This window comes from Mangrovivirga halotolerans (assembly GCF_026241165.1).
Classification (GTDB): Bacteria; Bacteroidota; Bacteroidia; order Cytophagales; family Cyclobacteriaceae; genus Mangrovivirga; species Mangrovivirga halotolerans.
In genome coordinates this window covers 230,685-288,355 of record NZ_JAPFQN010000002.1, presented here as the reverse complement: position 1 = coordinate 288,355, position 57,671 = coordinate 230,685, and the positions used below count along the sequence as shown (strand labels likewise).

The following is a 57,671-nucleotide window of genomic DNA, read 5'->3' as shown; positions in this document are numbered from 1 at the left end:
GCAGTTTAATGGTAAGAACTATATTTCAGGCGTAACACATATTATTGAAGAAGGCGACTGGACAACTGATTTCAGGTTAGGCTTATCATATGATTGGTATACAGAGGAACGCCCTTATATTAATAGTCAGACTGCATCCGGATTGTCTCCTTCTATTCAGGGATTACATGCCGGATTGGTAAAACAGATCCATGAAGATCCTGATGGTAATTATCGTGTACAGGTGACTATTCCAACTTTACAACAGGATAATATGCCACTGTGGGCACGATTATCAAATACTTATGCCACTGCTGATGCCGGGATGTTTTTTTACCCCGAGATCGGAGATGAAGTGTTAATCGGTTTTCTCAATGATGAACCCCAACATCCTGTGATATTGGGCACATTATACGGTAAACAAAAAAAGCCTAAATATACTCCTGAGGAAGAAAATCCAACTAAATCAATTTTTACAAAAGGAGAGCTTGAAATAAAGTTTAACGACGCTGATAAAGTGTTAACTATATCCACTCCTGGGGGGAATATATTTACTCTCGATGATGACCAGAAAAAAATCACTGTTTTAAATGAAGAAAATGGTAATACAATCGAGATGTCTGATGCCGGGATCAGCCTGCAATCAGATGCTGATATCGTATTGAAAGCTCAGGGTAATATTTCCATGGAATCAGGGCAAGATACAATAGTAAAAGCCACCGGTGATTTTAATGGTGAGGGAATTAATGTAAACATGGCAGGATCGGCAAAGTTTGCTGCTGAAGGTGCTCAGGCTGAATTGTCAGCATCTGCAACTGCTGTGATAAAAGGAAGTTTAGTCCAAATAAATTAATAGATATGTTGCCTGCTGCAAGAATAGGAGATAATCATGTTTGTCCAATGGTAACGGGGACTGTTCCTCATGTGGGCGGACCTGTATCAATAGGAGAACCAACTGTGCTTATAGCCGGTGTTCCCGCAGCGAGAGTTGGAGATATGTGCGTGTGTACTGGCCCACCTGATACAATTGCAGTCGGATCAGGAACAGTTTTAATCGGTGGAATGCCTGCAGCACGAATGGGTGATACTACTGCTCATGGAGGTTCGATAGTTATGGGTGAACCAACAGTATTAATTGGAGGTTAGAAAAAATTGTAATGAAAAATAGAAAATCATTTCTTGGAGTTGGATGGAAATTTCCTCCATCATTCGAAAAGCGAACTGGAAGCGTTGTTCTGGTATCAGAAGATAATGATATCCGGGAAAGCTTATGGATTCTTCTATCAACAAAACCAGGTGAAAGAATTATGAATCCTGATTATGGATGTGATTTAAAATTTGTTGCCTTTGAGTCTATCAATAATTCATTGATTGAAACAATAAGATCTCGAATTGAAATGGCAGTTTTATATCACGAACCCAGAATAAATCTTGATGATGTTGAGGTTACTCAAGATAAAGATAATGACGGTCTTGTTCACATCAATCTTGTATATACTGTCAGAAAGACAAACGTACGTACAAACATGGTCTATCCTTATTATATAATCGAAGGAACTGATCTAAAGTCAAAGGATAAAATTAAATAGATATTGATAAGTGCAGCGAATGGAATCAGGTAAAATTTCGGTAAAAGGGAATAGCGGTACAACACAAAGAAGTCGTTTTTTCAAGGCGCTGAATAACCAGTATGTTAAAATTGATGAGCGTTCTTTTGAAGATCTTCTGGTTTACACTAAAGGATTGTCAAAACTTATCAATTATTTTAATAATAACAACGAGGTAGACGGAGACTGGTCATATTTTTTCTCTGATGAAACTGTAATACTGGCAGCGATCATTGATAGTGAACCAGCAAAACTGGAAGACAGGTTTAAGAAAGCAATCTCTAAGGCCCGCCTCTTTAAAAAAGAATCCAGAAAGATTAAATATCTGCTCAGGGCAATTAAGGAGGTTTACTCGTTAGCATTGAATTTTGAAGAGTGGTACAAAGAGCTAAAAAATGTTGAAGAATTTACCCAAAGTCAGGTTAATATCAGAAATGAGATATTTAATGCGATTTCTTCAAAATTAAATAAGGCTCTCGATGATTTAAAAGTTATTTCTTCACTTAAAGAATTAAAGTCCCAGTCATTCGATTTTAATGATTTCAGTCCGGTTTGGCAATTAAATGAAGATCAGCAATCTGAAAAAATATCTTTTAAAGCAGCACCCGAGAAGCTTCAGGAAACTTTCCAAAGTTTCTATGAGACACTTCTTTATCTGAAATCTAAAACTCCTGATTACCTTAGGCAATCACTGGAAAGCGATATTCACTATCCGGAAATCGCCCTTTTCCTATCCTTTTTAAAAATATTTGAACATGCTCAGGATGGCTTAAATGGGTTGACAGCCAAACACCTTGATTTTTATTTCTCGAAGATTCTTCAACAAAGAAAAGATGAGTCTGAACTGGATAAAATATTTCTTCAATTTAAATTAAATGACGAGGCTGAATTTGTAAATATTAAGGAGGGGACTAAATTTCTTGCTGAGCTTAAATCTGGGAAAAAGGATAAAATATATATAGCTGATAATGAAATTCTGGTTAATAAGGCAGAAATAAAACAACTCAAATCTATTTTTATTGACCGGGATTACCTGAACATAAAAGGTAAGGAAAGGATATTAGTAAGTAATGTGTTGACCAATGATTTTCCTGAAGAGCATTATACTACCGGCGGATATTCTGACCTTAAGGTAAAAAAACCTTATGCTGTTTTTGGTGAATCTCAACAAGGAAAGGGTCTGAATGAAAAAACTATGGATACAGCAAATGTTGGGTTTGCTATATCTTCACCGGTTTTATTTTTATCAGAGGGAGTAAGAGAAATTCAAGTTGTATTACAATTTTCAGAGTTATCCTTCGAACTCCTGGAGCAATATCTTAAAGATTTAAGTATTAAATATGAAAACTCTGTAGAAGAGGTTTTTGTAAAGGTATTTGCCGATGCTTTTAATATCAAATTAACATCCTCTGAAGGATGGTTAAATGTTAACAGATATGTAATAACTCAGAATGTTAAGAAAAAAGCTTTACGAATAAATTTTGATATTGATAAAGCGGCTCCGGCGATTATCGGATATGACAAAAAGATACATGAGGGTAACTTCAAGACAGACTTACCAGTAATAAAGCTGGAATTGAATGATCATACTTTTACTTATCCATACTCGCTAATCAGTTCACTGGTTTTAGAACAGGTTCAGTTCGATGTAAAAGTTTCTGAATACAAAAACCTCCAGGTACACAATCAAATAGGTCGTTTAAATCATAATGCACCGTTTATTCCATTTGGTCCAATGCCTAAAGCCGGGTCTTACCTGGTTATCGGCTCAAATGAAGTTTTTCAGAAATCTATCGACAACCTGGAAGTAAATATAGACTGGTTTGATTTACCCGACCATAAAAGTGGTTTTTCCCAACATTACAAAGAATATAAGTCTGATATAGATAATACATCTTTTGAGTTTTCGCTTTCTGTTCTTGATAACGGTGGTTGGAAGCCTCAGGAAAAGGGACAGCAACAAAAATTCAAGCTATTCAGAACCAAAGATAAAGGAGCATTTAAAGCTCCGTCACCGGCAGCACCGTTACAGTCACATACTGTTATTTCAGGAATTGACGTAAGCAAGATAAAGCAAGCTCCTAACTACGCTGCCATCAACCGGGATCTTGCGCTTTCAGCCGGAACTCAGCGTGGTTTTATACGATTAGAACTTGTTAATCCACGTAATGGGTTCGGGCATGATGTTTATCCGGCTATTTTGTCTGAGGTTACAATCGAAAATTCCCGAACCGGATTACTTAAAAATAAAGAAAAGAGTAAGCAGGATTTACCTGCAAAACCCTATACTCCTCAGATAAGCTCATTATCTCTGAATTATGAAGCTTCATCTGCAATTTCGCTGATAGATCGGTCAAAAAGAGATTCGAAGAAACAAAATGAAGCAGGACAACTGTTTTACCTTCATCCTCATGGTGAAAACCTTGTTTATCCGGATAATGCCGCGCAATCGACTACTTTATTGCCTGGATTTGGTTATGAAGGTGCGCTACTAATCGGTTTGTCAGGTATTCGGGCACCTCAATTACTTAATTTATTTGTCGAAATGATCGATGAATATACTATTTCGTCAGAAATAGATCCTCCGGAGATCGAATGGAGTTATCTGGCCAACGATAAATGGTATACGCTGGCTCCGTCAAAAATACTCAGGGATGAAACAAACAGGTTTCTGAGAACCGGTATTATTACTTTAGAAATACCTGCTGATATTTCAACAGGTAATTCGACTTTGGATAAAGATCTTTTCTGGATCAGGGCTGCGGCGGTTAAAAATGCAGAAGCTGCATCAAGTTTACTTTCAGCAGGCACCCAGGTCATTACAGCAAGCCTTTCTTCAGAGTCAGTTCTCGAAGATGATTACCTGGAGAATCCGTTACCTGCATTTACGGTAAAGCGATCGGTAAATAATATTGAAGGGATTCAGCGGATTACACAGCCACTACCTTCATTTGGAGGTAAACCCGAAGAAGATAATGACTCTTTTTATATAGGTGTTGGGGAAAGGCTTCGACATAAACAACGGGCTATTACCATTTGGGATTACGAGCGACTGGTACTGGATGAATTTCCACAGGTCCACCGTGCCACCTGCCTGCCAAATATGTCTAGTGAAAAAGTTCATGCACCCGGAAATATATTAATGATCGTAACACCGGGAGCCGATAATGCAGTAAACAAAAGTGAGCCAATGGCAAGTAGTGAACTGCTATATGATATAAAGGATCGACTGAATAAGCAGATATCACCTTTTATCAAACTTGAAGTTAGAAACCCGCATTACGAGCGGATTAAAATAATTTGTGCAGTTAAGTTTTCTGATGGATATAACTATGGTTACTACATCCAGAAACTTAATGAACAAATCAACAGGTATCTGACAGGAACCTTGCAATCACAAAACAGAAATGTTGAGTTAGGAGGCACTATCCATAGTTCGGATATACTTAGTTTTTTACGAACTCTGCCTTATGTAGAGTTTATCACTCGTTTTTCTATGATTCAGGTTGCCCGTGATTATCAGGGAAACCATCAATTGATCGATACTGCAAGGGTGAATTCAGAAAAGTCATCACTGACAGCTACCAAACCTTGGTCAGTACTTGTTCCTGCACCGGAACATCAGATATCTGTACTGATTAATAAGTCTGAAGAGGTATCCAGACAGGCTGGTATCGATTATCTGGAACTGGGACACGATTTTATTATTGAAGATTAATGAATTTAACTTTTTGATTATAAGGATATGCCATTACAAAACAGAGAGACACTTCGGGGATTTTTCAGGAAAGGTAATTTGCCTACTGAAAACAACTTTAATGATCTGATCGACTCAGTAATAAACAGGGTTGACGATGGTATTTCAAAAACTACCGATGAGGGACTAATGCTTTCGCCAATTGGTACTTCTGAAAAACTGGTCAGTTTTTACAAGAGTATTGAAGATAAAAGCCCTGCCTGGAGTTTCAACGTTAACCGCGGAAATTCTAATCTGAATATTAACAATAACCTCGGTGATAGCATCATGACTCTCCAACATGATGGCAAAGTCGGGATCAATAACGAGAATCCGGAAGAAGAACTGGATGTGGATGGAACCATCGGCATGAAGTCGAGAAAAGGTAAGCTTCATACCGGTAAAATCCCTGCGGATGGAAAGTGGCATCCGGTGGTTACCGAACTTAACGGTTGCCATGCATTTGAGGTAGTGGCAGGAGCAGGAAAGAAAAAAACAGGTAAATATGCTCTGATTCATGCTCTGGCCTTATCTACGTTTGGTAAGTCTAAGAGTAAAATCAAAATCACGCAGGCATACTATGGAGTAAGGTGTAATATGATCAGGTTAAGATGGACCGGTACAACTTACAATTACCAGCTAGAAATGCGTACAAGATGTGATTATGGGGGAGATTTCTTTGTTAATTATCATATCGCTGGTATGTGGGAAGATACATTTATGGATAATAGTTTAGGAATTAAGGAGGAGTAATGGATAACAATAAGATGGAAATAACTTTAAAAGTTACGGTAGAAGAGGGAAATATGATCTTTAAAGGGTTGGGAAAGCTTCCTTTTGAAGAAGTATATGAGTTGATAGGGAAATTAAATGACCAGGCTAATCGTCAATTGGCTGAAAATGCTGGTAATAATAATTCGTCATTTGATCATTTGAACAATATTTAACAGGGGAACTTTATTCGATGATTCAACCAATATTCATAGAAAAGAAGCAAAGGAAAGAGAAGCAATTCGACTATGAAGCTTTAAGGGCTGAAGGAATCAAACTTATTCAGCAACTGGCAGGAGAATACTGGACAGACTTCAACACGCATGATCCGGGAGTAACTATATTAGAACAATTGTGCTTTGCAATATCAGAGCTTGCCTATCGCACTGATTTTAATATTGAAGATCTTCTGTTTCGCGAAGGGAAAAAAGAACATTCGTTTTTCAGGCCCGACCAGGTATTGCCTTGTAATGCATTAACAATAAATGATTATCGTAAACTTCTATTTGATTCTGTTTTTGAAATTAAGAATGTCTGGTTACAACCAATCGATAATAATAAGAACTCCTTAAATGGCTTATATAGTATTTTGCTGGATATTGATGAGGGAATCACCTCGAAATCAGCAAGAAATAATGTTTTAAGCAAAGCCAAAAAAGTATTTCTTAACAATAGAAATCTTTGTGAGGATATTGAAGAGATTCAAATATTAGAACACCTGCCTGTTGTTCTCCATGCTGAAATTGAATTAAGCGGTACGGAAAGTGCAGAGAAAGTAATGGGGGAGCTTTTATACCGGGTGGATGAATATTTGTGTCCTCAAATGAAATTTTATTCCCTTCAGGAACTTATTGAAGAAGGTTTTACCCTGAATGAGATTTTTGAAGGACCTCTGTTAAAACATGGTTTTATAAAAACCAATGAATTACCTCCTAAAACTGATAAAATAATGATTTCTGAATTAATGAAAGTCATTATGCAGGTTGAAGGAGTAAATAGTGTTAAAAACCTCTTCATTGAAGCTGATGGTCAATATCATTACAATCAATTAGATATACCTTTCGGGATGTTAGCACGACTCGAAACTGACCTTGAATCATTTGAAGATGAATTACCGATAGAGCTGACTAAAGGAAGGGTTAGTTATGCACATATTGAGAAACAAAAAGTGGCTCGTAATTTAAATGAGTTACGCTCAGCAAACAAAAGGGTTTACCGTCTGAGTGAGGAAACTATTGACGTTCCCGAAGGAAAAAAGGTAGATACAAATTCATATTATTCAATTCAAAATCATTTCCCTCAGGTATATGGTTTGGGTATTGATGGGATCTCTTCTTATGCATCACCGGAAAGAAAAGCCCAGGTAATGCAATTGAAGGGATATTTGATGTTATTTGAACAAATTCTGGTAAATTATCTTGCCCAGCTTTCTGGCGTGGGACAGTTACTTTCCTTCAAGAATACCGAGCAGAAAACGTATTTTTACAAAACCCTGGATGAGGTACCTTATGCAGATAAGCTTTATAAAACTATCAATGAAGGAATTGATCCGGTTAGTTTCAGACAACAGGTAATTCCCTCTAATTATCTGGAAGGTTTAAAAAGTCTTACTGAGGTTACAGATGATTATGTTGACAGAAGAGGAAGATTCCTTGATTATCTACTGGCACTTCATGGTGAATCTTTTCCTGAGGTAGGTACTCAATCCTTTAAATATTATTTTCCGGAAAAAACAGATGATTTCTTATTAAAGAATAAAACCAGACTGCTGGAATTTATTCCTTTCATAAATAAGAATCGAAATAGGGGGGTAGATTATGAACAAGACTTCTCTAACGAAGGAAATGTTGCAGGTCTTGAAGTAAAGTTAAGTGTTTTACTCGGTCTTAACTTTTATTCAATCAACGACAGCATAATATCAGATAATATTTCGTTGATCGATCATTTTAAAAATCAAAAGTTATCCATCACTGAAAAGGTTAAAAAGCCGGGTAAACCTAAAGGCGCAATAGATAAAAAATATTTTGAAGATAACTTCGATTATATTGATCTTGAAGAGTTGGGAGAGAATGAAGTAGATGAAAATACTTTTAAATCTCTGAATATCTTTTCGGAGGGGAAAATCGATGAGGAATTTCTTAGAGAAGGACTTACTCTTGAAAATTATCAGGTGGGTCCTGACAATCATAATGAAGGAAAATTTATTGCCGCATTTTCTTCTCCAAACAGTTCATACCCCATTGCACTGGGTTCTTTTGAAAGCGAAGAAGAAGCTTCTAATGTGGTAATAACTTTAATTGACCTGCTTAAGGAAATGAACCTTAAATGCGAAGGGCTTCATTTAATTGAACATATCCTGCTCAGACCAGATGTTAATGACAGGAAGTTTGGTATTTATATTCTTGATGAAAATGGTAACAGGCTTTTAAGAAGTAAGCAGTGTTTTACCTTTTCAGAAAGGTTGGCGATGGTCAAAAAATTAAAACCTTTTATAACTGGTGAAGAATATTATTCGGTAGAAACTACTAGCACCAAGGATTTTGAAATCCAGTTTAATGTTGACGATCAGAACATTAATTTCGTTAGTGTCAAACCAGATATTTCGGTAGAAAAAACGCACGAAATCAAAGAAAAACTCTATCGCTTCATGTCAGATGAAGATGATATAGTGCCTTTTGAGAATAAAATTGATTTCTTTATCCAGAATGATGAGAATGGCCCCTTAATTCCGGAAGATTTTTTCGAATATCGAATCACTATGATTTTCCCGTCATGGACGGCAAGATTCAATGATCCTGAATTCAGATCCGTGGTGGAAGAAACCGTTAGAATTAATCAGCCAGCAAATATTGATACCCGCTTATTCTGGTTTAGCATTACCCAAATGAAAAAATTTGAAAAGCTCTACAAAAATTGGGTGATTGGGCTTAAAGAAAATGATAAAACAGCATTGGATGAATATTCAAAAGAATTGATCCTGATTTTGTTAGGAGAAAACTAAAGTTGATTTTTTTATGGAAGAAGGACATGTGCTGAGGTCGGGTGTTTTTGAGATATCTTCTGATACAACTGATAATTCCCATGAGATTCATAATTCATTGAATGATATAATTCAATCAGATCTGAATCGAATATTAGGAGAAGTGTTTGATGAAGTTTGCCCGATGGATTATAGAATTAAGATTAATAGCCTTGATCTTGATCTGGGAGATATTAATCAACATAATTTTGAGTCAGAATTTAAATTCAGACTCAAAGATGCATTAAGAATGCACATCCGGAGACTAATCGATGACCATAAGTTTTTGGATAATGTTACTATAGATCAAAATTATAAGGAGAGCCTGATACCAGATGTACTGGAAAGCTATTTGAACAATGGCGTATTACCATGGTTTTCCAGTCCGCTTTTATCTTCAAATGATTCTTTTATTAAGGTTGTTCATGAATTTATTAAAAATGATATCAATTCAATCCGGAAGGTAATAAATCGAAAAGCAAGCAATGAAGCAGCAATCTATCGGTTGTATAAAATCTTTCCTGATTACAAAGAGTGGATGGAATTTTCATTTGCTATCTCTAATAATCCAAAAATTGAAACCCATAAAAAAACATGGATTGAATTTGTCGAAGCCCTTCAAAAATCACTTCCATTCAGTAACAGAGAATTGCTTAACCGCTTATCAGGTTATGTGATTATTTTTTCGAAATCATCGACATCAAGCAAGGTTGCTTTAAAAGATTCTATCCAACAATTACTAGTAAAAATTCAAAAAGAAAGACCTGATTTATTTCCTTCATTTGATGCTATTATAAATTACCTCACCAATGTAAAATCCGGAGAATTAAAACGGTTTACGGAGAACAATGAACAGATTGTAAATATCCTTGAAGAGTTAACAAAAAAGGATCTAATGAAAAATGAACTCAAGATAGCAGGAAACTTTTATTCATTTGATAAGCTCCAGGAGATATCTAAAAGCATTTCTGCCAAAAAAGAATTTATAAGAAAGATTAGCCTTATAGAACTTAAAAAGTTTATTGATCAACTGGAGTCTTCGTTAAGTAGTGAAATAGGGAGTCTGTTCAACATTATTTCTGAAATTAACATTCCTCATTTAGAACAAGAGAAATTAGTTTTTTATCTAAAGGAATCAGTTCTGAATTCAATTTTTACATTGGTTGAAGGCAAATCAAAAATTAGAATTCAAAAAATTATAGTTGATTTTCTGGAGTTACTTGCTAAAAGTGATATTCCTCTTAGGAAGTATATTTTATCAGAGATTATTGAAAAGGCAGAAACGAAGAAAGGCTCGAAAATTCTTTCTGTAGAAGTTACAGAAATTAAAAATGAACTTACCAGGAATGAAACTACAACTGATGGAGGACGAGATCTCCACTCAGTTTTGAAAAAGTTTTTTTTAAAGGGGGTCCTCAATGAGTCTGACAAAATCGGAAATCTACCTTCTGTTTCAAATAAGGTTGATATAGAAAAGCTTATCATTCATTTATTTGGTGAATATATTATGGATCTCGCTGAGGTATTCCGTTCATTTAATAAACGAGAAACCATAATCGCATTTCAACGAATTGAAGTTTATCTCGGAGATGAATACAAGAAAGAAATACTTCTTCGAATGGCTAAAACCCTGCCTCCTAAAGTAGTATTTATTGCGAGGTCATTATTATCAGTACCCGAAGAAAGTATTTCGGAGAAGCAAAAGGAATTGTTTATTGATAAACTCATAAGTCATCCTGATGTTATCAAGATTATGTTGGAAACGTGGGCTAGAGAAGGTAAAAAGCCATCAATCTTAGCCCTTAAATTCAATGAGTTTATAGAATTATTTACTAAGAATCATCCGGAAAAGGCAACAGATTATTTTAATAAAATTTCTGTTTCAGATTACAATTTTATTGTTAATCAACTTTCTGAAAGAGAGTGGAAAGCTATTGTTACTGAACTGAACTTACCTGAAGAAAAGTTTTTTAATAAGGTCTCAGAAAAGTTTACTGAAACAGATTCTGAACCAGAAGATAAAAGTGAAATATCCTTATCTGATGAAGCTCTTCAGACCGATCCCATATTTATAAAAAATGCCGGACTAGTATTACTTTCGCCGTATTTATCCAGGTTTTTCGATATCACAGGCCTTTTGAAAAATAAAAAAGAATTTAAAAGTGATTTCGAGAGGGAAAAGGCCTGCCATTTTATGCATTTTTTAGCTACCGGGTTGGATGACGGACAGGAGTATATGATGGTGCTTAATAAGCTCATTGCAGGAATTCCTCTTACTTATCCATTGAAAGAGAATATTATTTTGACAGATGAAGAAAAGCAGACTGCTGAGGGATTATTAAATGGAGTGATCAAAAACTGGACAGCCCTGAAAAAATCATCACCTGAAAATCTGAGGGGTTCATTTTTATTACGGGAAGGTAAACTGATTGAAAATGATAAGTTTTGGGATCTTCGCGTTGAAGAAAAAGGATTTGATATACTTATTGATAAAATTCCATGGGCATTTAAGGTGATCAGGTTACCATGGATGAAAAAACCTGTTCATGTTACCTGGAGATGATTTTTAGGTATTTCCAATGATTATATAGTTCCTGATAGCTTTATCGTAATTATTTACACTGGTATTGATCGTAGACTGGTCATCACTGGTATCTCCCCAATTCCAGTAATTGACATTAACATGACTATTCCTTTTTGAAATGTGGTTTATCACAATGTAGTGATTGCCAAACCTGCGTTGCAAGATATTCGGATTTGGCTCACCTTTTTTGAGTTGGTCAATATCAAATAATCCTATCACCGAACAGCCATCACCAATTGCTTTATTAATTCCATCAATGTCATGGCCGTATTTTAATGTTTTATCTTTAAGATTGGCAAAATTGGTTGCTATATCAACGAGATCATTGGGGTAGGAAAAACCCTGCAAACCTGAATCTGATTCAGGATCATAGTCAAAGATTATATTATAAGTATGACGAATCGAAGAAAGCACCACATAGTCGGATGGAGATAGCCCATCGCAAGGCTCATCTTCAAGTAAATCTTCGTTTACTTCGATAGGAAAGTGAAAAGAATTATAACTTTGAGCTATTCCTTTTTCATAGAGTGAAATTGCCATTCTAACATAGCTTTCAGGATCTTTTTCAGCAATTATTTTACAAATCGAAGCCGGACCACATAAATTAGTTCTTGCCTGATTTATCCTGTCAGGATTTTTTAGAGTATCTGTCAGGCTTCGAATAAAGATAGATTTATCAATGGTTTTCCACGGGCTTTGCATTCGGTGATCAGTATAAATACAAAGTAATGACAACGCATGTTGATAACTACTAGACAGATCTAAATTTCCATTCATGGTTGACTGGTTTAATTATCGGGATTTAAGTAATATAATAATTTTAAGTGAAAATGTAATTTTATTGATGTAAACTCTTTTTATTTTGATACCTTATATTCATTTTATTTTGGTCTTAATGAACTTCTAAATTACTTTTGTGGACACCGAATCATTTTTTTAATGTTATCAACTAATACCAAACTGCAATTACTGCAACATATCATTGATGCGACACAAAGTATAGTGTTGAACGCAGCAAAGCAGACTTTTAGTGCACTGGAAGATGGGAATTCTGAATACGGAGGTTGTAACCATATCCCTGAAAAAGAAATCAGAGAATTGATCTCCATCTCAGATCTTTCAAAATGCGAATGTTTTACACTGGCATGCCTTCTAACTACATATTTCAAACCGGAAAGTTTTGATCCGTTGTTATTGAAAAATTCAAGTACTGGAAAGCCTTTTACTCAATATGGAGGTCATATTCATGGATCAAATGCTGTTTTCTCTCCTGATTTTCAAACTCTTTACTATTTGTATGCGGGAAATGACCTGAAAACAAGGATGTATATTCAGGAGCAGATAAACTCTTCCTGCAGGCTAGTTGGATTAAATTTGATTCAAATAAAATCAATAGCTGATCATTTTTCTGAAAGTCAGTCTATTCCCTTCGCAACTGAAGAGATGATTGCTAAAATTCAGGGAAGAAAATATACTCCCGGAATTGGAAATGAATTTCCTGCAGCGCTATTAGAAACCAGGATGGCGGAGGAAGATCTTATACTTGGAGAAGAAACGAGAAAAAAAATTAATGAAATTGAGCAGTGGTTAGCATATAGTAATATTGCATATGAACATCCTGAGCTGGGAAGAAAAGTTAAAAAGGGATATCGGGCTTTGTTTTATGGACCATCTGGTACCGGAAAAACACTTACCGCAACTATCCTTGGAAATAAATTTGGCCTTCCTGTTTACCGTGTTGATTTGTCAATGATCGTTTCAAAATGGGTAGGGGAGACGGAGAAAAATCTTAAGCGTCTTTTTGATATTGCAGAAAATAAAAACTGGATATTATTCTTTGATGAGGCAGATGCAGTTTTTAGTAAACGTTCTTCTGTGAATTCTTCCAATGATAAGCATGCCAATCAGGAAGCTGCCTATTTGCTTCAGCGGATTGAAGATTTTTCAGGGCTGATCATACTGGCCACTAACCTTAAAATGAATATCGATGCGGCCTTTAACAGAAGGTTTAATAACATGATATATTTTCCTGCCCCAACAGAGTTTCTAAGGGAAGAACTTTGGAAGGCTACGATCCCATCAGATTATGAACTTGCTGAAGATATCGATTATAAACATTTGAGAAAAATTGATCTCACCGGTGGTGAAATTCTCAATGTGGTTCATTTTTGTGTTTTGATGGCTGCAGCATCAGAAAACAGCAAAGTTTTTACTGTGGAAATGCTTGACTATGCGATAAGTAAAGAACTTCATAAAAAGGGAAAAACATAAATATTTTTTACCGTTTTTTTCAATTTTTATTAGGTAAAATGCAAATAATATTCTTTTATTGCCTTTTAATCTTTCAACCGATTAACGACTATAGCAACTATGTCTATTTTTTCTAATTCCGGCCGGATAATTTCCGCCTGGTTTTTTGGTTGCTTCATTGGGCTGGGAGTTGTTTCCCATAATATTTCAGCTGTTATTCAGTTTTTGTCCCAGGATGAAGTAGCATCATTACCAGAACTATTTTTTTACGGTTCAATTATATCTCTGGCTTTATATTACTGTTATAATTATGCAAAGCTCAGGATTTCTTATTGGGGATATGCCTCCATCCTGATGTTGCTAAATCTATCTTACTACCTGGTTCTTCTTTTTAATCCTTTTGATATCGATCAAGGCCAGATAGGCTCTGTACTGATTACTGCCGTATTGCCACTGTCCGGTCTTTACGCAGCGACTTTGTTTAGTTTTACAGAATCTCTTTTTAACATTACCGACCTTAAAAAGGTTAGGCCGGTTATTTATTCAGGATTGATTCTTCCGGTATCAATATATCTTTTTGCAATGCCATGGATTACTGAGATTGTAGAAATGACATGGCGTATTCAGCTTATTATTTCAGGGGTTTCGATATTTTTAGCACTTCTCAGCCTGTTTGTTATTGCAGTTGACAGAAAAGAATTAAATGAATTGCATTATAGTGCTCAATTCGTCAATTATTATAACTCCAATAAGAGGCTTGCAGGAAATAAATATTTTTTGAGATTGAGTCTGTTTATCGGATTGTGCACCATGATATTTATTTTCATAGAATATGCGTTTATCGATGTGCTTAATACCCGGTTTGACTCATCTTCTGAACTACTGGTTTTCCTGAGTGTCCTTACGGCTTCGATATTGATATCCAGCTGGTTTATAGATTTTCTTGCAGCAAGAATTACCATTCGTACTTATGGTTTAAGAACAGGATTGCTGGTTTTACCTGTAGTCGTATTAATTACCTGTGGGTTAGCATATGGTGCTGGAAGGTTATTCGGTGTTACTGAAGAGTCAAAGACTTTTTTCATGTTCTTTGTTTTGATGATTGCCCTCAAAACTGGTGCAGAAGCTATTCGTAAAGGCTTTGAACATACGGTTTTCATGAATTATTTTTTGCCGGTAAAAGCCGATCTTAGATTTGATTCCAGGTTTAAGGCAGAATATATTATTGGAGCTTTCTTTTCACTGATAGCATCGGGGATCCTTTTAATATTGAGAGATCAGGGATTACTTAGTCAAAATTATGTGCTTTCTGGGGTTTTAATCCTTGTGGTACTGTGGATTGTCGCTGGTTTTCTTCTTCATTCAAAATATAAAAAGGTACTTAAAAGCAGTCTCGATTCAGAGCAAAAACTGATTAAATACGATAAGGCATTTTCAGTCAGTTTATTAGAAAGACTAAAAACTGGCTTATTAGAAAGATCCACAGAAGAATTACCTCTGCACCTAAATCTTATCAGGATTCTGGAGCCGATCGAGTATCGTAATGTTCTGATAGATTTGTTAAACATAGATGATGATGAGGTTCGCGAAATTGTATTAAAGCAATGCGATGAAATGTGTTTGCTGGAATCAATTCCGTTACTGGATAATATTATGGAATCTAAATACTTTCCAGTAATGAAAACAGCTCCATTAATCAAGTCAACATATAGCAAGTTAAGGGGAGCAGAATTCAGATTGGAAAAGCTAAAGTATATCGAGCAATTAACTTTATCAAAGCTGGTTAACGAACGTGTTTATGGTGCCATGCTAACTGCTTATGCAGAAGATGCCATGAAAGGCAATTTATTGAACAAGCTTTTCAGAGATCCGCATTCAGCTGTAAGATACCATGCTGTAGCATCATCTGCTCATTCAGATGATAAAGATCTCAATAATAACCTTATCGAAAAGCTGGGTGATGGCGAATACGGAAACGCAGCAACTGCAGCGCTGGCAGCCACTGGAGAAAGAGTTTTTACTATGCTCGAAACCGCATTTTATCTAACAGGTCAGGATCAGAAAACGCAATTGCGTATCGTACAGATCTATGGTCGCGTTGGGAGTAGAGAAGCAGTTTCTTTATTGCTTAAAAAACTTAATTATCCAAACCAGAATATTATTGCAGCATCGCTCGAAGCATTGAGTCGTTGTGGTTATAATGTCGATGAAAGTAATTCGCTTCAGATCAGATCGGAGTTACAGGAAGTTTGTGGAGCTTTGGTTTGGAATATGTCGGTAGTTAACGATCTAAGAAAAGCCGAAAGCAGTAACCTTCTTATAAATGCGATGGAAAATGAAATCGCTTACAACCTTGAAACCGTTTTCAGGTTGCTGGCTTTGATCTACGATCCTAAATCAGTTGAATTGGTTAAAAGGAATATCCATAGTGATAACACGGAAGAAAAAGAATATGCTACAGACCTTCTTCAGGTATTTCTCAATGAAGAATTAAAACCAGTATTGTTACCAATTTTAGGTGTAGCAAGCTATGAAGAAAAGGTTGAGCAGCTTAAGCATATTTATCCAACAGAACCATTATCAAAATCTGAAGCCCTGCTAAACCTTGTTCAACGTGACTATAAATGGATAAACAGATGGACTAAGGCTTGTGCTTTGAGGGAATTGGCAAATAATGAAAATACAGACCCTGATATTTTTGCTGCCAACCTGGTAAACCCGGATCCATTGTTGAGAGAGACATCTGCCAATGCCCTGGCCAGTCATTATGAAGGGGCACTGGATCAGTTTTATGAGAGATATGGAAATTTATCCCGTTATCGCGAAGTAGTTGAGACTATCAAAGCATTTCAGGATCACGATGAAGAGAAAGAAAAGAAGCATACAAGAATTGATATTATTGAGTTTTTAAATACCATTCCTGTATTTGAAAAGATAAGTGGATTGGTACTTGCTGAAATAGCTAAACTAGTTAATATTCAAGTATTTAAAAAGGGAGATCTGATCGAAAAAACAGACTCAGTTAACTTTATCGATTATATTATTGTCACGGAAGGGGAACTGAACTTTAAAATTGGTAATGAAGAGGCGGTGTTAAATGAAAAGCACATTATCAGTTGTCTGCAATTCATGAATAAAAATGATCAGAATGTTACACTCAGAGCTGAGAGCAACTGTGTTATTTTCAGAATAAATCAGGCAGCCCTAAATGAACTAATGTCATTTTATGATGAAATACCTGAATCTCTGAGCAATAATGTATTAAATGAAAGTTCAGAAAAAACGAAAAATCTGATTTTGGTATAATATAATTTTTAAAGGAAAAATATTTTAAATGAAATCGAATTTGAACAATACTTTTATTCTTATTTTGAATAAAATTTGATTTATATATTACAATTTTAATATTATTGCATTAATAAAAAATCAACCGATTCATTAAATAAAGGATTTATCACCGGCATTCAACCAAATACCTTTCGGGTATCTTGTCGGCACGGTCTGATTTTATTTTTATCAGTGCTTACGTTGGATAAGCCCATGGCTCAATACGTAGTCTGCATTTTTAATCTTTCACCTGGATATGGTGAATAAAAGTTAATGGTATGTCAGAATTAGTTGCTAACCACGAATTAACAGGCACAGGGGAAATGAACAATCCTTTCCCGGGTCTCCGACCGTTTTCTGTTGAAGAACGCGACCTGTACTTTGGACGGGAAAATCAGGTAGGAGAGGTGATCCAAAAGCTTACTCAGAATAAAACTGTAACGGTAGTTGGAGCATCCGGTGTCGGTAAATCATCATTTATGTATTGTGGGGTTTTGCCGGCAGTATTTTCATCAATGGAATCAGTGGATACTGGCAATTGGAAAAATATTAACGTTACCCCGGGTGATTCACCAGTAAAGATTCTGGCGCGTAAACTGGAAGAATCTTTTGAAGCGCTCGAATATGAAGCAACACTGGAATCGTTGAATGAAGGAATTGATGGTCTGACAAATATTTTGGAGGATCTGTATGTGGTTGAAAAAACTAATTTTTTATTTCTGATAGATCAGTTTGAAGAGATTTTTAGATTTCAGACTACTGAAGAATATGATAAAAATGATGCTCAGCATTATATCGACCTGATTCTACATGCCCACCAAAGTCAGAAGGTACCTTTTTATGTATTGATAAATATCCGGGCAGACTTTGTTGGAGACTGCGCGCAGTTTCCAGGACTAACTAAGCTAATCAATGACAGCCAGTTTCTGATTCCTCAAATGACCAGGGAGGAAAAAAGAAAAGCGATAGTAGGTCCTATCGAATCTTTTGATGCGGAGATTGATCCGGCACTTGTTGATGAGATTCTTGATAACATCGGCTCCAGTGCTGATCAATTGCCTATTATGCAGCATGCGTTAATGCGTACCTGGAACTATTGGATGCGTAATAAAATCGGTAACGAACCAATTACCCATGCTCATTATGAGGCAATCGGGGGAATGGAAAATGCCCTTTCAGAGCACGCTCGCGAAGCTTATCTGGAACTTACTGATGATGAAAAGAAAATTTGTGAGAAGATCTTTAAGTCGATCACTGAAAAGGGTGATGATGGAAGAGGTGTAAGGCGTCCTGCAAAATTGCAGGAAGTTATAGCCATGGTTAATGCACCTGAATCGAAAGTAGTTAAGGTGATCGATGCATTCAGGAAACCTGGTCGTACACTTCTGATGCCAGCTTACGATACTCAACTAAATGATGACAGCGTGATCGATATTAGTCATGAGAGCATCATGAGAATTTGGGTTGAGCTGAATTTATGGGTTGAAGAAGAAGCTGAATCGGTAAAACTCTATCTGCGTCTTGCTGAAGCTGCAGAGATGCACCAGGAAGGAAAAGCAGGCTTATGGAGACCACCGGATTTACAAATTGCCTTAAACTGGCAAACAGAACAAACTCCTTCACCGGCATGGGGATTGAGATATCATAAGGCTTATGAGCGTACGATGTTATTTCTGGAATATAGCCAGAAAGAATACGAACGTGAGCAACGTATCCGGGAAAAGATGCAAAAGCGTCGCCTGATACTGGCCAGAATTGTTGCTCTGGTGCTTGGATTAGGAATCGTGGTAGCATTGCTGTTCTTACTCTATGCGGAACATCAGCGTCGGGAAGCTGATATTCAGCGTGCTGAGGCTGCCAAGCAAAAAGAAGTGGCAGAAAAACAGGCAAACATTGCCAAGGTCAATGAGAAAAAAGCACTGGAAGAATCTCAGCGGGCAGAAGAACAACGGTTGATCGCTGAACAGGAAACTCAAAGGGCCTTAAAAAACGAACGTTTAGCCCAGACGCAAATGGTTATTGCAGACAGGGAGCGTAGAAGAGCTATTGAACAAACCCTGGTAGCTGATAGTGCTCGTAAAGTAGCAATGACAGAGGAGCAGAAAGCGTATAGGCTCAGGATGTTATCTATTGCTAAATCAATGGCAATTAAATCAGTGCAACTTACCGATAGCGCCAAAAAATCACTGGTTGCCAGACAAGCATTTAATTTCTATCATGAATATGGAGGTAAAAAACATGATCCGGATATCTATGACGGTATGTATTATGCCTTAAAGGCAATGGAAGAACCGAGTTACAATAGTCTGTTAGCTCATACTCAAAATGTACGTTCAATTGTGACCAGCAAGGATTCCAGATTTGTGTATTCTGCGGGTAGTGATGGCCGAATTATTAGATGGAATGCCGAAAACCCGCAACAAAGTCATGATGTTATTGCTCATTATCCAGGCAGGATTAACCGGACACTTGCTTTAAGTAAAGATGAACGCTACCTGGCGTGTGCTGGTGATTTCAATTTTATCGAAATCTATGATCTTCGAAATTTAAAATCTGACCCGGTAAAGGTTAAAACCAATATCAGGGAAATATGGTATCTGACTTTTACGCCGGTAAAACGAGGCTTAATTGCTTCAGGTTCAGATAAACGAGTGATTTACTGGGATAATGAAAAGGTCACTGATCTGTTAAGTAGTGACTCAAAAATCAACGATATTACCTTAAGCCCGGACGGTTCAAAGCTTATTGTTGCTAAAAATAATGGAGAGGTTACTCAAGTAGACCGCTCAAACGGAAACTCAACAAAAGTGATTTATAAAGACCGCAAAAATATTCCGATCATTACCAGTGCGTATAGCCATAATGGTAAATTCCTGGTCTTCGGAGGCGAAAAGGGTGAGGTTACTATTCAGAATACAAATACCGGAGCTATTGTTGCCAAATTATCAGGTCACCAGGCGAGAGTAAACAATATTACTTTCAGTCATGACGACAAACGACTGGCTACAGGTAGTTTTGATAAAACTGTAAGGTTGTGGAATATGGATAATTTATTCGATCCGCCAATCGTACTTCGCGATCATGAAGACTGGGTCTGGTCAATACAGTTTACCCCGGATAATAATTACTTACTAGCCGGATGTCGTGATCACCTTATCAGGCTATGGCCTACTCAGACTAAACTCATGGCTAGAAAGCTTTGTGAGAAATTAAAAAGAGATATGACTGAACAGGAATGGGAATCTTATGTAGGAGAGGACATTCCATATGAAGAAACTTGTAAATAAAAACAACCAAAACAGATGATTGATCAATTTTTTAGGCTATTCAAAAAGGCAACTATTGTGGGTAGCTTGATGCTATTGCCAGGTCTAATTTTCGGACAGGTAAAAGAAGAAGTAAATGGATGTGCCAAAACGCTTCAAAATGCACGAAAGACCTATGAGCAGGGTAGGATTGAGGAAATCCCGGGCTTGTTAAATAAATGTCTTCAGAGTGGGTTTAATGAACAGGAAAAAGTAGAAGCATACAGGTTACTTACACTTGCCAACCTTTATTTTGATGAGAAAGGGAAAGCACAAGAATCTATGCTGAAAATGTTAAAAATTGATCCTGAATACGAAATCAATCCTGTAGTGGATCCACCCGAATTCATCAACCTGTATAATATGTTCAGAACGAATCCGGTTTATTTATTCGGAGGAATGGCTGGTGCTAATTTTACTCAGGTAAACGTACTGCAGAATTATAGCCTTGATAATCCTGAAATAACCGATGCTGAGTATCGTGTTAGAACAGGATACCACGTAGGAGTGGTCTTTGAATTTTCATTAAGTAAAAAGATTTCCTTAATGACAGGGCCTCAATTTAATATGCTTACTTATGAATACAGGGAGAGTAAACTGGGATTTGTAAAAGAAACTTTTGTCGAAAAACAAAGCAGGATTTCCCTTCCGATTACATTTAAATATGAATTTAATGGAGAAAAAGTGCAGCCTTTTATTCGTTTAGGTGCTGAAGGAAGTTATTTACTTGGGGCTGAAGCCGAAGTTGAAAGATTTGACGATCTTGGTGATTTAAATGTTGATGATGGAAACCGGGGTGTAAAAGGACCACCGGTTGATCTTTCAGAACAACGGATGAGTTTTAACTGGTCTTTAGTAGCTGGTGGTGGAATCAAAATCAAAGAATTACTGGGTAAAGGGTATTTCACAATTGATGTTCGTTATGCCTATGGGATGATGAATGCTGTAAATGCTGAAAACAGGTATTCAAATATCGAGTTGAAGTATGATTACCTCCATCTGGATGATGATTTTCAACTAAATAATCTGATGATCTCTATTGGTTATACTGTTCCTGTTTATCGTCCCAAGTTAAAGAAGAATAAAAAGGAACTGGTTTATTGATTTGTATTATAAATGATAAATAGCAGCTGTTCAGGATGATGGAGAAGCATATCCCGGGCATCAAATAAATTATTATTAAGCCCTGGCCCGTGGAAACATGAACCAGGGCTTTCCTTTTCCTCCTGGTTCAAGTATCGGGCTTGAACCGTTCAATATTATATATAATTGTATCATAAAGAGCGAAACAACACCCATTTTACGTCATTTCGAATCCCTTGTGGTGAGCTGTAGGTGCTGACATGAAGTCGTCAGTAAAATCTGTTTAATAAAAAAACACTTTAATACGATGAGTTTTGTTTCTGGTTGAAGCATCGCGCTTGGATTGTCTAAATATTTAACCAAACAGATTTCTCCTTGCTGTTACGCCTCTCGGCTCACAGCACGAGACGATCGAAATGACGGGTAGGAAGGTAGGTTTGTGCCTTTAGCTTCAATTGATGTTTAAAGTGTAAATAATTGCAATATAATTGATAAATAGATATCAGATGTATCTCTCAAAACGTCTGCGCTGTTAGAAGTTTAGCGATAGCGTAACTTCGAACCTATAATGAAAAGCAGGGATTGTATCCCGGTCATAAAATAAGGATGTTTCATTATATTTAGGTGATGGATAAAGGCTAAAAAATCGCTTGGACCGTCCAATAAAAACAAACAGATTTCTCCTTACTGATTCGCCTTTCAGCTCACAGCACTAGACGATCGAAATGACGAGGTAAGGCTTGGTTTGAGCTTTTAGTAGGGTTTAAGACTGGATTTATTGTATCCTGTTAAACGAAATGATACCCATTTCACGTCATTTCGAATCCCTTGCGGTGAGAAATCTGTCACATAAAAACATAAGATATTGACTTTCTACTTCTCACAAACAGATTTCTCCTTACTGATTCGCCTTTCAGCTCACAGCACTAGACGATCGAAATGACGAGGTAAGGCTTGGTTTGAGCTTTTAGTAGGGTTTAAGACTGGATTTATTGTATCCTGTTAAACGAAATGACACCCATTTCACGTCATTTCGAATCCCTTGCGGTGAGAAATCTGTCACATAAAACCATAAGATATTGACTTTCTACTTCCCACAAACAGATTTCTCCTTGCTGATTCGCTTTTCAGCTTACAGCACTAGACGATCGAAATGACGAGGTAAGGCTTGGTTTGAGCTTTTAGTAGGGTTTAAGACTGGATTTATTGTATCCTGTTAAACGAAATGATACCCATTTCACGTCATTTCGAATCCCTTGCGGTGAGAAATCTGTCACATAAAACCATAAGATATTGACTTTCTACTTCTCACAAACAGATTTCTCCTTACTGATTCGCCTTTCAGCTCACAGCACTAGACGATCGAAATGACGAGGTAAGGCTTGGTTTGAGCTTTTAGTAGGGTTTAAGACTGGATTTATTGTATCCTGTTAAACGAAATGATACCCATTTCACGTCATTTCAAATCCCTTGCGGTGAGCTGTAGGTGCTGACATGAAGTCGTCAGTAAAATCTGTTTAATAAAAAAACACTTTAATACGATGAGTTTTGTTTCTGGTTGAAGCATCGCGCTTGGATTGTCTAAATATTTAACCAAACAGATTTCTCCTTGCTGTTACGCCTCTCGGCTCACAGCACGAGACGATCGAAATGACGGGTAGGAAGGTAGGTTTGTGCCTTTAGCTTCAATTGATGTTTAAAGTGTAAATAATTGCAATATAATTGATAAATAGATATCAGATGTATCTCTCAAAACGTCTGCGCTGTTAGAAGTTTAGCGATAGCGTAACTTCGAACTTTTAATGAAAAGCAGGGATTGTATCCCGGTCATAAAATAAGGATGTTTCATTATATTTAGGTGATGGATAAAGGCTAAAAAATCGCTTGGACCGTCCAATAAAAACAAACAGATTTCTCCTTACTGATTCGCTTTTCAGCTCACAGCACTAGACGATCGAAATGACGAGGTAAGGCTTGGTTTGAGCTTTTAGTAGGGTTTAAGACTGGATTTATTGTATCCTGTTAAACGAAATGATACCCATTTCACGTCATTTCGAATCCCTTGCGGTGAGAAATCTGTCACATAAAACCATAAGATATTGACTTTCTACTTCCCACAAACAGATTTCTCCTTGCTGATTCGCTTTTCAGCTCACAGCACTAGACGATCGAAATGACGAGGTAAGGCTTGGTTTGAGCTTTTAGTAGGGTTTAAGACTGGATTTATTGTATCCTGTTAAACGAAATGATACCCATTTCACGTCATTTCAAATCCCTTGCGGTGAGAAATCTGTCACATAAAAACATAAGATATTGACTTTCTACTTCCCACAAACAGATTTCTCCTTGCTGATTCGCTTTTCAGCTTACAGCACTAGACGATCGAAATGACGAGGTAAGGAGGGTGGTATGTGCCTTTAGTAAGGGTAATTACTATTCGATTAAAAGTTATTATAAAACGTAAGAGTAATAATTCGAAAAGAACAGGCAATCATTTACCCCTCACCTGAATAATATTAACCGGGCAGGCCTCTGCTGCCCGTACATTCACTTCCAGTTCATCTTCATTGACCTTCACATTCCAGAAACCTTTTTTATTTACACCACCCAGTAATACACTTTTACCGTCTTTTTTAGACATCCTCCATCGTTCCGGAGCCAGCTCAACGCAATAATTACAGCCGATGCATTTATTTCTTTGTTGGATAATTGTTACCATACCAATCCGTTTGAAATTTAAAAATAATCAGGCTTTTACAGGTTCCTTGTTATCAACGATCTTATACAACTTGTCTGAAGGTCTAATCACAGCATCGAGTTTTATAGCGAATTTATCACCTTTCACAGCAACATCTTTTTTTCCTTCATCATTGACATGCATTTCCTCTACTACAGCTTCCACAGTTCCAGTGGTAGGACCTGTGACAAGAATCCGGTCTCCAACCTTGACCTTCAATGTCTCAAGAGTAAATTCAGCCACACCTATCTTGGTGAAGTAATTACTTCCTTTACCCAAATAAACCTTTTTCTTAGTTGCTGATGATCCGGAATTACTTGTCCATTCACCCATTTTTTGTCCCAGGTAGTATCCACTCCAGAATCCACGGTTATAAACTTCAGAGAGGCGGTTCATCCATCCTTCAACTTTCTCTTCAGAATATGTGTTATCGAAATAGCTGTCTATTGCTTCACGATAACATTGAGTGACAGTTTTTACATATTCAGGCCCTTTACCTCTTCCTTCGATCTTTAGTACTTTTATTCCGGAATCAATTACCTGATCAAGAAAATCGATCGTACACAGGTCTTTGGGTGACATTATGTATTCATTATCGATTTCAAGTTCGTGGCCATCCTCGATATCGATTACTTTGTATTTTCTTCGGCAGTTTTGGATGCATGCTCCTCTGTTTGCAGAAGAGTTTTGAGTATGTAAACTCATATAGCATTTACCGGATACTGCAACACACAGGGCGCCATGTCCGAAAATTTCAATTTCAATCAGGTTACCGGCAGGCCCTTTGATTTGTTCCTTTTCGATGGCATCGGTGATTTTTTTGACCTGCATCAAGCTCAGTTCACGAGATAATACCATTGTATCAGCAAAGTGGCTGTAGAAGCGAACTGTTTCGATGTTCGTGATATTCGATTGAGTCGAGATGTGGACTTCCACACCCTGGCTGAATGCATAAGAAATCACAGCCTGGTCAGAAGCGATGATGGCAGTGATCCCGGCTTCTTTCACCCTGTCGATGATCATTTTCATCAGTGACAGATCGTGATCATAAATAATAGTATTGAGAGTGAGATAAGTTCTGACATTATTTTCACTACAGATGCGGGCAATTTCTTCCAGGTCATCGATGGTGAAATTCATTGTTGCCCGGGCACGCATGTTTAGTTGCTCGACACCAAAGTAAATTGAATCAGCACCACCTTGAATTGCAGCCATCATCGATTCGAAATTTCCTGCCGGGGACATCAGTTCTATCTTGCTATTACTCATGATCGTAACCTCAAAAAGGATATTTGTAAATGTTAAAATTTTAAGGCTGCAAAGTTAGGTTAAAAAATAAATTATTGGTAACCGGTGTAATGAATATCTGTGGTATTTAGGAGTTTAAGTGAAGTTTGTTTATGGTTCAAGCAAGTATGGGTGGGTTTAGATGTAAAACAGACCGATTTCTCCTTACTGATTCGCTTCATTGCTCATAGCACTAGACGATCGAAATGACGAGTAGGTTGTTGGTTTGTGCTTTTGGTTGGGTTTTATGCCAGATTTAATTAGCTCCATAGAAACGAAATGACCCAAGTTTAACGTCATTTCGAATCCCTTGCGGAGAGAAATCTGTCTCATGATAATTAGCTGTATGTAATAGTTGCTTTAACATATCGGCGCTGTTCGAAGTTTAGCGATAGCGTAACTTCGAACTTTTAATGAAAAGCAGGGATTGTATCCCGGTCATAAAATAAGTATTTTTCATTATATTTAGCTGATGGATAAAGGCTATAAAATCCGAGACCAGAACGGATTATATTTTGTAACGTTTGCTGTCGTTGAATGGGTTGATGTATTCACGAGGAAAGAATATGCAGATATAGTTGTAGAAAGCTTGATCTTTTGCCAAAAGATTAAGGGGCTTGAAATATATTCATGGTGTTTAATGAGTAACCATCTTCATTTAATCGTGGCAGCAAAGGAAGGATATTATCTTTCTGATATATTAAGAGACTTTAAAAAATATACAGCAAAGGAGATTTTATCAGCAATAGATCAAAATCAATCTGAAAGTAGAAGGAATTGGATGCTTTGGATCTTTAAACAAGCAGGGATTAAAAATACCAGAAACAGTAGCTTTCAATTTTGGAGACAAAGTAATCAACCAAAGGAATTATTAACCAATCGATTCAAAGATCAAAAATTAGAATATATCCATAATAACCCGGTTGAATCTGGTATAGTAAAATGTCCTCAGGATTATGTTTATTCTAGTGCAATTAATTATAGTGGGGAGCAAGGACTAATTGATGTCATTTTGTTGTAGAATGACCGAGTCACAGACTCTGCATTTCATAAAAAGCTTGAAGTTGTCCTGGGGAACACTTCAAACAGCACAAGTAGAGGGTTGGTTTGTGCTTTTGGCAGGACTTTCAATTCACTTTAATACGATGAGTTACTATAAAAGAAAATTCAAACAGTTAAATCACGATCAAAAATTTGAATTTAAAAACCAGTCATCTATATTTGAACGGAATTTAATTTTTTTCAACCAAAAGGATTTTTAGACATGCGATTCAAACTACTTAGCAAAGGGCTACTTGCTCTTATATTCATTTCTGTGTTTTCAATTATTACATCGTGTAAAGACGAAGAAGGAACCGAACCTAAAAACGAGGAACCTGAAGTTATTGATATTCCAAGAAATGGGTTGGTAGCATTCTATCCATTTAACGGTAATGCAAATGATGAGAGTGGAGTAGGGGATTCTGCAAATGGGAGTTTTAGTGGTACACCGAATCCATTAGAATCGATACCGGATAGATACGGAAACCCGAATAGTGCTTATAAATTTGAGGAAACTAATTCCATTGAAGTTATAAACTTTAATAAAGTTCAAATTTTAGGGGATTTTAGTTTATCTGGATGGGTAAAGTGTGTTGCAAGTGGAGAATTTATTAGTACTTCTCGTCATTATTTGGAATTTGACCAAACAACTAATGAAGTTATTGCTCGAATATCTGAAGACGCAACCAATTCTCTTTATTTAAAAGAAATAATCTCTAATCCTGGGGAATGGCATTTTATTTGTTCGGTATGGGATGAAGCAAACCAAACAGGGAAATTATATGTTGATGGTAATTTAGCAGTGCAAGAAAATGCAACTTTAAGTGTGAAAAACACTACTAGTGATGATATATTATTCGGTGTTTTTAACTTCTCTGGGGCAATTGATGATATAGCGATATATAATGAGGCTTTAACGGCTGCGGAAGTAAAGTCATTATATAACCAAACGGTCACCAAATAACGAAATTCTGATCTGGATTTGTTTACCCTATTGTCCGGAGCTTGGCTTAAGAGTAACTTTAGACAGTGGGGATTTAATAATCAGTTATCTATATTTGACCGGAATTTAATTTTTTTTCAACCAAAAGGATTTTTAGACATGCAATTCAATCTATTTAGTAAAGGGCTACTTGCTCTTGTATTCATTTCTGTATTTTCATTTATTACATCGTGTTCAGACGAAGAAGGTACCGAACCTAAAAACGAGGAGCCAGAAGATATTGATATCCCAAGGGATGGGTTAATAGCTTTTTATCCAATGAATGGTAATATGAATGATGAGAGTGGTGTTGGGGACTCTGCAAACGGTGGCTTTTATGGTACTCCTAAACCTGCCGAGTTAACTGCTGACAGATATGGTAATCTAAATAGTGCTTATAAAATAGAGACAACGAATAACTTAAATGCTTTGGATGCTCCAAAATTAGCTTATAATGGTGATTTGAGTTATTGTATGTGGATTAAAGCAAATACTTCTGGAGTTATTCTTAATGATGCAATGAATAAAATTGAGTTTGATGATATTGAAAATAAATATGTAGGCATAATTGACATGAATAGCAATAGGATTATTGTTGATGATGTTGTTTCAGATCCTGAAAAATGGCACCTAATTGTTTTGACTTGGGACAATAATGCGGCAATTCTTAAACTCTATATAGATGGTGTGCACGTTTCTGAAAGTACTGCAGAAGCAAGTATTTTTCGAGATATGTCAGGTAATATGGTGATGGGTAATAGTGGCTTCTCAGGAATTTTAGATGATATTATTGTTTATCATAAGGCATTAACTTCTAATGAAGTAATGGCAATATATAATCAAACAATTACTAAATAATGAGATTACCATTCCCCACTGTCCGGAGTTTAGCTTAAGAGTAACTATAGACAGTGGGGATTTAAAAACCAGTCATCTATATTTGACCGGAATTTAATTTTTTTCAACCAAAAGGATTTTTAGACATGCGATTCAATCAACTAAGCCAGGGGCTACTCGCTCTTGTATTCATTTCCGTATTTTCATTTATTACATCGTGTTCAGACGAAGAAGGTACCGAGCCTAAAAACGAGGAGCCTGAAGTTATTGATATTCCACGGGATGGACTGGTAGCCTTTTATCCGTATAATGGTAATTTAAATGATGAGAGTGGGGTAGGTGATTCAGCAAATGGCGGCTTTTATGGAACTCCCAAACCTGCAGAACTAACATCTGATAGATATGGTAATCTGAATAGTGCTTATAAAATTGAGACCACAAATAATTTAAATGCTTATCCTTATGATAAATTTGCCTTCCAAGGTGATATAAGTATAGCTGGTTGGGTAAAACCTAAGACTTCGGGTAGAATCATCAAAACCCTAATACATTGGCTTGAATTTGATGAAAGTAATAATAATATATATGGTATTACTAATATATATGGAACTTATAGTTATACTAAACATGAACTAAGTAATACTGAACAATGGCATTCAGTTGCATATACCTGGGATAACACTAATAAACTGGGGGTTTTATATGTCGATGGAGAAAAGGTTTCTGAAAATGTTGCCGAGTCTTCAATTGATGGAACTTTAGGTACAGCTATTACATTTGGTATTGAAGGCTTTTCTGGATTATTAGATGATATTACCATTTATAATAAGGTTTTATCACCTAATGAGATAAACAAATTTCACACTCAAACTTTGACAAAGTAAATGAGAAGGTTTAGTTTAATATTTTTACTTTTATTGCAATCTATAAATTTATTTTCTCAAACTGCTTTATTCGTAGAACTAGATGGCTCAGCGAATTCGAAAATAACCCCGATCGAGCGCGTTTAGCGATAGCGTAACGCGTTTGTAAATAAAAGCAGCTACACATGTCAGAGAAATACAAATTTTCTGATCCACAAGGAATTTATTTTGTCACTTGCACAGTTGTTCATTGGATAGACCTCTTTACCCAAAAACATTTCAGGTATATAGTAATTGATTCATTGAAACATTGTCAGGAAAATAAAGGATTAATAATCTATTCCTGGTGTATTATGCCGAGTCATATTCATTTAATAGTTAGTACGGAAGGGTTAGAACTAACTGCAATATTGAGAGCTTTTAAGAATGCAGAATCACGATTAAAAAGAATTGTGAATAATAAAGTCTGGCAAGATGGAAATCATCCTGTATTATTAGAAGCGAATAAATTCATAAACCAGAAGTTAGCTTATATTCATAATAATCCAGTAGAGGCAGAGATAGTTGATGAGCCGGAAGAATATTTATATAGCTCTGCAAGAGATTACTGCGGAAACAAGAATGGTTTACTAAGAGTAACGATAATTTAATAATACCTGATTATAGATTTTTAAAATGAAATACTGAACTCAAAGATATTACTTAAAGAAAATATTTTTATTATTAAAACTCATCACATATATTTACGACTGATATAATTTTTTTATTCAACCAAAAGGATTTTTAGACATGCGATTCAATCTACTTAGCAAAGGGCTATTGGCTCTTATATTCGTTTCTGTTTTTTCAATTTTTACATCTTGTGATGGCGATGAACCGGCTGAACCAGCGGTAAAAGACATTCCACGTGATGGACTGGTAGCCTTTTATCCGTTTAATGGAAATGCGAATGATGAAAGTGGTGTTGGAGATTCAGCAAATGCAATTTTTTCTGGGACTCCAAATCCTGCAGTGTTAACTACTGATAGATTTGGAAACCCAAATAGTGCCTATCAAATTGAGCAAGATAATTCTATTGAGGTTTTAGATAGTGAAAAAATTAGAGTCTTAGGAGATTTTGCTTTTTCAGCTTGGGTGAAATTAAGTACTAGTGGATATATTATCGATACTTCTCGTCATTATTTGGAATTTGATCAATCCACAAATGAAATTATTGTTCGTATTTCTGAAGATGCGACTAATTCTATTTACTTAAAGAAGGTGATAGCTAATCCTGGAGAATGGCATTTCATTTGTGCTACATGGGATGAAACTAATCAGATTGGGAAATTATATATTGATGGACAATTGGAAGCACAAGAAAACCCTTCCTTAAATGTAATAAATACAACTGGTGATGCTATGTATTTTGGAGATTATAATTTTTCAGGAATAATTGATGACATAGCTATTTATAATGAAGCATTAACATCTCCCGAGGTAGAATCATTATTTCAGCAAAATATCACAAAATAATGAAGGTCAACTTATTTATTTGTTTTTTTATCGTATCAACATTTTATTCTTTTTCTTTTGGTACTGTAAAACTATATGTCTCTTTACAAGAAGAGACCGAAAAAACCATTTGTCAAAACCCCGATCGAGCGCGTTTAGCGATAGCGTAACGCGTTTGTAAATAAAAGCAGCTACACATGTCAGAGAAATATAAATTTTCTGATCCTAAAGGAATTTATTTTGTCACTTGTACAGTTGTTCATTGGATAGACCTCTTTACCCAAAAACATTTCAGGTATATAGTAATTGATTCATTGAAACATTGTCAGGAAAATAAGGGATTAATAATTTATTCCTGGTGTATTATGCCGAGTCATATTCATTTAATTGGTAGTACCGAAGGGATAGAACTATCTGCTATATTGAGAGATTTTAAAAAATATGTTTCCAAAAAGATCATAAAGGAGCTAGATATCATCAATGAAAGTAGAAAAGAATGGTTATTACGAGCTTTCAAGAATGCCGGATCACGATTAAAAAGAATTAAGAATTATAAAGTATGGCAGGATGGAAATCATCCTGTTTTATTAGAAACGAATAAATTCATCAATCAAAAGTTAGCTTATATTCATAATAATCCAGTAGAGGCAGAGATAGTTGATGAGCCGGAAGAATATTTATATAGCTCTGCAAGAGATTACTGTGGAAACAAGAAGGGTTTACTAAAAGTAACGATAATTGAATAATGCCTAACCATGGATTTTTAAAGTGAAATACTGAACTCAAAGATATTACTTAAAGAAAATATTTTTTTTATTAAATCTCATCATATATATTTACGACTGATATAATTTTTTTAATCAACCAAAAGGATTTTTAGACATGCGATTCAATCAACTAAGCCAGGGGCTACTCGCTCTTGTATTCATTTCCGTATTTTCATTTATTACATCGTGTTCAGACGAAGAAGGTACCGAACCTAAAAACGAGGAGCCAGAAGTTATTGATATTCCACGTGATGGACTGGTAGCTTTTTATCCAATGAATGGTAATATGAATGATGAGAGTGGTGTTGGGGACTCTGCAAATGGTGGTTTTTATGGTACTCCTAAACCTGCCGAGTTAACTGCTGACAGATATGGTAATCTAAATAGTGCTTATAAAATAGAGACAACGAATAACTTAAATACGTTCCAAGGGACTTCAGATAAATTTACATATGTAGGAGACGTAAGCTATGGGATATGGCTAAAAAGTTTGACCTCAGGAACGATCCTAAGAAATAATTTTGAACTTCGAATCTGGTATGATAAAGAATCAAGTATGTTTCTTGCAGATAATCATACTTCTTATGAAAGTGATGATCTAAAAATATCTATATCAAATCCAGGAGATTGGCATTTTTTGAGTATAACCTGGGATAATTCTAATGGAATATTGAAGTTTTATTTGGATGGTGAATTAGTTGGTCAGAATAATGGAAATACTTCTTCATATAAAAACGGTGGTCCAAACATTGGAGAGGATGGTTTTTCTGGGGCACTTGATGATTTTACAATTTATAAGAAAGCTTTAACTGATAGTGAGGTAAAAGAATTATATCAACAAACATTTACTAAATAATGAGATTCACTATTCTTATAAGCATTTTTTTTGCCATTTATTGTAATTCTTTTGCCCAAACAAATTTGTATTTAGATTTAAATCAGGCAAGGGAAAAAACTATATGCCAAGGAAGTGTAGTTAATTTTTATTTTCACATAAGAAATGATTATCAAAACAATGAAGAGGATAGATATGAACTATACTATACAAATTCTAATAATGAAAAAGTAGTTCTTACTGATGAAGGGTTTGTCAGCATAGATTTTTTTGGTACATCTATGTTTACAAACTCTTTTGAATTCACAACAGATTATGATGGACAATATGAAGTAAAGGTTAGATTAAAATCAGGCGGTCAAAATCCTACTTATGAAGACATCACAAATGTTGCTACTATAACTGTCCGCCAATCTCCTTCCTCAGATGGTTTCAATATGGATCGAACCAGTTTTACTAATGATGAAGATTATGTGCCATTGGTAGCTCAAGAACTAACCCCTGCAAACCCTGAGGGTACTGTGGGTACTTTTAAAGGCGAAGCGGTTTACGAATTTATCGATGGATATAGGTTTTATCCTTCTTTATTATTAGCCCCAAAAGCGATTAATATCACTTATGAAACTAATTTTACCTATGAGAGTGATAATTTGGTTTGTACTGATTCAAAAACAATTTTAGTAAACATTACTGATTCAGAAAATAAGATTCAATACGGAGATTCAGAAATCCGAGCGGAAAATGATTTTTGCAGGGGTGTAGAAGTAGCCAACTTTGACTTTTCTTTGCTAATTAAAAATTTCACAGATACACTTAGCGGAATTAAACGATTATATAACGCTATTGAGCACACAGAAGATATTAATGGTACCTATAAAGCAGGAGTGGAACTTAATGATGACTCAACTCCTTTGATGGCTTTTCCTATCGAGGAAGAACCTATTGATATAATTGTTCCGAAAGATCCCATAGGTGAAGAACCTATACCAAATTATTGTTTTTATCAATATGAAGAAAAAATTGTTGAAGGATTAACACCAATTATTGATAATGGTAATGGTCAAATCATAGAAAATGGCATTTCAAATATTACCTATTATGAGGTTATGGAGGAAGGGATTTTGATTGGTTATGGTATAAGAGGAACCCTGGATCTTTCTGAGGTGCCAGCTGGAGATAATATTACTCTAAAATTAAGATATAGCACTGAACAAACACTCATTGGTAGTAATACATGCAATGTAATTCTCAATCCTTCGACTAAAGACGTAGTAGTAGCTAGGATTTCTCTTAAAGAACCATCGAATCCTATTATTTCAATTGAATCAGGTGAAAATGAGTTTTGTAAAGGCGATTCGCAGGCTCGACAAATACAAGTATCTTTTGGTAATGAGACATTGGGTGTTCCGAATGAGGCTGATGGAAAATTTCAAATAAGTACGAATGGGGTGGATTTTAACTCTAAGAATGACAACCAAATAATTCCTAGTTCTTTAGAATATGGAACCTACTCGTACAGGTACGTTTATAATTATAATGGAGCTGATCCTAATTATTGTACTCAGGAAAGTGATCCGATATCGATAACTATAAATAAAACTCCTACACCTAGCATTTCCTTTGATGAAACTGCTTGTGTTAATGAAGGGGTAGAATTTACATCAACTGATAATTTATCGGAATTAGAAAAATCTAATGCGACTTATCAATGGTCGTTTGGTGATGGAGATGATTTAAAAACATCTACAGGATTTAAAGCTTATAAGGAAAGAGGTTCATATCCGGTCGAATTAGTGGTAGAAACAAATAAAGGATGCGTTGGTGTTTCAAATCGTGAAGTAATTACTATTGGTGCTTACCCGAAATTAGATTTTTCATATTTTGGTGGATGTTCCGACGATACTACTTATTTAAACCCGGAAATACTAAATACTAATGAATTTGATGAGGTAGCTAGTGTAAGATGGTATTATAATAATAATTCAGAAGAAATGACCGATGTGAGTGTCATTGAAACTGTATTTGATACTACCGGTTTAAAGCCGGTTACTTTTGCTGTGACAACTGATGTGGGTTGTGCTGATAGCATCACCAAAAACATCTTCATTCAGCCGGTTTTTAATGTGTATAATTACATCCAGGATTTTGATGAGGAAAATTATGAGGGTTGGATTTCTTCCGGTCAAATTAATGGTCAGCTAGAAAATGATTCGTCCTCATGGATTTTAAATGATACCTGGCAAGGGTCAGCAGGTGTCTGGGCGACTAATTTAAATAAGGATACTACTTATTATAATAATGAGTCATCTTATCTGGAAACTCCTTGTTTTATCCTTGAACCGGAAGGAATACAATTCCCAATGCTCGATCTTGATATAGCCTCTAAAACAGATATTCAGGCCGATGGAGTAGTGCTTGAATATAGCTATGACGGCGGAAGAACATGGTCAAAACTGGGATCAAAAGATGGTGGATTAGGCTGGTATAACGCAGCCAACCTGCTTGGAGCTCCCGGTACGGAAGGTAACAATTTAGAGCGTGAAGGATGGGCTGGGGATTTAGATTGGCAAAAAGCGGCATTTCAGCTTCAAACTTTACAAAGCGATGCTGCCGGCGAACCTATAAAATTCAGATTCATGTTTGGTTCGAATGCTGATAACCCGGTTGGTCCGGAGTTAAAAGGATTCGGCCTGAATAAGTTTTCGATTGTTTCACGAAACCGGACAATGGTTATTGAAACATTCCTGAGCAATGTTAAGGACGACGGTGAAATGCAAAGGTCTGTAGAATACCTGGATGAATTTTTAGCAGATAAAGAAGAAAGTGTGATCGATATCCGCTATCACATAAATAGTCCAAACGAGGATCCGGTCTTTCAATATAACCCGGCTGATTTTAGTGCAAAGCGTCTACATTATGGTATAGATGAAGCTCCAAGATCAGTAATTGACGGTTATTTCGGTAAAGATGTCGATTTTCCAATTAATGAAAATGGCTATGGAGAAAAAGTCTACGATCGCAGATCGCTCGTTGCCTCACCATTTAATATCGATCTTAACCTAACAGAGCATCCCGATAAAATTGATATAGAAGTCCGTATCACTAAAAATATTACCGGTGAAGACATCGAAGACGACCTGGTGCTCATGGTTGGGATGGTACAGAAGCAATTCGAAGTTGATGGAATGATTTACAAAAATGTTTTAAGAAAATTCATTCCAAATGCAGGAGGAACTACCATTATCGGAGATTGGATCGATGAGGATACCACACGTGAAGAAGTGGTTAATCTGACCTGGATGACTGATTATTATAATGGACTGGATATAGATAAAGAATATACTCTGGTGGCTTATTTATTCAGGGCTCAGGATATCGAACAGACGAAGGAAATAGTTCAGGGAGCTTCAGAAGATTTGGTAAATGGATTGCCAGTGCCAAATATCATCACTGGCGTGGATGACGAATTGACAAGTAGTGATTATCTGCTTTATCCGAATCCTGCCAATGAAAAATTAACCATAAGAGTACCAAAACAATTTAGCGGGAAAGCTGAATACACCATTTATTCCCTTCATGGAAACATGATCGAATCCGGTGTTATTGAAGGCACTCAAAACAAACAAATCAACACATTTAATTATTCATCAGGGATGTATTATATCCAGATAATGGAAGAAGGGGAAAATACACCTGTAGTTAAGAAGTTTAGTATAATCAAATGATAAAAAGAATCTTATCAACAATGCTAGTGACGGCAATGCTCGGTGGTTGTACCACCGATGCATTTGTCGGAGAGAGTGAGTCACCTTATTTCAATAAGTTTTACGGAAATGCAAATGACGATCAGTCTTACCGGGTTAGTCAACTAGCTGACGGAGGGTATTTAATTGTAGGGAGTACGGAAAAACTCAGTGGGGGAGATTCAGATATCCTGGTGATTAAAAGTGATAGCCGCGGAAATCTCGTCTGGGAACAAGTGATCGGAGGATCCTTTACCGATTTTGGTACGGATGGAGTAATTGCTGCAGATGGTAACTTATATGTTACCGGACTGATAACCAATAATGAAACGGAAGATGAAAATGGTGCGCTTATTTCATTAAATCCAACAACTGGCGAAGTGATTGATTCAGCTTCTTTTGGACTGCCAAATCGTATGGAGCGGGGTTTGAGAATTTTTAATTCCAATTCAGGATCCCTGATGGTAATGTTAAACCGAGATGACGATGAAGGTAGCGAGATGGTAATATCTGAGTTAGATCTGGTAGCTCAGGATACCCTATATAGAGATTATGGTTTTTTAAATAATCAGGATAGTGTCAATATGGTGTTACAGTCCACAAATGATAATCTTGTTTGGAGTGGAACCGTTAGAGGTGAAAATTCATTTACCAAGAATATCAGAGTAACTTCTACCAACCTAGATGGTCAGGTTTTATGGGATTATTTAATGCCATATGAGAATCAGGAAGCTGCAGACATGGATGATGCAGGAATAGGATATATCGTTGTTGGAACCCGTGATGAAGGGATTAATAGTAACATTATTCTTGCTATGGTTAATCGTGATGGTAATGGTCTTTTATGGGAGTCAGAGATTGAAGAATCAGGAGGTCAAAAGGCTTCTGCAGTAAGTAAAACTTCCGATGGGGGATTTATCGTTACCGGAACGACAAACTACGAGACCGATGATGAACAAATTATCCTTATAAAAACCGATAGTAAAGGTAACGTACAATGGAAAAAATATTTTGGAGGTAGTTCCAATGATCGTGGAGCAGATGTTCTTCAATCAAGTGATGGTAATTATGTATTACTAAGTACCTCGACAATTTCCAATAATAGCATTTTAGAATTAATTAAAACAAGCGACAAAGGTTTATTGGTGGATTAATATCATATCCTCTCTATTCTATTGAGCCCGTTTTTAACGGGCTTTTGTTTTTTATAAGTGGTAGTAATAGGGTTAAGAACTGTGTTTTGTTGAGTCTACTGTAGACTTGCAGACAGATTTATCCTTTAAGTGAAAAACTGCTATTTATAATTGCTACATAATACAACAAAAGCTAAACCTAAAACGTCATTTCGAATCCCTTGTGGTGAGCCGTAGGTGCTGACATGAAGTCGTCAGTAAAATCTTTCACTTATAATTTAGATATCATTGCCTTCTACCTCTCACAAACAGATTTCTCCTTGCAGCTACGCCTTTCGGCTTACAGCACGAGACGATCGAAATGAAGGGTAGGGGAATGGATAATGCTTTATGGTAGATTTCGTCTTAAAGCAAAAAACTGCTATTTATAATTGCTACATAAAATAACAAAAGCTTAACCTAAAACGTCATTTCGAATCCCTTGTGGTGAGAAATCTGTTTAATAAGAAATTATATTCTTTACTTAACATTCTGAAATGTCACTTATAAGATTATTCCACTTTGGATTAAACTTATTTATCAATATTTCTTTCTTTTCCCTTCGCCACTTTTTTAATTCTTTTTCTCTTTCTATCGCTTCTTCAATATGACGAAAGTGTTCATAGTAAATAATCATATTTAAATTGTATCTACTTGCAAAACTTCTTGCATTAGTTTTTTCCAGGTGATCTGACATTCTTGCAAAAAGATTAGAAGTTACCCCAATATAGAGTACCGACTTTTTTTTATTAGTTAAGATGTAGACTGATCCACCTCTAGTCATAATATTTGTCTTTTGGTTGATAGATTGAATTTGAAAAATATTAAGAATTCTGAGTATTAATAATCTATTGTATTAAGGTAAATATAATTTTTGAAGTCCCAGTAAATTTTATTGCAATTGAAATCAATATGTTGAGTTTCTACCTCTCACAAACAGATTTCTCCTTGCTGCTACGCCTTTCGGCTTACAGCACGAGACGATCGAAATGACGGGTAGGGGAATGGATAATGCTTTATGGTAGATTTCGTCTTAAAGCAAAAAACTGCTATTTATAATTGCTACATAAAATAACAAAAGCTTAACCTAAAACGTCATTTCGAATCCCTTGTGGTGAGAAATCTGTTTAATAAGAAATTATATTCTTTACTTAACATTCTGAAATGTCACTTATAAGATTATTCCACTTTGGATTAAACTTATTTATCAATATTTCTTTCTTTTCCCTTCGCCACTTTTTTAATTCTTTTTCTCTTTCTATCGCTTCTTCAATATGACGAAAGTGTTCATAGTAAATAATCATATTTAAATTGTATCTACTTGCAAAACTTCTTGGATTAGTTTTTTCCAGGTGATCTGACATTCTTGCAAAAAGATTAGAAGTTACCCCAATATAGAGTACCGACTTTTTTTTATTAGTTAAGATGTAGACTGATCCACCTCTAGTCATAATATTTGTCTTTTGGTTGATAGATTGAATTTGAAAAATATTAAGAATTCTGAGTATTAATAATCTATTGTATTAAGGTAAATATAATTTTTGAAGTCCCAGTAAATTTTATTGCAATTGAAATCAATATGTTGAGTTTCTACCTCTCACAAACAGATTTCTCCTTGCTGCTACGCCTTTCGGCTTACAGCACGAGACGATCGAAATGACGGGTAGGGGAATGGATAATGCTTTATGGTAGATTTCGTCTTAAAGCAAAAAACTGCTATTTATAATTGCTACATAAAACAACAAAAGCTAAACCTAAACCATTATTTCAAATACCTTGAGGTGAGCCCTAGGTGCATATCATGAGACGATCGGATTAAGAAGAACAATAGAAAGTTAGTCTGAATCAGGATTTACAGAATTAAGAGATTAAAAAGGATTGCTCTTGACCCGAAATTAGTAAGCCAGGATTACTATTGATTCGCATAATAAGTAATACACATCGCAAATTGAAAGATCCTGACACTTGTGATGATATTTGTCGTTAATACCGAAGAAAGTGGATCGTCTCGGGATACAGAGGACTATAAGATAAATGCTGATGCAATATGTTCGGAATACGAGATCCAAAAAAATAAATTATTTCAACTTATTAAAATGTTTCATAGAAGGGTGCGGTGGCAATGACAATATCACGAGGGTGGGCAGGTTGGGCGGTAGGAGATTTGATAGTGTCTTGACTTTTTTGCTTCGTTTTTGTGTCAAGACAAAAATGAAGAAGAAAAATAAAGTTCCATACATAATAGAGGATTCATAAATTAACTGAATTCCCTTTGACTCGAACCCAATATTAAAAACTGCCTTTCACAAACAAATCCCTCCTACCAGTTTCCCCTTTAGGCTTACAGTATAAGAGGATCAAAATGACCGGTAAGTATTCGGATTCTGCTTAAGGATTACAGTAATAAAATAATCATCAAACCATTCCCCCTATAAACCTTAATCCTCCTCCTTTTTCCTCAAAATAACTATTGTAATATTTCCCTCATCATAGTATATTGAACCCACTTTCAACCGAATACATTTTTTTAACTGACTATGCGCGAAAAGCAAGAAGCCAGGGCAAGTAATCCATCTTCATTTAATTATCAAATCAAGGTAGCCACGCCGGATAATAAACTGCTGCAACCAAAAACAGCAAAGAACGATCCAGTGGACAAAGAAAAGGAAGAAGATAAGAACCCCGATATCAGGCCCATATCCGAAAGTGATATAAAAGCGGGTTATGGCGGAGGGATGTGGGCAAATCCGGTTGAAAAGTATGAATCTGCACCCTCAAAAGCGCCGAAAAAAAAGGAAACTAATAATTCCGGCACGAAGGAAGTCCCTGTTACAAAGGTAAAGTCTTCAGAATCCAAAGAAGAAGATTCAAATGAGGAAAAAGAAGAAGAACTGACTGAGGGAACTGTAAAAGCTTCCGATAATAAGCACTGGACAGTATCCCAGTTTTTTGAGCATTACAATGCCTATGATATTACGGATAAGAATTTCACATCCGAGGAATTAAAGTTCTTCGAAGATTATCGGGACGATGCTCAAAAGTACCTGGATCGCCCAAACATGGTGTGGACAGTCAAGACAAACCTGACAGGTGAGTCGATAGCAAATGCTGCCCGGAGAACCTATCTGAAATACGGACGTGATTTTAGCAAAGTATTGCCGGTTTCATTCGTATTAGCCCAGGCACAGCTGGAGACAAGCCTTGGAGTTAAGACGAAGGGGAATCGAAATAATGCCTTCAATATTGGTGAATATGACGGAGGTACACAGGATTGGGTAGAGAAAATCACCGATCCGGAAATGGGTACAGCGATGTATATGGACCTGATGGCTGAAGATTATCTTTCGAAGCGAACACCGGAGGAGCTATTAAAAGACGGGGGTTATCTTAACGAAGATGATAACCGCTATGCGAGTGATAAGAAGTATGAGGAAGGCTTAAGAAACCAGATAAAATTCAATGAGCGCTACATCGAAAGCGTTTCAGAGTCCGGGGAGCTGGTCATTAAAAAGCGGGTAGTAGGTAATTATAGCGGTCGCGCCATGACCAACCAGGTGGAAGATTTGATGGTGATCCAGCAGAAACTCAATGAGATCGGGTTATTGTCAGATGAAGATTATAATAAAGAGGGGGTAAGGAAAAAAGTTTCTGCACCCGAAAAGCTTGGCCGAAGAGCTCTGGACGGAACAATTAAAATGCCTGAAGAGACCGAAGCAGCTAAGGTGAGTAATGCAGATACCGTAGCGATCAGTGATCTGACTGCAACGATCAAGGCAATTGAAACCTTCCAGCAGAAAGTAATGAAAGTTGGAAGTACAGTCGATGGATGGATACAAATTGGTGGAGGTACATATAATGCTTTAAATAATGCCACCCCGGAATTAGCAGCTTCGCAGTTGCGAACCTATAAAAGTCGCAAGGCTCGATATGATAGTGACCGGTATTTTGCCAGAGAAGCAGATAAGGCGATAGAAAGAGACCGAAAGAATAAAGCAGAATCTACAGGACAAAATGAAAATATTAAGACAACAAAGAGTGACAGGCCCAAATTAGAATTAGATAAAGTTATACAATTTGATTCTTTAGATATACAATCAAGTGTTGGAAAGGGTGGAGTTAATAAACCATCTGATGTAGCTAAAATTCAAACATTTTTGGTGAATTTCGACTATTTAAATAATTCAAATGAAGAGTTGGAATTTGTATGTCAGCAAATTGAATCCAATTCAAAAAAGATAAAGGATGAATCAATACCGCAGACCATTGCTGCAATTAAATCTTATCAAAAATATGGAGCATCAAGAAAGTCTGGTGAGAAATTATGGCAAGGTGATGGAAATGTTGGTGTAGGTGGGTGGACCCATACTTCCATGAAGAGCATGGTTGAAGCACATAATTATGTTTTTGGTAATCAGGTGCCATACGCTCAGGAACCAGGGATTGAAAATACCATTAACCAGGCAAAATATTTGGCAAGTCAGAGTGATTTGGAAAAGGCCATGGGGATAAATAATTATGTCCCTGAAAATGAGCAAAAGCAAATACAAGTTTTATCTGAGGATCAGGCTTTGTCACAGTTTAGGTATGGTCTTAATGTAAAGCCAGACAATGATCAATTAGAAAAAGATTATATGGCATATGTTGAAGAGGTTACTGGATTTAATGACCCTGGATTATTATATAAGGCAACTAGTGCTCAAATAAAACAAGTTAAAGAAAAGTTTTCTTCAGTAGCTAATGGAGTATGGTCTGATAAAAGTTGGCTTAAAGCGGAACATTTATTAAAAGGAGATAAAACTAGAGCAAGTAAACCTAATTACGTGTGTTGTTACGATGCTGCTGTGAAAATGGTAAAGAAAACCGGAGCAACCCCATTAGGTGTAAATAACAAAATTCAAACTTTCATTAGAGAAAGTGCTGATGGAAAGGATGTCGATACTTACACCAATCAAGCACTTTTAGGAATGCAATATATTGATAAACAATTATTTCAGGGGAAGGCAGTTCAGGTGGGCATTGAAAAGGAATATGTTAAAAGTATAAACGAAACTGTAACGGATCACTTCATTGTTATAGTAGGGAAAAAGTATGAGGACGGAAATTGGTATTATATTTATTTTGACCCAGGAAGTTATTATAAAGATATTTCATTGAATAAAAAAAATAAGCTTTTGATAAATGGTGCAAAAGTGACTCAAAAAATTATTAAGAATAAAAAGGAGTATACATACAAATTGTCACAAGTTAGAATTAATAAGTAATGAAGGAAATATTGAAATTAGTTTTAGTTGGTATTCTCTTGACCTCTTGCATCATTGAGAATGATAATGAATCCTCAGGTTATATTATGAAATATAGAGGTGAAATCCTTTTTAATCCCAAAACTTCTATCGATGATAGAATTGTGAAGTTATATAAAAATGATAAGCTTATTAAGGTAGGATCTTTGTTAGATTCTTCATTCTACAATAGTTATGATTTTAATTATAATGCTAATAACGAAATAAATTCAATCTATGCAATAGATCATTATTTTACGGATGAAGATAAAATAAAGAGACAATTTAAAACCGAAGGGGGAGGTTTTTTTTATGACAATGTTGATAGTACACATATTATGGAATTTAATCAAAATCAACAACTAATTTTAACATCCCACATTGAGGATTCCAGCATTTTTTATATAAGAAAACTAAAATATAATAACCAAGGATTAGTTGAATCTGAATTAGCAACTCGATATTTACGAGGTGAAGAGGCTAGCTTATACAAAACATTTTATAGTTATCAAAAAAATAATATTGATGAATATGGTAATTGGACAAAGAGAAAAGCCTATGTAAAGTCTATTTTTTACTACGATTTTTTTGAAGAGCCTTTTGTTGAGTTTAATGATATACCAAATATCAAATCTGAATTAAATACCTTCCTTACCTCACCGCCCGAAGGTATTGAACCCGAGATTGAAACAAGGGAAATAACCTATGAGGTGATAGAATAATAAAGCATTTAAGTATGAGATTAATTTATTTTTATCTTTTCTCCATATTTTTATTTGGCGCGTGTAATGGTGGTTCAAAAAATAATACATCTAACCTAGAAAATCCCCGCTGTTCGAAGTTTAGCGATAGTGTAACTTCGAACTTTTAATGAAAAGCAGGGATTGTATCCCGGTCATATAATAAGCATGCTTCATTATATTTGATTGATGGATAAAAGCTTTAAAATTTGAGATCAGAACGGATTATATTTTGTAACGTTTGCTGTCGTTGAATGGGCTGATGTATTTACCAGGAAGGATTACGCTGATATTGTTGTTGATAGTTTAATCTTCTGCCAAAGGAATAAGGGCTTGAAATATATGCATGGTGTTTAATGAGTAATCATCTTCATTTAATCGTGGCGGGAAAAGAAGGATTTTATCTTTCTGATATAGTAAGAGACTTTAAAAAGTATACAGCAATAGAGATCATATCAGCAATAGATCAAAATCAATTTGAAAGTAGAAGAAATTGGATGCTTTGAATCTTTCAACAGGCAGGGTCTAAAAATAACAAAAACACTAGCTTTCCATTTTGGAGATAAAAAAATCAACCAAAGGAATTAATAACCAATCGATTCACAGATCAGATATTAGAATATATTCATAATAACCCGGTTGAATCTGGTATAGTAAAATGTCCTCAGGATTATGTTTATTCAAGTGCAAGTAATTACAGTGGAGAACAGGTACTAATTGATGTTATTCTGTTGTAGAATGACCGAGTCACAGACTCTGCATTTCATGAAAAGTTTGAAGTTGTCCTGCGGAACACTCCAAATAGCGGGGAAATAGGATTTTCGAATTATACAGTAGTGAATAACTTGTAAACTTTAACCTGAAAATCTATATAATTACTTTCCCACATACAAATTTCTCCTTACTGATTCGCTTTTCAGCTTTGATCGAGCGCGTTTAGCGATAGCGTAACGCGTTCGCAAAAGGAACGTTATCGGGATAATAGTTATTTAGTTATTAGTATGCTTGACTCGATTATTATACATACACACTGCAAAGACATAGAGAACTGATACTGTTCGTGATGTTAGCACAGCGCATCTGTAATCGAAGATGCTGATATTTATCGTCAGGACAGAGAATAAAAAAGGATATTAGGTCCGTATCAACTGGTTCGTGGGGACACGAACCAGGGCAATTATATTATTCAATTTAATAACCCGGATTCAAATCCAGTTCATTCCCGGTTCGACATGGCTTGCGGACCATATCGAACAGTTGCTTTTTTAAACAGAAACCTCAAATTTCTCGTCACCTAAGTTTATTGCATCTCATATATAAAAACTAGATCGAGCGCGTTTAGCGATAGCGTAACGCGTTCGTAAAAAATTATTCTATTACAATACTTTTAAGTTTTTCATTAGCATTGAAAGTCGGAAAATACATCAGCTCGATCTTTGCCGGGTTCAGACTGTATGATCCAGAAAACCTTGGTGTCAATTTGATCTCATAGGTAAAGGTTCCCTCCGGAAGGCGCTGGCAAAATATTGTCGCCTCATTTTTGAAATATTCTGTATGAACCGCAAAAGGGTGGTTCTGTTTCTTTTCTACATACGAGCATCCCGCAGGTATCGGTATGTTGATCATGACATATTCACTTGCTTTTTTTACAGTGATCGTCACTTTTAAAGTGGTTTCTTTCCCTGCTTCAAGGATGTTTGTTGAGTTATCTTTAAATGTTGAAGTCACTTCAAAATCTAAACCTTTTTTCTCAGGTTCGTCATTCCAGTAATTCTGGTACCCACTGAGATATACCGGGAAGTCACCGGTTTTTGATACATTGATCGGCTCAGTAACTTCTAATTCAGTATTGAATGGAAAAGTAGTAACCAGGCTATCCAGTCCGCCACGGAAGGTTAACTCGGGCTTTGCAGATTCCTCTTTGTTATCCAACAAGGTTGGGACGATAGTTTCTATTATCCTGGAAGATTCAAAGGTATTTGTCCAATACCTGTTTTTACGCTTTTCAAGAACATATCCCGTGATCTTTTGCAATGTTTCTTTATTTTCATCAATGGTGTCATTGGAGTAAATCTGGTATGCTTTCAGGGTGTTTTGAATATCATTATCATAGATAGATCTGAAGTAATCTTTGCGATCCGTAAAATAGATGTTTCCGAAAATGGTTTCTTTTTTAAAGCTGTTTAGTGTATCCATATTGATCACTATCCCAGCTTTTTGTTTTAATAGCATCAAGTCAAGCATTAAACCCATGCTGTATTTTTCAGGCATATCCAGCTCATTGATAAGATCTTTGTAGTTAGCCACAGTATCGATGTCTGTTAGTGTTTTTAGTATCCTGATCTTTTGAGAAAATGCTGTATTTTCGCCCTTTAATTTCCATATAAGTGTTTGGGAAAGCTTTGCCGGGTCCAGCTCTACATTATAACCTTCTTCTTGTGCTTGATGTAGAGCCTCGATAACATGCATACTGATCCAAATGGTTTCAGGAGAATTTTTCCACCACCCCCAAAAGCCGCTGGCCTTTTGATTGTTCATTAGCTTCTTTACCAGCTTGTTGATCTTACTATCATATTTAAATTCCTTTTCCTGGTAATCATTGATCTTTTTAAGAGCCAGTAAACTTTTGATTTTTGAGGCGATTTGTTCATTACATAAGTATCGGTAATTTGACACTCCGATCGCTTCGTCTTCAAACACTTCCAAAAGATCTGCCCGGGCATGAATTTTTACAGGTCCCTTATCCGGATCAAAAGATAATGTGATGGAGGTATCATTTCTCAGTGCATAGAAATTACCTTCTGTCTCTTCTATTCCTTTTTTATAGACTCTGATTTTTCTTTCTTCACCATCGAAATATCCGTCTTCTTTTTCCAGGTAATACTTTGCTTTGAGTGAATCTCCTTTACCAATAAGACGCAACGAATCGATATTAGCGTTTATCAATTGTGCATTTTTATTGAATATTTCTTCATCGTTTAACTCAAACCGTGTTTGAATCTGCAGGGTATCAACAGTATAGTTTTTAGCCTTACCTATCGCTATAGCCTCATCCCCTTCGACTAAAAACCGGGGTAATGAAAGCTGGGCCATCACTGGTTTGTAAGATTTTATCTGGCCGGTTGTTTTTCCAGATTGCCTTTTTGAGTTCATTGCGAGATAGACGGTATTCCATTTGGTGACATCATCCGGAAAGGTGATTTCAAAGGTAGCTTTACCATTTTTGTCTGTATGAAGTTCAGGCTGCCAAAATGCATAATCGGAGAAATTACTCCTGATCGAACTACTTTGAAGTGATGATTCAAGGAAACCATTATCAAATTCGGCCCCGCTATTTTTCAAGCCCGGTGCCGGGTTACCGGAAAAGCCTTTGGTCGTAATGATCATCACTCCATTGGCGGCTCTGGCACCATAAAGCGCAGTGGCAGCTTCAGATTTTAAAATGTTGACTTCACCGATTTTATCTTTATCGATTTTGGTCAGGTCACCATTAAAAATTACCCCATCAATTACTATCAGCGGTTTATCACTGCCTGATAAGCTGCTATTACCACGGATAACGAGGGAATCAGAACTCCCCGGCCGACTTGCAGCAGCCAGCAAATTGACACCGGCTACTTTACCCTGGAGAGTAGTTACACTATAGCCTAACGATTTTTTATTTCTCTCAACAGCATACGCTGTTACAACTACTTCCTGTAGTTGACTCACATCTTCCTGCAACTCAACATCTAAAAATGAGTTATCCACAGGAATCTCTTGTGTCGCATACCCTACAGAGGATACAACGACCATTCCAAATCCGGAAGGAATGGTTAAATTGAACTGACCTTGTATGTCGGTGACTGTTCCCTGGTTTGTTCCTTTAACTACTACATTTACACCAGGAATTCCTTCTCCGGATTTATCTTTTACAATTCCACTAATTCTCGTTCCTGATCCTGTGTAGGTCTTTTCTTTCAGGAAAGTGTTTGTGATCTCCTTTCTAACCGGATCATTTTTATCGTAAAAACCCCCTCTGTTATAGATTGCAGTTTCTATCAATTTATTCACTTTTACGCTGAAGCTATCTTTTTTCACCTCTTTTGAGTAGTCCAGTCTGGCGTAGTTTAATCCATTGACAGTTACTTTTAACGAATCAAACTCCCGATAATATGAACCGGTATAAAAATGAACCAGCTTGTAGTATCCTGAATCCAGTTGGTGGAAAAAATTGGAGTTACCCGGATAAATGCGAACAAAATCAGCATCCTCTGATTTGAACAGTAATACATTTAAAACATCTCTTTCTCTCCGTGCACTATTTGCTATCTCGGTTTTGAGTCTTCCGTATCCATCAAAGGTTTTAACTGGATTATTGTATTTTCGATTACTCAGTTTTAATTGTTCTTTATACTGTTCTTTCCATTTTATTACTGAGTCTTCATTAATAATCGAATGATCGAATCTTTGCGAAGGACTAAATTTTAAAATATTCGGGTAATTTGGTCCCTCATTCCACTCCCTCATTTTTATCAGTCCATCCTTAAACTCATAGTTAAAATTTCGTTCGTAGAAGAATCGGGTTTCAAAATTTTCGAGACTGGTTAGTTTTAAAGATCCGGATACCGGTCCGCTATAATTATTATAATCAGTCCGTTTTCCAGGCATATTTAACAAGTAAATTTGATCTTGATCGGTTATAAAAGTGAACTTATCATGAAAAGTGTTTTTATAACTTAAAATGTAGGGGTAGAGAAATCGCTTTTCATTTTCACTTAGGAAAGGTTTTGTTTCTTCAATGGTCACATTTTCATTGTTGAATTGATTCTTGTCTAGGGAAAAGATCAATTTTTTACCGGGCATGAAGGCCACGTGTTGCAATGTGATCTCATTGGTCGCTGTTCTTAAAGTGATCTTATGAAAGCCTGATGAAATTTTGAATGAATAAGGAGCCGGGATGGTATTCCATGCAAAATATATCGGTGTATTATCAACATATATTACTTGAATGGGTTCAACCTGACCCTCATTGATCACATAAGGAGCAAATTGTGTCAATGAATCTTTCATGTAGAAATCAGTTCGATACATGTCTTCACCAGGATATAAAAACTTGTAGTACTCGATGCTATCAAGACCGGCAAGAGTTTTCCATGTATCGTAGTCTAGTTTTTTATCCAGGTATCCCGGAGCAATATCATTTCTAACAGTGAATTTATTGATCAGTTCTTTTCCCTTGCGCTGTTTTTCAAAAGAAGGTACGTCCGGACCGTTATCTTTGAACTTGCTGGTAATAGAATAGGCCGTAAGATCTACCCCCTGTACCGGATCACCATCAACATCGGTTACTGAAACTGTGATTTCAGCTTTTTGACCCGGATAAACCAATGAAGGTCCATCGACTGTAATTGTTAATTCATTTTCTGTTAAGGGAATTGAATAATCCTCGTTGACCATTCTACCGGCCCACAAATATTGCAGTGAAAGAAAATATTCGTTTTTAGTATGAGTTCTGTCTGAAAACTTCAGTTTTTCGGAGTACCCTGATTTTTTCTCTGTATTTCTTTTATAAATATGGTATGTGAACGGAATATTTTTTGGGTTTTGAACATCAATGTAAATCGAATCGGAATCCCGCGAAGAATAAACCTTTAATCCGGAATCTTCTACATTCATGCTAAAAAACTGAGTTTTATCTTTAGATTTCAGAATATACCGTTCAATATAGGGTGATATGGGCAATGAAACAGGTAAGGATGTAGAATCGATAAGCTTTTGGTTCCCAAAATGATCTTCAGAGTATATGGAAGCCATAATTTCCTTTTGATTTAGATCCTCATAATATCTGAAAGTCAATGAATCATCTGAGAGAGAGAGGGTAAAGTGATTTCTCGAATGAAAATATTTAAATGACTCTTCTTCAATAATAGTTTCATTGTCAGATGTCAATAACCTGACCTGAACCTCATATTCAATGTTCGCTTTAGGGAAGTAGGTTGAAGGAATATTTATTTCAGTTTCACCGGTTTGCTTTAACGGGATGTTTTGTTGAAAAAGAGTATCCGGAACAAACAGGTTTTCAGAGAAAAAATCAGTTGTGTTTTTTGTGATTGCTGTGATTTCTAATCTGCCATCAAAAATATTTAAGTCGTTTTCATCAAAACCACGAGCAAAAATAGTGAGTGTATCACTGTTGTAATGCTCATTCTTGTCTGACCTTAAGGTAAGGTCAATACTTTTTAACTCATATTCCTCATATTTAAATCCACCAGAATAATATGTGTTCCAATTTCCATCAGTTAAAGAAACTGTGTAATACCTGTCAAGTTTCATTTTCAGGGAGTCATGTAGATGAAACTGAAAAGAGTATCCACCGTTACGATAGGGCGTTAAATGCATTAATTCACGGTTTTTGTCCGTAGTCATTTTTACACGAACATCCTTTTTTAATGGTTTCCCATTTTTATCGACAATAAAGGCTTTGACTTTCACAGTATCACCGGGTTTGTACATTGGCTTATTAAAAGCCATATAACCAGTATATTTATCATTGAATTCACAATAATATGGATCGAAGATACAGGCGGTTTTTTCGTAAGCATTGACGAAAAATCGTTTGATAGAATATATGGTTCCCTGTGGCCAGCCATATTTAATTGAACGAAATCCATCTAATGGTATGTCCAGAATAAAATTTATTGGTTGCCAGATATATTTTAGCGGAGTGCCATAGAACGTTTTTCTGTAAGCCCGGCTTAAACCTGAATTAGCCATTTGGCGATCAAGTTTATAGTAAGAGGTAATCCCATCGTGAGTAACCGATACAATGCCATGTTCGTTGGATTTTTTATCAGTAAAAGAATGTGTTTCCCTTGAGTATTTTAGTTCCTTTTCATTAACCCTGACTTCAGCATCATCAATAATATTTCCTTCCAGGTCATAGATCTGAATATCAAGGTCAGTGGTATTATTTAATGAGTAAATATTAAAGTCTCTTACACTGGCCATTTCGATTTTTTGTTCCCCACCGTAAGAAAAAGTTTTTAAATAATGTCCGGGAGGAAGAGTTTTTGAATAGGTCTTTTCGGTTGGAAAAGAATCTATTTTTGTATGAAAAAAGGTTGAATCGAGCTTTACTATTTGGGTGGTATAAATAAGTTTGGCTTCCTGATCAGTGATTTCATAAATATAGGTGAATGGACTGGTTCTCCGACTTTCAAGCAGTTCCTGAGCGGAAAGACCATTTAAGCATAAAAACAGAAATGTAAAAAATAGAAATAGAGGTTTAGGATAGATTTTTTGCATACTCAGATTTTTTCTTTCAGGATGCAGCAGTTGATAAGATTCCATAAAAAAGTTTAAAAAAATATTTTAAAGAGGCTTAAAGCTAATTAAAATGCTTTGTATGTGAAATAAATTAAATCATACTTTGATACCCTGGTTCAAGCATCGCATTTGGCCGTTTAATAAGGGCTATTAAAAATAAACTCGTACTAATTACTTGCTTTTATAACTAAATATTTAGTTATTTAATAAAACATTGTTTATTTTTTAATTAACTAAATCATTATGGTAAGACATATTTTAATATCCCTGGTATTGTTAGTGTTTGCAATCACAGGATGTAATAAGGATGAAGGATATAATTATAGTGAATATAAAGAGTATGAAAGTGCTAATGATTATGCTTTATCGATTCCAGCTACCTCAATACCTCCACCACCTCCACCCAAAATATATTCGGATGGATCAATTAAAAGAAAAATTATAAAAACCGGTCAAATAGAGATCGAGTCGAACGATGTTAGTGAAGATTATAATGAATTAAAAATTCTCCTTAAGAACACAAGTGCCTATATTGAATCTGAAGATCAATATAGATCTGATCAGGAAATTTCTTATACAATTAAAATCCGGGTACCATCTGAAAATTACGATACACTTTTTAATTCAATGGTGAAAGGGGCAGATCGTTTAATCAGAAAGCAATCAAATATTGAAGACGTCACAGAGCAATATTATGATTTGAAAACGAGGATCAAAAATCAAAAAGCCCTTGAAGAGCGATACCTGCAAATTTTAAAAAATGCTTCAAAAGTTTCTGATATTCTTGAGATCGAATCCAAGCTTACTGAAGTTAGATCAGAGATTGAGACTCTGGAGGGTAAATTCAAATATTTAAGCAAACAGATTTCATTTAGTTCAATTACTCTCCTAATGGTTGAGGAGCTTTCTTATAATCATATACCGGAGAAAAATACTGGATTTGGAGAAAAACTTCTGGGGTCTTTTGATAATGGATGGAGTATCTTTTTATCATTTGTTGTTGGCGTATTCAGATTTTGGCCCTTCTGGATTATACTAATTATCTCCTTTATTCTTTTTAAAAGATATAGAAAAAGGAGAAAAAACGGTCTGTCCAAAGCATAATTATAATTTTGGTAATCTGTTGCTGTTCGAGATGTTAGCGAAGCGTTTTTCGAATCTAGATGCTGACATTTATCATCAGTAGCTTTAATAAAACAGGATCTTAGATCCGTGTCTTCTGAATCAAAATGGTTTGACATCTGAACCTTTCAACTGTAAATATGATCAAAGAATTTAAGATTGAATATTATATCCTTGGCTTGATCTCCTTAATTTTTATTAACTTTTAGAATAGTGAAAGAAGACCTGACCATATTAGCTGTTGCCCTGGGATTGGGGCTCCTCGTTGGCTTGCAGCGCGAGCGGGGGAAGGTAAGAATTGCCGGGATCCGCACCTTTAGTTTAATCACCTTATTTGGGGCACTGACAGGATTGATCAGCAACAAGTTTGGTGAAATTTGGTTTGTCGCTGCCGGAATAATTGCTTTATCTTTTTTGATTGGTATGGCAAATTTTCTGAAAAGAGAAGAAGAAAAACCTGATATCGGTCAGACCACAGAGATTGCTGCCTTATTAATGTACTCTATTGGGTTTTATCTGGCAGTAGGAAATATTACCATAGGTGTGGTTGTTGGAGCAGCAGTAGCGCTGTTATTATATTTAAAAGGGTTTTTTACCCGGACTATTCCGAAGCTGGGAGAAAAAGATATTGAAGCGATCATGGTGTTTGCCGCTGTATCATTGATTGTACTTCCTATTTTGCCCGATAAGAATTATGGTCCTTATAAAGTTATTAACCCTCGGGAGATATGGCTAATGGTTGTATTGATCGTGGGTCTAAGTGTAGTTGGGTATTTTGTGTATAAATGGCTGGGTAAAAGAACCGGAACCGGGGTGACCGGGATTTTGGGAGGAATGATATCAAGTACCGCCACAACAGCTACTTATTCCAAGCTTTCGGGGCAGGTTCAATCTTCTACTAAGAGCATTGCATTTATTATTATCGCAGCCTCGGCTGTTTCATTTATCCGTATTATTATCGAGGTCATTGCTGTCGGGCCTCAGTTTACCGGAACAGTGATTCCGCCTCTTTTGATAGTTGCGATTGTTTTTTGTGTTCTTTCCGTAATTATTTTTATAAAGAGTGACAAAGCACAGGAAGAAAAAGTGCCGGAACCTGATAATCCCGCACAGTTTAAGACTGCTCTTATATTCGCTATTCTTTATGGCATAATTATATTTCTCATAGCTTTTGCGAAAGATAAACTGGGTAATAGTGGTCTCTATATTGTTTCGATACTCAGTGGTTTAACCGATGTTGATGCCATTACACTTTCCATGACAAATACAATGCAAAAGGGGACAATTGACCCAACCCAGGGATGGAAGTACATTATGGTCGGCGGATTGTCTAATCTGATATTTAAGGGAGGCATGACTATTTCTATGGCTAGTAAGAGAGTCAGCAAAATCGTTATTCCCGTATTTCTTATAATTATTGGGTTAGGAGTAGTTTTAATATTTATATGGCCAGATATTAATCTGTTTAAAACAATATCTTTTGACCTGTTTGATACCCAGTCAGAATAAATTGGCGTATATTATAGTATAGCAAATCCTGTATTCTTACCCATTTACTGTCAAACTAATTTCAGGTTAACCAATTAAAATTATGAAAAACATATTAATCACCGGATGTAGTTCTGGTTTCGGTAATTCTGCTGCCAGGTATTTTGCCGATAAAGGTCATCATGTTTTTGCTACCATGCGAAATGTGGAGGGCAAAAATTCGAAACCAGCTAAAGAGCTGGGTAAATATTCAGATAATATTGATGTCATAGAGATTGATGTAACTGATGATAATAGTGTTAAAAATGGTGTTTCAATGATCAAAGAGCTAGATGTATTGATTAACAATGCAGGATTAGGTTATGGAGGACCATTAGAAGCTTTTACATCGCAAGAGTTTCTCGATCAATTGAATTTAAATATTGTCGGAACTTTCCGGATGGCAAAGGCAATATTACCGATCATGAGGAAACAACAAAAAGGCTTAATCATACAAGTGAGCTCTACAGCAGGAAGAGCAGCCTTTCCGGGATTTGGAGTTTATCATGCCAGTAAGTGGGGTCTAGAAGGTATGAGTGAAGCCATGCGTTATGAGCTTGCCCCATTGGGAATTGACGTGGCAATAGTAGAGCCCGGGCCTTTTGATACTAACTTTTTTGGAAACCTGGTTTTTCCAGAAGATGAAGAAATGTCGAAAGCATATAGTCATGTTTTAGAATTTGAAAAAGGATTTGAGGAACAGGTAAAATCGATGTTTGAGGATATTGATGCCCCTACAAATCCACAGGTTGTGGTTGATATATTCGATGAGCTTATTGAAATGGAACACGGCACCCGGCCATTGAGAACGATCGCCGGTCTCGATTTTGGCTACAGGGAATTTAATAAAGCCACAGAAAAATTCAGGCAGGAAACTCTTAAGTTTATGAATATTTCAGAATGGGATGGAGCTAAAAAAGCCCATGCTTGAAAAAAAAGTAAAAAATCCCGCAGACTATATCTGCGGGATTTTTTTTAAAGCTTTATGAATTTTTGAGAAACTTTTTTGTTACCATAATATCCTACCAGGAGGTAGATGCCATAATTCAGGTCAGCAATGTTTACTGAAGTTTGACTACCTTCAAAGGACTTAATCATACTTCCTTCAAGATCAAGAATTTCTACTCTATCTAGTTCAAATCCAAACTCTATATTAAGTATTTGATCCACCGGGTTAGGATACAATATAAGATTGTTTTTATTGGCGTTATTATCTTGTCTGATTAACGGAGTCTCAAATCGCCATAATTGTGTTCCATGATTCTCTGTTTCTGCTGTGAAATACAAGATATTGTTTATTATGTTAAAATTTCTTGGAAATGAATAGTCTGGAATATTTGTAAATTCCTGTACGATTTGAGTGCCTTGTTCAGTTCCGTTTGTAGACCATAATAATGGCTTTAATTCAGACTTGGCAGTGGAAAAATATAACTTACCATTCGCAACTGTAAAGTTGTTGGGGTAGGAACTTTCAAGGCCGGGGTATAAGTCTTTTACAAGAACTGTCCCTTCTTCTGTTCCATCTGTTTTCCAAAGTTCAAGTCCGGTATTCCCATCATTAGCAATGAAATATAATTCATTATTCATTATAGCATAATTAGATTCAAATTGGGAAGGTACTCCACTTTTTATGCCTGGATAAATATCTTTTAATAGTTTAGTGCCAGTTTCAGTTCCGTCGGATATCCAATATTCCATACCCGAACTTGGTGAATAAGAAGTATAAATAACTTTTCCATTAAAAGGGGTGATTTTAGAAACGTCTGAATTTATTCCAGTAAATTCATCATAAACCAAATTAGTGTTTTCAGGAGTGCCATCAGTAACATATAGTTCACTACTAAAAATAGGGTTTGATCCACTTTCTGCACCAGTAAAATATAACTTTTCTCCTGCACTAGTAGGATAGAAACCTATTCCAAATTCATTCTGAGCAAGTTTGATTGTGCCAGATTGGGTCCCATCACTAAAATAAATTGATGTAGCATTCTCATAAGCATTTATAAATACTCCGTCTTTAAATGGGGTTAACGTGGAGGCTGATTTGGGAATACCATAGTCATCATATTGGAAATCATAAACTTCCATCATGCTTTGGCCGTCGTATTTATATAACCGATCAGTATCATTTAAATTTACAATGAAATACAAGTTACCACCAGATACTGCGAAATAATTAGGGTCTGAGGATTCAGGCCCAATAATCAAATCATCAAGAATTTTTGTACCTGCAATTGTGCCATCTGTTCCCCATAATTCTCTACCAGTCTGTTCAGTATAAGCTTTGAAAAATAACTGGTTATCCTGTATGGCCATGCTATTGAAATATGTAAAAATGTATGTATTATCCAGAAGGGTGGTTGATGATAAATTAATTGCATTTAGCTTTTTTAATTTACCACCCCGGGATGAGTTTAGCGCATAAATTATGTCGTGATTAATTATATTGATCGATTTAGAGTCAATTGCATTTTTTGCTTTATTGATATTTTTTACCAGTCTGGTTGATTGATAATCATCAGTAATAGCAACCAATTCTATTCCCAAAGAATCTGTTCTCATTGTACCAATTAATTCATTGTTAAAATATATTGGATGAGTACTGCTATAGAAAGAATGGTTTATTTTCGAAAGAGTTGAATTAATCGTGTTAAATACCCAATATTTCCATTCATAGTCATCATGCTGCATTTGGATGAGAAGTTCATTTTCATTGAGCCTGGTAATTTTGTCTTCAAACTTATTACTATATCCTTCAGAATTTAGGTTACTTATTAATTCGTAATTAGTTATAGTTCCATCATTAGGATTTAACTCATATAATAATATTCTATCAGATTGATCTTGAGTAGTGAAATATAGCTTCTGATTACCTGAGTAAAGATTTGAATATTTAAAATATCCGGGTTGCACCTGATTAAATATTAATTCACTTGAATTATCAGAGAGATTTATTTTGAAAAGTCTTACCTCAGGAGTGTTTTGATTTGTTCCTAAAACAAACAAGTTATCACCGATTATAGAATAACTAACATTTATAAATCCTGAAAAATCATAAAATATATTTTGGATTGTGTCTGATGAATTAAGATCTAAATTATACTTCATTAAATTCGTTTCCGGACCATTATCCTTTCCATAACGGTTAAATGCAATATAATAGTAGTCCCGATTGTGTGCTTTACCCGTTGCTCTGTGATAATATTCAGAACTTTTTACTATAGGTTTGGTACCATTAGTAGTACCATCAGATATCCATAGTTCTAACTTATTGTTTTCTCCTGACCAAAGATTGAAAATAAAATTTCCAGCAAGTGAATCGTACATATCCGGATAAAAATAACCCGATAATTCACTTTTAACTAAGGAAAGATTGTCATCAGTTTCATCAAAGGAATAAAGGTCATATTTTTCGTTATTATCGTAAAGGAAAAATAGTTTATCGTTTACGACAGCTAATCTTAATTGAGAATAATCATGCGTTAATGAACTATTATTAATGGCATTTTCCAAATTTGTCACTTTTTCTGTTCCCTCAAATGTGCCATCTGTTCTCCATAATTGATAACCTCTTACCCCATCATTAGCAAAAAAGTAAAGCTTACTTTTATAGGTTACAAAATTATCTCTATATTGAATTAATGATCCTGAAAAGGATCCTGGCCCCGGATTAATATCCATAATATTATAAATTGAGGAATCACTAACATCAAGCACCCATAATTCATAACCCAGATCTTCTGTATAAGCAGTAAAAAATAACTTATCATTTATTTGCGCCTGACATAATGGTCGACCACTATGCTCTCCTGGTGATGTTTCTGTAGTTACCTGTGTTTGTGAATATCCCGAATGGTTGAAAAATATAGCCATACAAATGACTATTAATGCAATTCTCATAAGCTCTTTATATTAAAAATGCGATAAATTCTAAAAAAATATTATATCAATAATTACTTCTTCCTGATCTCAGATTCAGAAACGAGCTTAAATAAATAGGTCACCATATCGTCATCAGTTTTTCCATCCATGAGAATTCCTTTTGGAAAAACTTTCGGATCATTAATAATCTCGTTGAAGTTGCGCTCTCTGTAATTATATGCTCTTTTATCTTTGTATCTAATAACTAAAATATAATCATACCGGTCGCTATCCAGCACTTTTTGTACTTCATATCCTGTTATAAACCCTCTTTTTAAAGCTACTTTATGTTGCTTTTCCCATACCTCTTCAAGATATTCAGCAAAATTTTTTGACTCACCTTCTTTTACTTTCA

The 57,671-nt window shown here is 35.8% G+C and carries 36 protein-coding genes (2 of these 36 cut by a window edge); 28 read left to right on the top strand and 8 right to left on the bottom strand.

What is annotated here, in order from left to right; genetic code table 11:
* The 8 genes in view from vgrG to OO013_RS02365 are tightly spaced (at most 27 nt apart) and all read left to right on the top strand, a layout consistent with a single transcriptional unit that may run on beyond the window.
* A protein-coding gene (vgrG, locus tag OO013_RS02400) for a type VI secretion system tip protein VgrG (protein WP_266054990.1) crosses the window boundary here: on the top strand, positions 1-832 show its 3' portion. The gene continues 956 nt to the left of window position 1, outside the view; 832 of the gene's 1,788 nt are visible here — the last part of the coding sequence; the start codon falls outside the window, past its left edge; it ends in the stop codon at positions 830-832.
* 5 nt (positions 833-837) lie between these two features.
* Positions 838-1,125, top strand: a complete 288-nt coding sequence (locus tag OO013_RS02395; RefSeq protein ID WP_266054989.1) for a PAAR domain-containing protein — start codon at positions 838-840, stop codon at positions 1,123-1,125.
* 11 nt (positions 1,126-1,136) lie between these two features.
* Entirely contained in the window at positions 1,137-1,568 is a 432-nt protein-coding gene (locus OO013_RS02390) for a GPW/gp25 family protein (protein ID WP_266054988.1), read from the top strand.
* A 19-nt stretch (positions 1,569-1,587) separates the two neighbouring features.
* On the top strand, positions 1,588-5,304 hold the full coding sequence (locus tag OO013_RS02385) for a baseplate J/gp47 family protein (protein ID WP_266054987.1): 3,717 nt from the start codon (positions 1,588-1,590) through the stop codon (positions 5,302-5,304).
* Between the two features lie 27 nt (positions 5,305-5,331).
* Entirely contained in the window at positions 5,332-6,075 is a 744-nt protein-coding gene (locus OO013_RS02380; protein ID WP_266054986.1) for an adhesin, read from the top strand.
* Positions 6,075-6,269, top strand: a complete 195-nt coding sequence (locus OO013_RS02375; protein WP_266054985.1) for a hypothetical protein — start codon at positions 6,075-6,077, stop codon at positions 6,267-6,269. Before OO013_RS02380 ends, OO013_RS02375 begins: the two co-directional genes overlap by 1 nt.
* 17 nt (positions 6,270-6,286) lie before the next feature.
* Entirely contained in the window at positions 6,287-9,094 is a 2,808-nt protein-coding gene (locus OO013_RS02370) for a baseplate wedge protein (protein WP_266054984.1), read from the top strand.
* Between the two features lie 13 nt (positions 9,095-9,107).
* Positions 9,108-11,675, top strand: coding sequence for a contractile injection system tape measure protein (locus OO013_RS02365; protein WP_266054983.1), 2,568 nt, complete (start codon positions 9,108-9,110; stop codon positions 11,673-11,675).
* Positions 11,676-11,678: 3 nt separating this feature from the next.
* On the opposite strand, the gene OO013_RS02360 is transcribed toward OO013_RS02365, so the two are convergent.
* On the bottom strand, positions 11,679-12,473 hold the full coding sequence (locus OO013_RS02360) for a hypothetical protein (RefSeq protein WP_266054981.1): 795 nt from the start codon (positions 12,471-12,473) through the stop codon (positions 11,679-11,681).
* A 162-nt stretch (positions 12,474-12,635) separates the two neighbouring features.
* Between OO013_RS02360 and OO013_RS02355 the strand changes: the two genes are divergently transcribed.
* The 4 genes from OO013_RS02355 (at position 12,636) to OO013_RS02340 (ending at position 21,682) form a co-directional block, all read left to right on the top strand.
* Positions 12,636-13,967 carry an ATP-binding protein gene (locus OO013_RS02355; RefSeq protein ID WP_266054980.1) on the top strand — a complete coding sequence of 444 codons (1,332 nt, stop codon included), beginning with the start codon at positions 12,636-12,638 and terminating at the stop codon, positions 13,965-13,967.
* A gap of 99 nt (positions 13,968-14,066) precedes the next feature.
* Positions 14,067-17,252, top strand: coding sequence for an MFS transporter (locus tag OO013_RS02350; protein ID WP_266054979.1), 3,186 nt, complete (start codon positions 14,067-14,069; stop codon positions 17,250-17,252).
* A 299-nt stretch (positions 17,253-17,551) separates the two neighbouring features.
* Positions 17,552-20,560 (top strand): nSTAND1 domain-containing NTPase, encoded by a 3,009-nt coding sequence (locus OO013_RS02345; protein WP_266054978.1) that lies wholly within the window; start codon positions 17,552-17,554, stop codon positions 20,558-20,560.
* A gap of 15 nt (positions 20,561-20,575) precedes the next feature.
* Positions 20,576-21,682 carry a porin family protein gene (locus OO013_RS02340; protein ID WP_266054977.1) on the top strand — a complete coding sequence of 369 codons (1,107 nt, stop codon included), beginning with the start codon at positions 20,576-20,578 and terminating at the stop codon, positions 21,680-21,682.
* Positions 21,683-24,152: 2,470 nt separating this feature from the next.
* Here the strand turns inward: OO013_RS02340 and OO013_RS02335 are convergent.
* Positions 24,153-24,380 (bottom strand): ferredoxin, encoded by a 228-nt coding sequence (locus tag OO013_RS02335; protein ID WP_266054976.1) that lies wholly within the window; start codon positions 24,378-24,380, stop codon positions 24,153-24,155.
* 27 nt (positions 24,381-24,407) lie between these two features.
* Positions 24,408-25,667 carry a peptidase U32 family protein gene (locus OO013_RS02330; protein ID WP_266054974.1) on the bottom strand — a complete coding sequence of 420 codons (1,260 nt, stop codon included), beginning with the start codon at positions 25,665-25,667 and terminating at the stop codon, positions 24,408-24,410.
* A 490-nt stretch (positions 25,668-26,157) separates the two neighbouring features.
* On the opposite strand from OO013_RS02330, the gene OO013_RS02325 reads away from it, so the two are divergent.
* From OO013_RS02325 to OO013_RS02280, 10 genes are all read left to right on the top strand, one after another.
* Entirely contained in the window at positions 26,158-26,706 is a 549-nt protein-coding gene (locus OO013_RS02325; protein WP_266054972.1) for an REP-associated tyrosine transposase, read from the top strand.
* A gap of 243 nt (positions 26,707-26,949) precedes the next feature.
* Positions 26,950-27,690: a LamG domain-containing protein gene (locus tag OO013_RS02320; protein WP_266054970.1), complete on the top strand. Its 741-nt coding sequence runs from the start codon at positions 26,950-26,952 to the stop codon at positions 27,688-27,690.
* A 138-nt stretch (positions 27,691-27,828) separates the two neighbouring features.
* A complete protein-coding gene (locus OO013_RS02315; RefSeq protein ID WP_266054969.1) occupies positions 27,829-28,566 on the top strand; it encodes a LamG domain-containing protein in 738 nt (245 codons plus the stop codon).
* Between the two features lie 125 nt (positions 28,567-28,691).
* Positions 28,692-29,429 (top strand): LamG domain-containing protein, encoded by a 738-nt coding sequence (locus OO013_RS02310; protein WP_266054968.1) that lies wholly within the window; start codon positions 28,692-28,694, stop codon positions 29,427-29,429.
* 164 nt (positions 29,430-29,593) lie between these two features.
* Complete coding sequence (locus tag OO013_RS02305; protein WP_266054967.1) at positions 29,594-30,058, top strand: REP-associated tyrosine transposase; 465 nt, start codon at positions 29,594-29,596, stop codon at positions 30,056-30,058.
* Positions 30,059-30,197: 139 nt separating this feature from the next.
* Complete coding sequence (locus OO013_RS02300) at positions 30,198-30,923, top strand: LamG domain-containing protein (RefSeq protein WP_266054966.1); 726 nt, start codon at positions 30,198-30,200, stop codon at positions 30,921-30,923.
* A gap of 176 nt (positions 30,924-31,099) precedes the next feature.
* Complete coding sequence (locus OO013_RS02295; RefSeq protein ID WP_266054965.1) at positions 31,100-31,648, top strand: REP-associated tyrosine transposase; 549 nt, start codon at positions 31,100-31,102, stop codon at positions 31,646-31,648.
* 136 nt (positions 31,649-31,784) lie between these two features.
* Positions 31,785-32,525 (top strand): LamG-like jellyroll fold domain-containing protein, encoded by a 741-nt coding sequence (locus OO013_RS02290; RefSeq protein WP_266054964.1) that lies wholly within the window; start codon positions 31,785-31,787, stop codon positions 32,523-32,525.
* Positions 32,525-36,229: a T9SS type A sorting domain-containing protein gene (locus tag OO013_RS02285; protein ID WP_266054963.1), complete on the top strand. Its 3,705-nt coding sequence runs from the start codon at positions 32,525-32,527 to the stop codon at positions 36,227-36,229. The genes OO013_RS02290 and OO013_RS02285 overlap by 1 nt, the downstream gene beginning before the upstream one ends.
* Positions 36,226-37,401 (top strand): hypothetical protein, encoded by a 1,176-nt coding sequence (locus tag OO013_RS02280; RefSeq protein WP_266054962.1) that lies wholly within the window; start codon positions 36,226-36,228, stop codon positions 37,399-37,401. Before OO013_RS02285 ends, OO013_RS02280 begins: the two co-directional genes overlap by 4 nt.
* Before the next feature lie 502 nt (positions 37,402-37,903).
* Here OO013_RS02280 and OO013_RS02275 read toward each other — a convergent pair.
* Positions 37,904-38,203: a GIY-YIG nuclease family protein gene (locus OO013_RS02275; protein ID WP_266054961.1), complete on the bottom strand. Its 300-nt coding sequence runs from the start codon at positions 38,201-38,203 to the stop codon at positions 37,904-37,906.
* 367 nt (positions 38,204-38,570) lie between these two features.
* Entirely contained in the window at positions 38,571-38,870 is a 300-nt protein-coding gene (locus OO013_RS02270; RefSeq protein ID WP_266054960.1) for a GIY-YIG nuclease family protein, read from the bottom strand.
* A gap of 1,086 nt (positions 38,871-39,956) precedes the next feature.
* Between OO013_RS02270 and OO013_RS02265 the strand changes: the two genes are divergently transcribed.
* From OO013_RS02265 to OO013_RS02255, 3 genes are all read left to right on the top strand, one after another.
* Positions 39,957-42,680, top strand: coding sequence for a hypothetical protein (locus OO013_RS02265; protein WP_266054959.1), 2,724 nt, complete (start codon positions 39,957-39,959; stop codon positions 42,678-42,680).
* The gene (locus tag OO013_RS02260) at positions 42,680-43,420 is read left to right on the top strand and encodes a hypothetical protein (RefSeq protein WP_266054958.1); all 741 of its coding nucleotides are present in this window, start codon (positions 42,680-42,682) and stop codon (positions 43,418-43,420) included. Before OO013_RS02265 ends, OO013_RS02260 begins: the two co-directional genes overlap by 1 nt.
* A gap of 374 nt (positions 43,421-43,794) precedes the next feature.
* Positions 43,795-43,944 (top strand): transposase, encoded by a 150-nt coding sequence (locus tag OO013_RS02255; protein WP_266054957.1) that lies wholly within the window; start codon positions 43,795-43,797, stop codon positions 43,942-43,944.
* An 862-nt stretch (positions 43,945-44,806) separates the two neighbouring features.
* On the opposite strand, the gene OO013_RS02250 is transcribed toward OO013_RS02255, so the two are convergent.
* Positions 44,807-50,770 carry a carboxypeptidase-like regulatory domain-containing protein gene (locus tag OO013_RS02250; RefSeq protein ID WP_266054956.1) on the bottom strand — a complete coding sequence of 1,988 codons (5,964 nt, stop codon included), beginning with the start codon at positions 50,768-50,770 and terminating at the stop codon, positions 44,807-44,809.
* A 219-nt stretch (positions 50,771-50,989) separates the two neighbouring features.
* On the opposite strand from OO013_RS02250, the gene OO013_RS02245 reads away from it, so the two are divergent.
* From OO013_RS02245 to OO013_RS02235, 3 genes are all read left to right on the top strand, one after another.
* Positions 50,990-51,850, top strand: a complete 861-nt coding sequence (locus tag OO013_RS02245) for a DUF4349 domain-containing protein (protein ID WP_266054955.1) — start codon at positions 50,990-50,992, stop codon at positions 51,848-51,850.
* A gap of 231 nt (positions 51,851-52,081) precedes the next feature.
* Positions 52,082-53,377: an MgtC/SapB family protein gene (locus tag OO013_RS02240; RefSeq protein ID WP_266054954.1), complete on the top strand. Its 1,296-nt coding sequence runs from the start codon at positions 52,082-52,084 to the stop codon at positions 53,375-53,377.
* Between the two features lie 82 nt (positions 53,378-53,459).
* Positions 53,460-54,326, top strand: coding sequence for an SDR family oxidoreductase (locus OO013_RS02235; protein WP_266054953.1), 867 nt, complete (start codon positions 53,460-53,462; stop codon positions 54,324-54,326).
* Positions 54,327-54,370: 44 nt separating this feature from the next.
* On the opposite strand, the gene OO013_RS02230 is transcribed toward OO013_RS02235, so the two are convergent.
* Together OO013_RS02230 and OO013_RS02225 are read right to left on the bottom strand one after the other, a co-directional pair.
* A complete protein-coding gene (locus OO013_RS02230) occupies positions 54,371-57,268 on the bottom strand; it encodes an ELWxxDGT repeat protein (RefSeq protein ID WP_266054952.1) in 2,898 nt (965 codons plus the stop codon).
* A gap of 80 nt (positions 57,269-57,348) precedes the next feature.
* Positions 57,349-57,671, bottom strand: partial view of a hypothetical protein gene (locus tag OO013_RS02225; RefSeq protein WP_266054951.1) — the 3' portion only. The gene runs 88 nt beyond the window's last position; only the last 323 of its 411 coding nucleotides appear in the window; its start codon lies beyond the right edge, outside the window; it ends in the stop codon at positions 57,349-57,351.

What these genes read in the sequence shown, in the direction of transcription:
- OO013_RS02395 (WP_266054989.1), top strand. Translation starts at nt 838, where the DNA reads ATGTTGCCTGCTGCAAGAATAGGAGATAATCATGTTTGTCCAATGGTA.
- OO013_RS02390 (WP_266054988.1), top strand. Translation starts at nt 1,137, where the DNA reads ATGAAAAATAGAAAATCATTTCTTGGAGTTGGATGGAAATTTCCTCCA.
- OO013_RS02385 (WP_266054987.1), top strand. Translation starts at nt 1,588, where the DNA reads ATGGAATCAGGTAAAATTTCGGTAAAAGGGAATAGCGGTACAACACAA.
- OO013_RS02380 (WP_266054986.1), top strand. Translation starts at nt 5,332, where the DNA reads ATGCCATTACAAAACAGAGAGACACTTCGGGGATTTTTCAGGAAAGGT.
- OO013_RS02375 (WP_266054985.1), top strand. Translation starts at nt 6,075, where the DNA reads ATGGATAACAATAAGATGGAAATAACTTTAAAAGTTACGGTAGAAGAG.
- OO013_RS02370 (WP_266054984.1), top strand. Translation starts at nt 6,287, where the DNA reads ATGATTCAACCAATATTCATAGAAAAGAAGCAAAGGAAAGAGAAGCAA.
- OO013_RS02365 (WP_266054983.1), top strand. Translation starts at nt 9,108, where the DNA reads ATGGAAGAAGGACATGTGCTGAGGTCGGGTGTTTTTGAGATATCTTCT.
- OO013_RS02360 (WP_266054981.1), bottom strand. Translation starts at nt 12,473, where the DNA reads ATGAATGGAAATTTAGATCTGTCTAGTAGTTATCAACATGCGTTGTCA.
- OO013_RS02355 (WP_266054980.1), top strand. Translation starts at nt 12,636, where the DNA reads ATGTTATCAACTAATACCAAACTGCAATTACTGCAACATATCATTGAT.
- OO013_RS02350 (WP_266054979.1), top strand. Translation starts at nt 14,067, where the DNA reads ATGTCTATTTTTTCTAATTCCGGCCGGATAATTTCCGCCTGGTTTTTT.
- OO013_RS02345 (WP_266054978.1), top strand. Translation starts at nt 17,552, where the DNA reads ATGTCAGAATTAGTTGCTAACCACGAATTAACAGGCACAGGGGAAATG.
- OO013_RS02340 (WP_266054977.1), top strand. Translation starts at nt 20,576, where the DNA reads ATGATTGATCAATTTTTTAGGCTATTCAAAAAGGCAACTATTGTGGGT.
- OO013_RS02335 (WP_266054976.1), bottom strand. Translation starts at nt 24,380, where the DNA reads ATGGTAACAATTATCCAACAAAGAAATAAATGCATCGGCTGTAATTAT.
- OO013_RS02330 (WP_266054974.1), bottom strand. Translation starts at nt 25,667, where the DNA reads ATGAGTAATAGCAAGATAGAACTGATGTCCCCGGCAGGAAATTTCGAA.
- OO013_RS02325 (WP_266054972.1), top strand. Translation starts at nt 26,158, where the DNA reads ATGGATAAAGGCTATAAAATCCGAGACCAGAACGGATTATATTTTGTA.
- OO013_RS02320 (WP_266054970.1), top strand. Translation starts at nt 26,950, where the DNA reads ATGCGATTCAAACTACTTAGCAAAGGGCTACTTGCTCTTATATTCATT.
- OO013_RS02315 (WP_266054969.1), top strand. Translation starts at nt 27,829, where the DNA reads ATGCAATTCAATCTATTTAGTAAAGGGCTACTTGCTCTTGTATTCATT.
- OO013_RS02310 (WP_266054968.1), top strand. Translation starts at nt 28,692, where the DNA reads ATGCGATTCAATCAACTAAGCCAGGGGCTACTCGCTCTTGTATTCATT.
- OO013_RS02305 (WP_266054967.1), top strand. Translation starts at nt 29,594, where the DNA reads ATGTCAGAGAAATACAAATTTTCTGATCCACAAGGAATTTATTTTGTC.
- OO013_RS02300 (WP_266054966.1), top strand. Translation starts at nt 30,198, where the DNA reads ATGCGATTCAATCTACTTAGCAAAGGGCTATTGGCTCTTATATTCGTT.
- OO013_RS02295 (WP_266054965.1), top strand. Translation starts at nt 31,100, where the DNA reads ATGTCAGAGAAATATAAATTTTCTGATCCTAAAGGAATTTATTTTGTC.
- OO013_RS02290 (WP_266054964.1), top strand. Translation starts at nt 31,785, where the DNA reads ATGCGATTCAATCAACTAAGCCAGGGGCTACTCGCTCTTGTATTCATT.
- OO013_RS02285 (WP_266054963.1), top strand. Translation starts at nt 32,525, where the DNA reads ATGAGATTCACTATTCTTATAAGCATTTTTTTTGCCATTTATTGTAAT.
- OO013_RS02280 (WP_266054962.1), top strand. Translation starts at nt 36,226, where the DNA reads ATGATAAAAAGAATCTTATCAACAATGCTAGTGACGGCAATGCTCGGT.
- OO013_RS02275 (WP_266054961.1), bottom strand. Translation starts at nt 38,203, where the DNA reads ATGACTAGAGGTGGATCAGTCTACATCTTAACTAATAAAAAAAAGTCG.
- OO013_RS02270 (WP_266054960.1), bottom strand. Translation starts at nt 38,870, where the DNA reads ATGACTAGAGGTGGATCAGTCTACATCTTAACTAATAAAAAAAAGTCG.
- OO013_RS02265 (WP_266054959.1), top strand. Translation starts at nt 39,957, where the DNA reads ATGCGCGAAAAGCAAGAAGCCAGGGCAAGTAATCCATCTTCATTTAAT.
- OO013_RS02260 (WP_266054958.1), top strand. Translation starts at nt 42,680, where the DNA reads ATGAAGGAAATATTGAAATTAGTTTTAGTTGGTATTCTCTTGACCTCT.
- OO013_RS02255 (WP_266054957.1), top strand. Translation starts at nt 43,795, where the DNA reads ATGAGTAATCATCTTCATTTAATCGTGGCGGGAAAAGAAGGATTTTAT.
- OO013_RS02250 (WP_266054956.1), bottom strand. Translation starts at nt 50,770, where the DNA reads ATGGAATCTTATCAACTGCTGCATCCTGAAAGAAAAAATCTGAGTATG.
- OO013_RS02245 (WP_266054955.1), top strand. Translation starts at nt 50,990, where the DNA reads ATGGTAAGACATATTTTAATATCCCTGGTATTGTTAGTGTTTGCAATC.
- OO013_RS02235 (WP_266054953.1), top strand. Translation starts at nt 53,460, where the DNA reads ATGAAAAACATATTAATCACCGGATGTAGTTCTGGTTTCGGTAATTCT.
- OO013_RS02230 (WP_266054952.1), bottom strand. Translation starts at nt 57,268, where the DNA reads ATGGCTATATTTTTCAACCATTCGGGATATTCACAAACACAGGTAACT.